At 36.4% G+C, this 57,671-nt stretch carries 49 protein-coding genes (2 of these 49 running past the window's edge); 17 read left to right on the plus strand and 32 right to left on the minus strand.

Going from position 1 to position 57,671, the window contains the following annotated elements; translation table 11 throughout:
* Positions 1–362 carry the 3' portion of a hypothetical protein gene (locus BMX24_RS10005; protein WP_089792105.1) on the plus strand. It extends 244 nt beyond the left edge of the window, so only the last 362 of its 606 coding nucleotides appear in the window; the start codon falls outside the window, past its left edge; its stop codon occupies positions 360–362.
* A 100-nt stretch (positions 363–462) separates the two neighbouring features.
* Here BMX24_RS10005 and lpdA read toward each other — a convergent pair whose 3' ends face one another.
* A complete protein-coding gene (gene lpdA / locus BMX24_RS10010) occupies positions 463–1,863 on the minus strand; it encodes a dihydrolipoyl dehydrogenase (RefSeq protein WP_089792107.1) in 1,401 nt (466 codons plus the stop codon).
* Positions 1,864–1,963: 100 nt separating this feature from the next.
* On the opposite strand from lpdA, the gene BMX24_RS10015 reads away from it, so the two are divergent.
* From BMX24_RS10015 to BMX24_RS10030, 4 genes are all read left to right on the plus strand, one after another.
* On the plus strand, positions 1,964–2,365 hold the full coding sequence (locus BMX24_RS10015) for a winged helix-turn-helix transcriptional regulator (protein ID WP_089792109.1): 402 nt from the start codon (positions 1,964–1,966) through the stop codon (positions 2,363–2,365).
* Between the two features lie 310 nt (positions 2,366–2,675).
* The gene (locus tag BMX24_RS10020; protein WP_089792110.1) at positions 2,676–3,839 is read left to right on the plus strand and encodes an iron-containing alcohol dehydrogenase; all 1,164 of its coding nucleotides are present in this window, start codon (positions 2,676–2,678) and stop codon (positions 3,837–3,839) included.
* Between the two features lie 204 nt (positions 3,840–4,043).
* A complete protein-coding gene (locus tag BMX24_RS10025) occupies positions 4,044–4,508 on the plus strand; it encodes a lipocalin family protein (RefSeq protein WP_089792112.1) in 465 nt (154 codons plus the stop codon).
* Between the two features lie 77 nt (positions 4,509–4,585).
* A complete protein-coding gene (locus BMX24_RS10030) occupies positions 4,586–5,242 on the plus strand; it encodes a GDSL-type esterase/lipase family protein (protein WP_089792114.1) in 657 nt (218 codons plus the stop codon).
* 107 nt (positions 5,243–5,349) lie between these two features.
* Here the strand turns inward: BMX24_RS10030 and BMX24_RS10035 are convergent, their stop codons facing one another.
* Positions 5,350–6,702, minus strand: coding sequence for a DEAD/DEAH box helicase (locus BMX24_RS10035; protein ID WP_089792116.1), 1,353 nt, complete (start codon positions 6,700–6,702; stop codon positions 5,350–5,352).
* Between the two features lie 148 nt (positions 6,703–6,850).
* Positions 6,851–8,500: an ABC1 kinase family protein gene (locus tag BMX24_RS10040; protein WP_089792118.1), complete on the minus strand. Its 1,650-nt coding sequence runs from the start codon at positions 8,498–8,500 to the stop codon at positions 6,851–6,853.
* Positions 8,501–8,600: 100 nt separating this feature from the next.
* Here BMX24_RS10040 and BMX24_RS10045 point away from each other — a divergent pair, with 100 nt between their 5' ends.
* Complete coding sequence (locus tag BMX24_RS10045; RefSeq protein ID WP_089792120.1) at positions 8,601–8,852, plus strand: hypothetical protein; 252 nt, start codon at positions 8,601–8,603, stop codon at positions 8,850–8,852.
* Positions 8,853–8,940: 88 nt separating this feature from the next.
* Positions 8,941–9,096, plus strand: a complete 156-nt coding sequence (locus tag BMX24_RS21180; RefSeq protein ID WP_170835683.1) for a bacteriocin-like protein — start codon at positions 8,941–8,943, stop codon at positions 9,094–9,096.
* A gap of 55 nt (positions 9,097–9,151) precedes the next feature.
* On the opposite strand, the gene BMX24_RS10050 is transcribed toward BMX24_RS21180, so the two are convergent.
* The 9 genes from BMX24_RS10050 to BMX24_RS10095 all read right to left on the minus strand — a co-directional run bounded on the left by BMX24_RS10050 (position 9,152) and on the right by BMX24_RS10095 (position 20,530).
* Entirely contained in the window at positions 9,152–10,651 is a 1,500-nt protein-coding gene (locus BMX24_RS10050; protein ID WP_089792122.1) for a bifunctional GNAT family N-acetyltransferase/carbon-nitrogen hydrolase family protein, read from the minus strand.
* Positions 10,652–11,218: 567 nt separating this feature from the next.
* A complete protein-coding gene (gene guaA / locus BMX24_RS10055) occupies positions 11,219–12,748 on the minus strand; it encodes a glutamine-hydrolyzing GMP synthase (RefSeq protein ID WP_089792124.1) in 1,530 nt (509 codons plus the stop codon).
* A gap of 219 nt (positions 12,749–12,967) precedes the next feature.
* Complete coding sequence (gene purD, locus BMX24_RS10060; RefSeq protein ID WP_089792126.1) at positions 12,968–14,206, minus strand: phosphoribosylamine--glycine ligase; 1,239 nt, start codon at positions 14,204–14,206, stop codon at positions 12,968–12,970.
* A gap of 92 nt (positions 14,207–14,298) precedes the next feature.
* The gene (gene purH, locus BMX24_RS10065) at positions 14,299–15,816 is read right to left on the minus strand and encodes a bifunctional phosphoribosylaminoimidazolecarboxamide formyltransferase/IMP cyclohydrolase (protein ID WP_089792128.1); all 1,518 of its coding nucleotides are present in this window, start codon (positions 15,814–15,816) and stop codon (positions 14,299–14,301) included.
* Between the two features lie 388 nt (positions 15,817–16,204).
* A complete protein-coding gene (gene purN, locus BMX24_RS10070; protein ID WP_089792130.1) occupies positions 16,205–16,768 on the minus strand; it encodes a phosphoribosylglycinamide formyltransferase in 564 nt (187 codons plus the stop codon).
* 153 nt (positions 16,769–16,921) lie between these two features.
* A complete protein-coding gene (gene purM / locus BMX24_RS10075) occupies positions 16,922–17,914 on the minus strand; it encodes a phosphoribosylformylglycinamidine cyclo-ligase (protein WP_089792132.1) in 993 nt (330 codons plus the stop codon).
* 280 nt (positions 17,915–18,194) lie between these two features.
* Entirely contained in the window at positions 18,195–18,746 is a 552-nt protein-coding gene (locus BMX24_RS10085; protein ID WP_089792136.1) for an NADPH-dependent FMN reductase, read from the minus strand.
* Between the two features lie 213 nt (positions 18,747–18,959).
* Positions 18,960–19,688: a pirin family protein gene (locus BMX24_RS10090; protein ID WP_089792138.1), complete on the minus strand. Its 729-nt coding sequence runs from the start codon at positions 19,686–19,688 to the stop codon at positions 18,960–18,962.
* Positions 19,689–20,134: 446 nt separating this feature from the next.
* A complete protein-coding gene (locus BMX24_RS10095; RefSeq protein WP_089792140.1) occupies positions 20,135–20,530 on the minus strand; it encodes a winged helix-turn-helix transcriptional regulator in 396 nt (131 codons plus the stop codon).
* An 86-nt stretch (positions 20,531–20,616) separates the two neighbouring features.
* On the opposite strand from BMX24_RS10095, the gene BMX24_RS10100 reads away from it, so the two are divergent.
* A complete protein-coding gene (locus BMX24_RS10100) occupies positions 20,617–21,213 on the plus strand; it encodes an FMN-dependent NADH-azoreductase (protein WP_089792142.1) in 597 nt (198 codons plus the stop codon).
* Positions 21,214–21,270: 57 nt separating this feature from the next.
* Here the strand turns inward: BMX24_RS10100 and BMX24_RS10105 are convergent, their stop codons facing one another.
* The 10 genes from BMX24_RS10105 to BMX24_RS10150 form a co-directional block, all read right to left on the minus strand.
* The gene (locus tag BMX24_RS10105; protein ID WP_170835684.1) at positions 21,271–22,437 is read right to left on the minus strand and encodes an MFS transporter; all 1,167 of its coding nucleotides are present in this window, start codon (positions 22,435–22,437) and stop codon (positions 21,271–21,273) included.
* Positions 22,434–23,969: a GMC oxidoreductase gene (locus BMX24_RS10110; RefSeq protein WP_089792146.1), complete on the minus strand. Its 1,536-nt coding sequence runs from the start codon at positions 23,967–23,969 to the stop codon at positions 22,434–22,436. Before BMX24_RS10110 ends, BMX24_RS10105 begins: the two co-directional genes overlap by 4 nt.
* Positions 23,970–24,271: 302 nt before the next feature.
* The gene (locus BMX24_RS10115; protein WP_089792148.1) at positions 24,272–24,742 is read right to left on the minus strand and encodes a hypothetical protein; all 471 of its coding nucleotides are present in this window, start codon (positions 24,740–24,742) and stop codon (positions 24,272–24,274) included.
* A gap of 117 nt (positions 24,743–24,859) precedes the next feature.
* On the minus strand, positions 24,860–26,344 hold the full coding sequence (locus BMX24_RS10120; protein WP_089792150.1) for an MFS transporter: 1,485 nt from the start codon (positions 26,342–26,344) through the stop codon (positions 24,860–24,862).
* Complete coding sequence (locus BMX24_RS10125; RefSeq protein WP_089792152.1) at positions 26,344–26,865, minus strand: nuclear transport factor 2 family protein; 522 nt, start codon at positions 26,863–26,865, stop codon at positions 26,344–26,346. Before BMX24_RS10125 ends, BMX24_RS10120 begins: the two co-directional genes overlap by 1 nt.
* A 57-nt stretch (positions 26,866–26,922) precedes the next feature.
* The gene (locus BMX24_RS10130; RefSeq protein ID WP_089792154.1) at positions 26,923–28,773 is read right to left on the minus strand and encodes a glycoside hydrolase family 13 protein; all 1,851 of its coding nucleotides are present in this window, start codon (positions 28,771–28,773) and stop codon (positions 26,923–26,925) included.
* Between the two features lie 221 nt (positions 28,774–28,994).
* Positions 28,995–31,154 (minus strand): glycoside hydrolase family 97 protein, encoded by a 2,160-nt coding sequence (locus tag BMX24_RS10135; RefSeq protein ID WP_089792156.1) that lies wholly within the window; start codon positions 31,152–31,154, stop codon positions 28,995–28,997.
* Positions 31,155–31,231: 77 nt separating this feature from the next.
* The gene (locus tag BMX24_RS10140) at positions 31,232–32,341 is read right to left on the minus strand and encodes a SusE domain-containing protein (protein ID WP_089792158.1); all 1,110 of its coding nucleotides are present in this window, start codon (positions 32,339–32,341) and stop codon (positions 31,232–31,234) included.
* 18 nt (positions 32,342–32,359) lie between these two features.
* On the minus strand, positions 32,360–33,949 hold the full coding sequence (locus tag BMX24_RS10145) for a RagB/SusD family nutrient uptake outer membrane protein (protein ID WP_089792160.1): 1,590 nt from the start codon (positions 33,947–33,949) through the stop codon (positions 32,360–32,362).
* A gap of 13 nt (positions 33,950–33,962) precedes the next feature.
* Entirely contained in the window at positions 33,963–36,695 is a 2,733-nt protein-coding gene (locus BMX24_RS10150) for a SusC/RagA family TonB-linked outer membrane protein (RefSeq protein WP_089792162.1), read from the minus strand.
* A 336-nt stretch (positions 36,696–37,031) separates the two neighbouring features.
* Between BMX24_RS10150 and metG the strand changes: the two genes are divergently transcribed.
* Positions 37,032–39,065, plus strand: a complete 2,034-nt coding sequence (gene metG / locus BMX24_RS10155) for a methionine--tRNA ligase (protein ID WP_089792163.1) — start codon at positions 37,032–37,034, stop codon at positions 39,063–39,065.
* Between the two features lie 95 nt (positions 39,066–39,160).
* Here metG and BMX24_RS10160 read toward each other — a convergent pair whose 3' ends face one another.
* The 5 genes from BMX24_RS10160 to BMX24_RS10180 all read right to left on the minus strand — a co-directional run bounded on the left by BMX24_RS10160 (position 39,161) and on the right by BMX24_RS10180 (position 45,239).
* On the minus strand, positions 39,161–39,865 hold the full coding sequence (locus tag BMX24_RS10160) for a class I SAM-dependent methyltransferase (RefSeq protein WP_089792165.1): 705 nt from the start codon (positions 39,863–39,865) through the stop codon (positions 39,161–39,163).
* 305 nt (positions 39,866–40,170) lie between these two features.
* On the minus strand, positions 40,171–41,760 hold the full coding sequence (locus BMX24_RS10165; RefSeq protein ID WP_089792167.1) for an MFS transporter: 1,590 nt from the start codon (positions 41,758–41,760) through the stop codon (positions 40,171–40,173).
* Positions 41,761–41,861: 101 nt separating this feature from the next.
* Complete coding sequence (locus BMX24_RS10170; protein WP_089792169.1) at positions 41,862–42,974, minus strand: HlyD family secretion protein; 1,113 nt, start codon at positions 42,972–42,974, stop codon at positions 41,862–41,864.
* Between the two features lie 20 nt (positions 42,975–42,994).
* Positions 42,995–44,305, minus strand: a complete 1,311-nt coding sequence (locus BMX24_RS10175; protein WP_089792171.1) for a TolC family protein — start codon at positions 44,303–44,305, stop codon at positions 42,995–42,997.
* An 88-nt stretch (positions 44,306–44,393) separates the two neighbouring features.
* Positions 44,394–45,239, minus strand: a complete 846-nt coding sequence (locus BMX24_RS10180; protein WP_089792173.1) for a helix-turn-helix domain-containing protein — start codon at positions 45,237–45,239, stop codon at positions 44,394–44,396.
* A gap of 70 nt (positions 45,240–45,309) precedes the next feature.
* Between BMX24_RS10180 and BMX24_RS10185 the strand changes: the two genes are divergently transcribed.
* Positions 45,310–45,783: an Mpo1 family 2-hydroxy fatty acid dioxygenase gene (locus BMX24_RS10185; protein WP_089792175.1), complete on the plus strand. Its 474-nt coding sequence runs from the start codon at positions 45,310–45,312 to the stop codon at positions 45,781–45,783.
* An 89-nt stretch (positions 45,784–45,872) separates the two neighbouring features.
* On the opposite strand, the gene BMX24_RS10190 is transcribed toward BMX24_RS10185, so the two are convergent.
* A complete protein-coding gene (locus BMX24_RS10190; RefSeq protein WP_089792177.1) occupies positions 45,873–46,940 on the minus strand; it encodes a DUF2891 domain-containing protein in 1,068 nt (355 codons plus the stop codon).
* A gap of 158 nt (positions 46,941–47,098) precedes the next feature.
* Between BMX24_RS10190 and BMX24_RS10195 the strand changes: the two genes are divergently transcribed.
* The gene (locus BMX24_RS10195) at positions 47,099–47,998 is read left to right on the plus strand and encodes a DUF4349 domain-containing protein (RefSeq protein WP_089792179.1); all 900 of its coding nucleotides are present in this window, start codon (positions 47,099–47,101) and stop codon (positions 47,996–47,998) included.
* Between the two features lie 62 nt (positions 47,999–48,060).
* Here BMX24_RS10195 and BMX24_RS10200 read toward each other — a convergent pair whose 3' ends face one another.
* From BMX24_RS10200 to dnaA, 4 genes are all read right to left on the minus strand, one after another.
* Positions 48,061–48,438, minus strand: coding sequence for a hypothetical protein (locus BMX24_RS10200; protein WP_089792181.1), 378 nt, complete (start codon positions 48,436–48,438; stop codon positions 48,061–48,063).
* A gap of 70 nt (positions 48,439–48,508) precedes the next feature.
* A complete protein-coding gene (locus tag BMX24_RS10205; protein WP_089792182.1) occupies positions 48,509–49,207 on the minus strand; it encodes an SAM-dependent methyltransferase in 699 nt (232 codons plus the stop codon).
* Positions 49,208–49,231: 24 nt separating this feature from the next.
* Entirely contained in the window at positions 49,232–49,690 is a 459-nt protein-coding gene (locus BMX24_RS10210; RefSeq protein ID WP_089792184.1) for a low molecular weight protein-tyrosine-phosphatase, read from the minus strand.
* Between the two features lie 115 nt (positions 49,691–49,805).
* The gene (gene dnaA, locus BMX24_RS10215; protein ID WP_089792186.1) at positions 49,806–51,260 is read right to left on the minus strand and encodes a chromosomal replication initiator protein DnaA; all 1,455 of its coding nucleotides are present in this window, start codon (positions 51,258–51,260) and stop codon (positions 49,806–49,808) included.
* Between the two features lie 137 nt (positions 51,261–51,397).
* On the opposite strand from dnaA, the gene BMX24_RS10220 reads away from it, so the two are divergent.
* From BMX24_RS10220 to BMX24_RS10245, 6 genes are all read left to right on the plus strand, one after another.
* Positions 51,398–51,808 carry an acyl-CoA thioesterase gene (locus BMX24_RS10220; RefSeq protein WP_089792188.1) on the plus strand — a complete coding sequence of 137 codons (411 nt, stop codon included), beginning with the start codon at positions 51,398–51,400 and terminating at the stop codon, positions 51,806–51,808.
* A gap of 174 nt (positions 51,809–51,982) precedes the next feature.
* On the plus strand, positions 51,983–52,831 hold the full coding sequence (gene pheA / locus BMX24_RS10225) for a prephenate dehydratase (RefSeq protein WP_089792190.1): 849 nt from the start codon (positions 51,983–51,985) through the stop codon (positions 52,829–52,831).
* 286 nt (positions 52,832–53,117) lie between these two features.
* Positions 53,118–53,825, plus strand: coding sequence for a hypothetical protein (locus BMX24_RS10230; RefSeq protein WP_089792870.1), 708 nt, complete (start codon positions 53,118–53,120; stop codon positions 53,823–53,825).
* Between the two features lie 358 nt (positions 53,826–54,183).
* A complete protein-coding gene (locus BMX24_RS10235) occupies positions 54,184–54,927 on the plus strand; it encodes a hypothetical protein (RefSeq protein WP_089792191.1) in 744 nt (247 codons plus the stop codon).
* Positions 54,928–55,053: 126 nt separating this feature from the next.
* A complete protein-coding gene (locus BMX24_RS10240) occupies positions 55,054–57,276 on the plus strand; it encodes a DUF2339 domain-containing protein (protein ID WP_089792193.1) in 2,223 nt (740 codons plus the stop codon).
* A gap of 104 nt (positions 57,277–57,380) precedes the next feature.
* Positions 57,381–57,671: the 5' portion of a hypothetical protein gene (locus BMX24_RS10245; RefSeq protein WP_089792196.1), read on the plus strand. Its footprint extends 141 nt past the window's final position; the window shows 291 of its 432 coding nt (coding positions 1–291); the start codon lies at positions 57,381–57,383; its stop codon lies beyond the right edge, outside the window.

The following is a 57,671-nucleotide window of genomic DNA, read 5'->3' on the forward strand; positions in this document are numbered from 1 at the left end:
AGAAGGGATTTTTTCAAAAATGTCTGGGAGAAGACTGTTTTTCATACCTTATTGCCTGTGAAAACAGCCGTTCAGCATATTTTTCAAACGAACAGCAATTAAGAGATTTTATCGGATGTGTTGATAATCTTCCGGAAGCAATTTTAATTGCCAACACTTATGGCTACACCGTTGACACAACAAACAAACTGGCCGGCTCCTACAAAATTGAAGAAAAAAATATTTCGTTATATCTTTCAAAAACAAAAAATTGTCCGCTGACTAAAGAATCTTTCCTCATCAAAATCAACAGAAAAACCGGAAGACTCGAAGCCAAAAGCAACGGAATTTATGTTAAAAGTGAGGATTGCGGAGTGCAATAAGTAGGGAAGATAGATGATGGAAGCGGGAAGTTACTACTTACCGATTATTTTTAGAACGTCTTCAATAACTTCCAACCTCCAGCTCCCTGCTTCCAACAAATTATATGTTTATCGCGCCTTGCCCCGAAGCAATCAGATACGCGTCTTTCAACGTTTCAGAATAGGTCGGGTGCGCGTAAGAAATTCTGAACATATCTTCTGCCGTGATTTCGTATTCCTGAGCGATAACGCCTTGTGCAATCAAATCTGCGGCTCTGGCTCCGATCACATGAACGCCTAAGACTTCACCATATTTCGGATCAACCAACACTTTCGCAAAACCATCCATATCCATCGAAGCTCTCGCTCTTGCACTCGCTGAAAACGGGAATTTCCCCACATTATACGGAATATTATTTTTCTTTAAATATTCCTCCGAATAGCCCACAGAAGCCACTTCCGGCCAAGTATACACCACACCCGGAATTCTGTCGTAGTGGATATGATGTTTTTGTCCGTTGATGGTTTCCGCCACCAAAACACCTTCTTCCTCTGCTTTGTGAGCCAGCATTGCACCGCCGATCACATCACCGATTGCGTAGATATTAGAAACCGCTGTCTGATTATTTTCATAGACTTTAATAAATCCTCTTTCATCTACTTCAACACCGGTATTTTCCAAGCCTAAGCCTTTGGTAAAAGCTTTTCTTCCGACTGCCACCAGGACATATTCCGCTTCCAGTTCGTTTTCTGTACCGTCTTTATCTTTAAATAAAACTTTTGCGGACGATCCCAGATTCTCAGCTTTATAAACACCCAGATTTAAACGAATATCAATTCCTTCTTTTTTCAGGATTTTATGAAGGTTTTTTCCCAATTCATTATCCATCGTTGAGATCAGATTATCAGCATATTCCAGAATGGTCACCTGAGTTCCGATTCGGTTGAAAATGGATGCCATTTCTACGCCGATCACTCCTCCACCGATGATTACCATTGATTTTGGCAGCTCTTTTAATGACAAAGCTTCGGTTGAAGTAATAATTCTTTGCTTATCGATTTCAACACCAGGGATGGTTGACGGTTTTGAACCTGTCGCAATGATATAATGTTTCGCTGTAAGGTCTATTGTTTCATTTTCATTGCTTATTTTTAGGGTAGAATTATTGACAAAACCTGCCGTTCCTTTTAATCGGGTAATTTTATTTTTATTCATTAAAAAATCAAGTCCGGCGGTGTTTTTGGAGACCACTTCGGCTTTTCTTTTGTACATCTGCTGAAAATCGAGCTCGATTTGGTTTAATTTAATTCCATGTTCATTAAATTTATGCTGAGCTTCCGAAAAATGATGCGTACTGTCCAGCAAAGCCTTGGTAGGAATACAGCCAACGTTGGTACAGGTTCCTCCCAACGTGTCATATTTTTCGATAATCGCAGTTTTGTAGCCGAGTTGTGCCGCTCTGATTGCAGCCACGTATCCACCGGGTCCGGAGCCGATTACGGCGATGTCATAATTTTCCATTTGATTTATTAATTTTTTATGATTAAATTTACTTTTATTTTGCAAGCAAAATTAAAACAAAAACTTTCATTTTGCAAGTGATATTTTAGATATTGATAGTATGAATAAAAAGAGGTCAGACTGCCCCATCAGTTGCTCCCTGGAAATCTGGGGCGACAAATGGTCGTTGTTGATTATCCGTGATCTGATGATAAAAAAAGAATGTACTTACGGAGATTTTATGAAAGCCGGAGAAAAAATTGCTTCCAATATTTTGGCTTCAAGACTTCACCATTTATTGGAAAACGGAATTATTGCCAAGAAAGACCACCCTGAAAATAAGCTGAAAGTCTTATACCATCTGACAGAAAAAGGAATCGATTTGGTTCCTGTAATCGTCGAGATTAATCTTTGGGGAGATAAATATATGACCGTTCCTGACGACAGAAAAAAGCTGCTGGAGAATATTAAAAAGGATAAAGAGAAGTTTATTAAAAAAGCGAAGGCGTATCTTTCTAGTTGATCTGCACTGTCATTCAGAACGAAGTGAAGAATCTATTAGACAATCTTTTTCCCACAAAGTTTTTCATCCTGAAAGGATCTAGACCGTTTTTTAGCTTTGTTAAGATGCTTTCAGCATGACAATTCTATAGTTATTTTTAAAACATTATTGAGATTGCTTCGTCGCTTCTGAACCATGTTCGCAGACCTTTTGTCTGTTCGCAATGACACGATAGTTTTAATAAAAATTAATCATCATAATTTTAAAACTTTATTAACTCAATTTTCGTTGGGCAATGCTTAAATTTGATTTAAAATAAATTTTAAGAACAATGCTTAATTTCGAGTTTAAAAATCCAACAAAAATACTTTTCGGGAAAGGTGAAATAGCAAAAATTTCAAAAGAAATCCCCAAAGACGCTAAAATTTTAATGATCTACGGCGGCGGAAGCATCAAAAATAACGGTGTTTACGATCAGGTAAAAGATGCCTTAAAAGATCATGAAGTCTATGAGTTCGGCGGTGTTCCTGCCAATCCGGAATATGAAGTCTTGATCAATGCTTTAAGCTTTATCGAAGAAAAAGATATCACTTTCCTTCTGGCTGTTGGTGGTGGTTCTGTGATTGATGGGACAAAATTTCTTTCTGCAGCGGCAAATTACGACGGTGAACCGTGGGAAATCCTTACAAAACCGGTAAGAACTTTTGAAGGAGAAGGAATGCCTTTCGGAACAGTTCTGACCTTACCAGCAACGGGTTCTGAAATGAACTCAGGATACGTAATTTCCAGAAGAGAAACCAACGAAAAGCTTTCTACAGGTGGTCCCGGACTTTTCCCACAGTTCTCGGTTTTGGATCCGGAAGTTGTGAAATCAATTCCGCAAAGACAAATCGTAAACGGAATTACCGACGCTTATACCCACGTTTTGGAACAATATATGACGGCCCCTTCTTCTGCAGATTTACAGGAAAGAATCGCCGAAAGTATTCTGATCAGCTTGCAGGAAACAGCTCCGAAAGTGTTGGCAGACGATTTCGATTATGACGCAGCTGGAAATTTCATGTGGTGCTGTACGATGGCTCTGAACGGACTAATTCAAAAAGGAGTAATCACAGACTGGGCGGTTCATGCAATGGGACACGAACTGACAGCTTATTTCGGAATCGATCACGCAAGAACATTGGCAATCATTGCTCCATCTCATTATCGTTATAATTTTGAGGCTAAAAAAGGAAAATTAGCGCAATACGCCGAAAGAGTCTGGGGAATTAAAAACGGAACTGTCGAGGAAAAAGCAGAACTGGGAATTCAGAAACTGGAAGAATTTTTCCATAGCCTTCATATTCAGACCAAACTTTCAGAATACACGGAAGACTTCAACGGAACCGCAGAAAGAGTGGAAAAAGCCTTTACAGAAAGGAATTGGCTGGGTCTTGGCGAATATAAAAAACTGACTCCGCAGGATGCTTATAAAATCGTGGAGATGAGCTATTAATAAAGACTGGAAGCCTGAGGCTGGATGATGGAAGCTTATTTTTGTAGTGTTAAAATAATACGTTTTAATAATAAACTTCCCGCATCCATCTTCTAACTTCCATCCTAAATTATCTTTTCTACAACCAATCATTCAAAAAACCTTAATTTCATTATTGATATTTCAAATTTATTTATATTTTAGCATATTCTTAAATTTGTGAAAATGAAAAAACAGTTACTTCTTTTATTTGCCTTTTCAGCGTTAGCGCTTACTTCTTGTGAAGATGATGATATCCAAGGTTATGAAATGGATATGATGAAAGGTGATTGGAAGACCAGTAAAATAGAAGTGATCTCCGGAAAAGACGATAAAACAGTAATTTCTACAGATACTCCTATAGGATGTTCTGCCAAAAACATTACATACTTCAGTACAGATTACTCTACTTCTTATACCTATTTTACAGGAGTGGGTGCAGATTGCCAGCTTAACGGTAAAAGTGAAGGAACTTATACTTACGACACCGAAACAAAGGATTTAACGATCAATTATGTAAATGACAGTTCAAGACCGTATAAAGTGGTAGTGCTTACCAGCTCAGAAATGAGAGTGAAGCAGATGTTTGACAACATCGACCAGAATGGAGATCTGATCATTGATTACACTTACATTACTTACAAAAGATAAACACAAAACTCCCGGATTTTTCGGGAGTTTTTTTATGAAAAAGAAAAATTTTAATATTAACTGAAAATTATTAAAAAATGAAGAAGATATTATCAGCATTCCTGTTGCTGACTGTTGCCCTTTTCTTTTCGCAGGAAAAAAAGCCGATGTTTTGGCAAGACATTCAGAATTTCAAAAAACTGGATCAGGAAACAGCACCACCGAAAGATGCCATCCTTTTAGTCGGAAGTTCATCTTTCACCAAATGGACGGATGTTGCGAATTATTTTCCGGATAAAACAATCATCAACAGAGGTTTTGGCGGATCCAGGCTTACAGATCTTAATGATTACGCCAATGATCTTCTGAACCCTTATCAGCCTAAACAGATCATTATTTACTGTGGAGAAAATGATTTTGCGGATAATGATAAACTAAAAGCAGATGTCGTTGTCAACAGATTTAAAACTTTTTATAAAAAAATAAGAGCAAAATTTCCTGATATTGAGGTAGATTACATTTCCATTAAATATTCTCCGAGCCGCGAAAAGCTTTGGCCACAAATGAAAATTGCCAATAAAAAAATCGCTGCTTTCATGAAAAAAGAACCTCATGCAGAATTCATTGATATTACAAAAGTGATGCAGGATTCCAACGGAAACGTAAGAAAAGACCTTTTTGTGGAAGATATGCTTCATATGACTCCGGAAGGTTATCAGCTATGGACTTCTGTGATGAATCCTTATATGAAGTAAGCGAAGTCGAAGCATCTTAAGCAGAATGATCCTTGTCAAGGTTCAGAACCTTGACAAGGATTAATAATCCAATAAAAAAACGATTCCAAATTGGAATCGTTTTTCGTTTATTTTTTTCTCTTAGATTTTGATATTGCTTTCTGTTGCGCTCTGTTGGCTCCGAATTTCTTTGGTGCCTTTCTCTTCGACGGGCCACCCCAGTTTTCCTTCTTATTTTTATCCTTCTTCTCATGGAAAGCACCTCCACCTTCGGTTAATTTAACCTGTGCAGGATTTTTCATCACAATTTGTTCTTCTTCAGAAGCAATCTTTTTAGGATTAATTTTCACTCCTTCAGGGAAATCGATGAATTTTAATTCTTTATCCATCAGCAATTCGATGTCAAGGATCAAAGGTTCTTCTTTTTTTGTCACAAATGTGATAGCCTTTCCGTTCTTATCCGCTCTACCCGTTCTACCAATTCTGTGAATGTATTGCTCAGGAACATCAGGAGTTTCAAAATTGATGACGTGGGTAATATCTGAAATATCCAGACCTCTAGCCATTACGTCAGTAGTAATCAGACCTCTTATCTCCTCATTTTCAAAACGTTTCATTGCTTTAAGCCTGTAATTTTGAGATTTATTCGAGTGAATGACATCAAACTGTTCAGGGAAAAGTTCATCAATTTTAGTAAACAACAAATCTGCATGTCTTTTATTATTATTGAAAATCAAAACCTTAGACATATCGGTATCCGTTTTCAATAAATGTTCAAGCAAATTAATTTTAGTATTAAAATTTTCTACTTTATATCCGGTTTGCTCAATTTTTTCCAATGGAGTTCCGGATTTTGCTAAAGAAATTTCTACCGGACTGGCAAAATACTCATCCAGCATTTCATCTACAGCTTCCGTCATCGTAGCCGAGAAAAGAATGTTTTGTCTTTTCTCCTTCATCATTTCAAAAATGTGTGTCAGCTGCGGTCTGAAACCTAAATTAAGCATTTCATCAAACTCATCAATGATCAGCTTCTGAACTTCTCTCAGAGAAATGGCATTATCAATCGCTAAATCCATCACCCTTCCCGGAGTTCCCACCAAAATATCACATCCGTCATTGAACAACAGCTTCTGTGTATTGATATTTTTACCTCCATAAATTCCGATAACTCTTGCAGTAATATTTTCGGTCAGTTTTTCAATAATTTCCGTTACCTGTACTACTAATTCTCTTGTAGGAACCAATACCAAAACCGTTGGATTTCCGGTCTTGTTGTATTTCCATGTCTTTAAAACTGGCAGAAGATAAGCTAATGTTTTTCCGGTTCCGGTTTGTGCAATTCCCATTACATCGCGTCCGGAAAGTATCGGCTTTAAGCTTTTTTCCTGAATCGGTGTAGGTTCGAAGAGTTCCAGATCCGCCAAAACATCAAGAATTTTAACCGGAAGTTCAAAATCTGCAAAAGTGAGTTTTTCCATGGTGCAAAGATAGGTAATTAATTTTTTAAACTTTAGCGGTAAGTCTGAAGATGGAAGCTGGAGGTTTGTAATCCTCAAATTGAGCTTTGTGTTTACCTTTTTTAATCTTCGCGAAGTGAGTTAAAAAGCTATTTTTGAGTACTTTAAATCACTTCCTTGTAATCCTCAATAAAATAATAATCACCAACAATATAGAAAAAATAAACCCCAATACCGCCATCAAAGACATTTCTCCAATTCTAGGACCTGATTCTGAGACAAAAACGATGGCTGTTGCAATAATATTTGCCCCTAAAATCATGGCTAAAATTAAATTGACAATGCTTGATTTTATAAGTTGATTTGTCTTTTCAATATTCTTGATTTCGCTGGAAACAGTGAATTTATTTTCGTCTAATTTTTGTAAAACAGAACGTAATTCTTTCGGAATTTCATCTACATTATCTGTAAAATTCATCATCCGATCCATTCCTGTTTTTAAAATATTCTTTGGACTGATCTTTTTTGCAAATATTTTTTTCGTGTACGGATGCAAACTTTTTACAATATCAAGATCGGGATTAATCGTTCTTCCAACACCTTCTATCAGACTGATACCTTTGAATAAAAGATAAAAATAATCCGGCATGTACAGTCGATTATCCTTCAATACATCTTTCATTTTATTGATAATTGATTGTGGATCAATATCTTTCAATGAAGAACTATGTACAAAATCCAGAATATCCTCAACATCATTTTCGAATCTTCTTTCATCCGGAATCTGATAGCTGATCGCCATTTTTTTCAGATATCTAACAATTTTATGCGGATTTTTTGCAACAAAGCTTACAATTAAATTTTCAAGAACTTCTTTATCATTCGGCGGAATTTTTCCTACAGCTCCAAAATCAATAAAAACAACCTTTCCGTCTTTTTTAACTAAAATATTTCCGGCATGAGGATCTGCATGGAAGAAACCATAATCTAAGATTTGTGACACAAAAAGCCTTAAACCAACCTCGGAAATCGTTACCGGATTAATATTATGTTCTAAAAGTAAAGCTTTATCCGTTACCTTTATTCCATCAATAAATTCCATACAAAGAATATTATTGTTAGAAAATTCTTCGAAAATTTTAGGAACGTAGGTTTCTTTATTATTTTTAAAATTTCTTCTGAACTGTAGAATATTTTCCTTTTCATTGATCAAAGAAACTTCTTCCAGCAAAGATTTTTCAAAAGTGGAAATAGCCTGTTTTAAATTGAGCTTCTCTCCTATTTCAGAGTAAGATGAAACGAGTTTTTCAAGGTCTTTAATTAATAATAAATCATCTTCAATAACAGTTTGAACATCAGGCTTTTTTATCTTTAAAATCACTTCAGTTCCGTCGATTAAAGTTGCCTTGTAAACCTGGGCAATGGAAGCTGTTGCCAATGGATCTCTCTGAATATCAGCAAAATGCTCATTAATGGAAATATTGAATTCGTTTTCGAGAATTTCCTCAATATTCATTTCAACCATATCTACCTTATCCTGAAGCTTCTGCAGCTCCTGAATAAGCTCAGGCGGGAGAAGGTCTTCCCTGTTGCTGAATGTCTGACCGAGCTTCACAAACGTAGGTCCCAATTCTTCCAAAACCAGCCTGATTCTTTCGTAAACGGTTCCTTTGGAGACAATTTCGTCCGTATTATTGGGAATATCCACCTGCTTGTTTCCGCTTTTCATTCTTGCCAAAACATCTTTAAAACCGTATTTGCTCAGTACGGAAATCAATTTTGCGGATCTTTTCAGTTTTCTCTGTTGTTTGTCAAACATATCTTGAAATGTAGTTGCAATTTAATTCAAAAATTGTTCTTTTTAATTATATTCAAATAAAAATCTATAATTTCGATTCATAAAATTCATTCAAAAAACAATGACAGAATCAGAATTAAAAAACATACTTAAAATCTGTAATAAAGCTACAAAAGCTCCCTGGAGATTATATATTGAAGGAAGAGATTTTACTTCCGGCTCCAGCTTTATTATGACAGGCGAAATCGAAAATAGAGATTATGATATTGAATTTTTAAAAATAAAGAAAGAAGACCAGGATTTTATTGTTATGGCCAGAAATGTTCTCCCTCAATTGATTAATGAAATTATCAAACTTAAATTCCAACAATAAACTCTTACTTACACATCGATTCATTAAAAAAATATTTTTAACTTTATACTCACCAAACAGTAAAACCAACCTATAAAGAAATATTAAAATGAAAAATTTAAAGAAAATCTCAAGAGAACAATTAAAAAACATTGCGGGAAGCGGAATTATCAGAAACTGCTCAAACGAATGTTGTCCGAAAGACGGAAGACCAAGATGTCCGGGATTGATTTGTCCGGCAGTGGTTTGTCCGCAATATGCTTAATAATAAATTGTTAGATAAAATAAACGAAAAGACTGCATCGATGTGCAGTCTTTTTCTATTTCAGATATGTTTCGTACAAATCTCTTCTTCTGTCTTTCATGACCTGAACGGAACCATGATGATGAAGATCTTTTAACAAATTCAGATCCACATCGACAATCAGGGTCATTTCGGTGTTCGGAGTAGCTTCCCCTTTCACCGCATTCGATGGAAAAGCAAAATCGGAAGGCGTAAAAACGGCAGCCTGACCAAACTGGATATCCATATTATTGACTCCGGGAAGATTCCCTACACAACCGGCAATCGCTACATAACATTCATTTTCAATGGCTCTTGCCGCCGCACAGTGACGAACGCGCATATAAGCATTCTGAGTATCAGTAAGATAAGGAACAAATAAAATTTTCATTCCCTGATCGGCTAAAATTCTCGGAAGTTCCGGAAATTCAACATCATAACAGATCACCAATCCGATTTTCCCGCAATCGGTGTCAAAAACTTTAATTTCGTTTCCGCCCTTCATTCCGTAATATTTTCTTTCGTTGGGTGTAATGTGAATTTTCCTGTATTCGTCCATTCTTCCGTCGCGATGCATGAGATAACTAATGTTGTACAAGTCATTATTTTCAAAAACAGGCATGCTTCCCGAAATGATATTCACATTATAGCTGATCGCCAAATCTGAGATTTTTGCTTTAATTTCTTCCGTTAATTTTGCCAGCTCAATCATACTGTCCCTCTCCGAAAGCTTGTTGAAAGGCGCCAATAAAGGCGTATTAAACAATTCTGGGAAAAGAACAAAGTCTGCTTTGTAATCACCCATTACATCTACAAAAAATTCTACCTGTTCATAAAAAGCATCAATATCTTTAAAATGCCTCATCTGCCACTGAACCAGCCCCAACCGAATGATGCTGTCCTGCATGGTATTTGGTTTTTTGCTGTAATAAATATTGTTCCACTGAAGTAATACGGCATTTTCTTTGGAAGATTCATCTTCGGGTAAATATTTCTTTAATACCCTGATTGGCAAAAAGTTATTGGACAACTGAAAAGACAAAACCGGATCGTAGATTTCCTTATCTCTTACTCTTCTGATGTATTCTCTTGGTGATAAATCACTGTGTTTGTGATAGTTTGGAATCCTGCCACCTAAAATAATTGATCTTAAATTCAATAATTCACATAATTCTTTTCTGGCATCATATAATCTCCTTCCCAGACGCAGTTCGCGGTATTCGGGATCAACAAAAACTTCGATTCCGTAGAGGACATTTCCTGTGGAAGTATGGGTATTGAAGGTATAATTTCCTGTAATATCGCTGTACGTATGATCGTCCCCAAACTCATCATAATTCACAATAATGGAGAGTGCCACCGCTGCTAATTTTCCGTCTACGGTAATGCAAATCTGACCTTTAGGAAATATTTTCGTTAATTTTTCAATACTTTTTTTAGACCAGACATATTCCGACATTTGTGGATAAGCTCGCTTCATGGTCTCTACCAATTCAGGATAATCCTGTGTGGTGAGCGTTCTTGTTTCTATTTGCATTTGATGTAATTTTACTTAAATTTAGGGAAAAATAATTGATAAAAGTTTTCCGGAACTTTAATTATTATAAAAAAACTAGCTGAATATCGGCTTTTAATCATAATCTTTTTTTAACGCAAAACATACAAAGATTTTTTAACTGGTAACTGAACCATCCCGTCAAAAATTCTAAAGAATTTTCGCCACCCCTCCAAAGGAGGGGAATTCTCGTCGTAGAATTTCTATCGTTTGTAGTTTACCTCACACTTTGTCGCCCTGAAAGGGTCTATACATAGCTTTTCAGAATTACTTTGTTGAGATTCTTACAGGATGACAAACTGACTGCCAATTGTGTGATGATTGTGAAAAATTGAAAGAACGACTGCGACCCTAGCCCTGATTGTAACGACATCCTTTTGGGTTGCGGTCGGAGCGAAGCGGAGACCGTAACCCAAAAGATACAGTGGAAAGCAGGAAAAAGCTTCAAATAAAAACAAAATAACTATTCGATGTAATCAAATCGCTCCCTAAAAAAAACAAAAAAATCCCGCCCAAAGGCAGGATTTATATTTAAAATTCAAGTCAAAATTATTCCCACTCGATGGTTGCAGGTGGTTTGCTTGAAATATCGTAAGCTACTCTGTTGATACCTCTTACTTCGTTGATGATTCTGTTCGAAACCGTTTCAAGGAATTCATAAGGAAGCTTGCTCCAGGTTGCCGTCATGAAGTCGATGGTGTTGGCAGAACGAACTACCGCAGTGTATTCGTAAGTTCTCTCATCGCCCATTACTCCTACAGATTTTACAGGAAGAAGTACCACGAAAGCCTGAGAAACTTTTTCATACAAATCATTTTTGTACAATTCTTCGATGAAAATATCGTCAGCTTCTTGAAGGATTCTCACTTTTTCAGCGTCAACAGCTCCTAACACTCTGATTCCCAAACCAGGACCAGGGAAAGGATGTCTGTGTACCAAATGATGAGGAATTCCCAATTCTTCACCTACTTTTCTTACTTCATCCTTAAACAATTCTCTCAAAGGCTCCAGCAATTCGAAATCCATTTCTTCAGGAAGTCCGCCAACGTTGTGGTGAGATTTGATCACGGCAGAAGGTCCGTTTACCGACTGACTTTCAATAACATCCGGATAAATTGTTCCTTGTGCTAAGAATTTAGCACCTTCAATCTTATGAGATTCTTCATCAAAAACATGGATAAACTCGTTTCCGATGATTTTTCTTTTGGCTTCAGGATCATCAACTCCGGCTAATTTGGTTAAAAATCTTTCCGAAGCATCCACCAACTTAATGTTCATATGGAAATGCTCTCCATAATTGTCCATTACTTTTTTGCCCTCATCTTTTCTCAACAATCCTGTGTCTACGAAGATACAAGTCAGTTGATCGCCAATCGCTCTGTGAATTAAAACTGCTGCAACGGAAGAGTCTACCCCTCCTGAAAGTCCAAGAATCACTTTCTGATCACCTACTCTTTCACGGATTTCAGCAACTGTTTTTTCAATATAATTGGTTAATTTCCAGTTCTTTTCTGCATCACAGATTCCGAAAACGAAATTTTCAAGAATTTTTCCACCTTCCTCAGTGTGAGAAACTTCCGGGTGAAACTGTACACAATAGATTTTTCTCTCTTCATTAGAAATAGAAGCGATTACCCCTGATTTTGCATTTAATTCAAACCCCGGAGGCAATTGTCCTACTTCATCGAAGTGGCTCATCCAAACAATAGAATTGTCTGTAACACCTTTTAACAAAGAAGATTCTTTAACGATTTCCAGGTGAGCTTTTCCGTACTCTCCTTTCACTCCTTTATGAACTTTTCCGCCTAAAAGATGTGCCGTCAACTGCATTCCGTAGCAGATTCCCAGTACCGGAATTCCCTGCTCATACAACTCTTTTTCAACTAAGTGAGCGTTTTCAGCATTTACAGAACTTGGTCCACCGGAAAGGATAATACCTCTCGGCTGCTTTTCTAAAATCGTTTCTAATGGTGTATTGAATGGTAAAATTTCAGAATATACTCCCATCTCACGGATTCTTCTTCCGATAAGCTGGTTGTACTGTGATCCGAAATCTAATATGATAATACCGTTGTTCATTTTTATAATTGATAAATAATGATTGATAATTGATTTTCTCAGGGTTTTACCCGAAGCTATTGTTGTTTCGCCCTTTCAGGGCTCAATCTAACTCTTGTATGTTTTGGCTAAAGCCAATGTGATTTCTTTTTTTGTTAATCGGGCTAAAGCCCGATCCTATTGATAAAATCCTTACAAAAAAAGACCTGGATTTCTCCAAATCTTTTTTCGTGATTTATTTTAAAACTTTCCGATGTCTTCTCTGTAGAAGCCGTAATCGAAATGTACATGACTTGCATCTTCGTAAACTTTCTTGCGGGCATCTTCGTAAGTCGCTCCTGTAGCTACGATGTTCAGAACTCTGCCACCGTTTGAAACTACTTTGTCGCCTTTTTTAACAGCTCCTGCGTATAAAAGCTTGCTGTGCTTTAATTTATCTTCACCTACGATTTCGAAGCCGGTTTCGATGTTTCTTGGATATCCTCCAGAACACATTACAAGACAAACAGCTTTTTCGTCTTTAAACTTAAGCTCAATATCTCTTCCTTCCATACAATCGTTGATTACATCAAGAAGATTGTTTTCCATTAAAGCCATCAAAACCTGAGTTTCAGGATCTCCGAATCTCATGTTGTATTCAAGAAGGTAAGTTCCGTTTTTCGTCACCATTAATCCGAAGAAAATGATTCCTTTAAAGCTGAAACCTTCCCCTTTAAGACCAGCAACTGTAGGTTCTAAGATATGTTTTTCGAAATCTGCGTAATGTTCCTGCGTAAATTCCGGGCTTGGTGCTACTGAACCCATACCTCCTGTATTTGGTCCTGTATCGCCGTTTCCTGCTTTTTTATAATCTTTAGCCGCTACACAAGGGAATAATTTTTCACCGTTTGAGAATGCAATGATTGAAGCCTCAAAACCTTGTAAATATTCCTCGATAACTAAACGAATTCCGGCATCTCCGTAAATTCTTCTGATCATGAAATCATGAATCGTAGCTTCAGCTTCTTCCAAAGTATCACAGATGACAACACCTTTTCCACCAGCCAGACCGCTTGCTTTGATTACCAAAGGATATTGCTGCGTCTGAACATATTCTTTAGCCTCATTATATGAATCAAATACCACAGCTTTTGCTGTTTTGATATCATAGGTCTGCATAAATTTTTTGGAGAAAGCCTTACTTCCTTCTAAACTTGCAACTTTTTGAGTCGGACCAAAAACTTTAAGATCATGTTTTTTGAATTCGTCCTTCAAACCAGCTACAAGCGGTGCTTCAGGACCTACGATCGTTAAATCTACCTTTTCTTTGATGGCAAAATCTCTAAGTTCTTTAATCTCTGATAAATGAACATTTTTTCCTATTGCATCAGTGGTAGCGTTTCCGTTGGCGAAAAACATTTTAGAAATTCTTGGGTCATTCTGAAGTTTTGCTGCCAAAGCAGATTCTCTTCCACCTTCACCTATGATTAATATTCTCATACTTTATTTAATTAACTAGTCTATAATTTACAAATATATAATTTTGAATGCTATAAATACAATCTCAAAACTATTTTTTAATTCTATTTTAATTAGTGTAAAAAATGTCTGATTCCAGTAAACATCATCGGAATTTTGTGCTCATTGGCTGCATCGATGCTGTCCTGATCTTTTACACTTCCTCCCGGCTGAATGATCGCTGTGATACCTTCCTGAGCGCAGAAATCTACTACATCACGGAAAGGGAAAAATGCGTCTGAAGCCAATACTAAGTCTCCTGTGAATTTTTCTTTAGCTCTTTCGATTGCCTGTTGAGTTGCCCAGATTCTGTTGACCTGACCGCCTCCGATTCCGAAAGCCTGAATCCCGTTGGAAACAACAATGGCATTAGATTTTACATATTTTACCACTCTCTGAGAGAATAATAATGCTTTTTTTTGCTCTTCTGTAGGCTGCGTTTCAGTCACGACTTTAATATCATCTGAGAAGATGCTGTCGTTGTCCTGAACTAAAATTCCGCCGTCGATCTTCACCCAAGTCTGCTTATCTGAAACAGGGTTTACGATTTTTATAATTCTTAAGTTTTTTTTCTTTCTTAAAACCTCCAAAGCTTCCTCATCAAATTCAGGAGCCATTACGATTTCAAGGAATGTTTTGTTTAATTCTTCTGCTGTTGCTGCGTCGATTTTATAGTTCATTGCAACAATTCCGCCAAAGATGGACACCGGATCACACTCGAAAGTTTTTTGGTATGTTCCCAATGCTGAAGTTCCGATTGCAACTCCACAAGGTGTTGAGTGTTTTACTGCACAACAAGCCATTTCTTCTTTGAACTCCGTTACCACTTTCCAGCAAAGATCCATATCTCGAAGGTTATTGAAAGACAACTCTTTACCTCCCAACTGTTCGAAATCTTTCATGGCACCGTTTTCGAAAGTAGAAACGTAATAAGCTGCTGTCTGATGCGGGTTTTCACCGTATCTAAGGTCAGAAACTTTTTTGTAAGATGCATTCAGATACGTAGGATAATCTTCGTCTAGCAGCATTCTTGAGATCGCCGCATCATAAGCAGAAGTAAGGTTGAAAACTTTTCCTGCCAATTTTTTACGAGTCTCGATGTACGTGTCACCGTTTTGTTCCATTTCGATTTTTACCGTTGCATAATCTTCAACATCGGTAATTACCGTTACGGAATCAAAATTCTTAGCCGCAGAACGAAGCATTGAAGGACCTCCGATGTCGATAAACTCTACCTTTTCGTGTAATGAAATGTCTTTGTTTACATTTTCGAAGAAAGGATAAAGATTCACGATAACCATGTCAATCAGACCAATTCCGTGTTCCTGAACCGTTTTCATGTGTTCTGCATTGGAACGAACTGCCAACAAACCACCGTGAACTTTCGGGTGCAATGTCTTCACTCTTCCGTCCAACATCTCAGGGAAATTGGTAACCTCATCAATCTGAATTGGATTTAAACCAGCGTCTTTCAAATGTTTGAACGTCCCTCCTGTAGAAATCAATTCATAATTTTGGGCTTCCAAAAACTGCGCAAATTCGATCAATCCGCTTTTGTCAGAAACACTGATTAAAACTCTCTTTTTACTCATTTTACTTTCGATTTTTTACTTTTTACAGCTATTTCAAACTGTAAACCGGGTCTTTCACCTCCGATTTTACTTTATTTTACTTAGATTTTTTCTTTTTATTGAAATATTTTAATCTAAATGTGTTTTTGTTTTGATTAAATGCTTCGACAGGCTCAGCATGACATCTCTAATACTAAATGTTCTTACTTCTGTTTGTCATGCTGAAAGCACCTATGTTTAGATTCCTACGGAATGACAAACTGAGTGGTCACTTTACATTGTCAGGCTTGTTGAAGCCTTTCGTTGTATAAGATTATTCTTTTTTAACCACCCCGTCAAAAATTCTTTTGAATTTTTGCCACCCCTCCAAAGGAGGGGAATTTTTAGGATCGCTAATAAATGTTTTTTATTAGTTTCCTAATACTTTATTGATCGCTATCGGGAAAATTTCATATTCTATTTTATGAACTTTCTCTGCCACCGTTTCGGGAGTATCGTCTTCCGTTACTTCGAATGATTTCTGAAGAATCGCTTCCCCTTCATCAATTCCTGAAGTTACGAAGTGTACGGTTGCCCCGCTTTCTTTTTCTTTTGCATCAATCACCGCATGATGAACATGATGCCCCCACATCCCTTTTCCTCCGTATTTTGGGAGTAAGGCCGGGTGAATGTTGATTATTTTCCCGATCCAGTTTTCACAAAACTCAGGTTTTAGAATGGATAAAAATCCGGCCAATACAATTAAATCTGTATTTTCAGGAATAATTTTACTCAATTCGCTGCTGAAGTTTTTTCCTCTCGGAATCAGTACGTTATCAATGTTATGATTTTTTGCTCTTTCCAGTCCGTAACATTCTCTGTCGGCAACCACTAATGATACTTTTGCATTCGGAATTTCTCCACTGTCGATGGTATCAATAATCCTTTGAAGATTGGTTCCTGAACCTGAAACGAGTATAACTAAGTTTTTCATTTTTATTTTGTGAGCCTTGTCAAGGTTTGAAACCTTGACAAGGCTTTGACTGTTATTAACTAGCCCCGATTGCAACGGCATCCTTTTTTGTTGCGGCCGGAGCGAAGCGGAGGCCGTAACAAAAAAGATACAGTGGAAAGCGGGATTAAGCTCCTAAAATTTTAAATCTATTTTTTCGCTTCCTTCCGTGATTTCTCCGATCTCGTAAGCATCATCCAGAAGGTGTAGAACTTTTTCTGCATGTTCTGCATCTACTACAACGATCATTCCGACACCCATGTTGAATGTTCCGAACATCTCTTCACGAGCTACACCGCCTCTTTTTTCCAACTCCAGCATGATGCTTGGAATTTTAATTTTTGATGCATCGATGGAAGCACATAATCCGTCAGCGATAATTCTTGGAATGTTTTCATACAATCCACCGCCTGTGATGTGAGCAATTCCTGCTACTTGCACCTCATCAAGGATTTTGTGAATGTCTTTATAATATAATCTTGTAGGAACTAAAAGTGTTTCGTACAAAGGTTTTCCTTCGAATTCTTCTTCAAAATCCGGGAATACTTTTCTTACCAAAGAGAATCCGTTTGAATGGAAACCTGAACTTGGCAACGCGATGATTTTGTCCCCTTTTTTAATTTTAGAACCATCAATAATCTGGTCTTTTTCTACGATACCAACGCAGAATCCGGCAACATCATAATCTCCAGGCTGGTACATTCCCGGCATTTCGGCAGTTTCTCCACCGATCAGTGCGCAATTGTTGTCTTTACAAGCCGCTACCATTCCTAGAACGATCTCAGCAGCGATTTCAGAATCTAATTTTCCGCAAGCCAAATAATCTAAAAAGAACAATGGTTTTGCACCGTGACAAAGAATGTCATTCGCACACATCGCGAAACAATCTACCCCGATAGAATCGTATTTTTTTGAGTCTAAAGCTACTTTCAGTTTCGTTCCCACTCCATCGGTTCCTGAAACCAAAACAGGATTTTTGTATCCTCCGATTTCATAGAAAGCTCCAAAACTTCCCAAATGATTCAATACATTGGAATTGTGCGTTTCTCCAACTGCTTTTTTGATCTTGTCAACGGTTTTGTATCCTTCTTCTTTGTCTACTCCTGCTGATTTGTAAGTGTTGCTCATAATATTTTTAAATAATCTAGCAATGTATCACTCTAACAATGTAACAATGTTTTCAACTGGTAAATTGGTACATTGATAAATTGGTACATTTATTTTGTTTTTTATTCAAATTTAGAAAACAAAAAAGCCGACAATCTTGGTAGATTATCGGCCGTTATTTTATCTCAGAATTTCAGAGCCCACAATATTCCCTTTCTTGGAAAAATGTTGATTGTAAGAGGTCTGAATTTTCATCTTTTTTCTTTTTGCAAAGATATTAATTTTAAATTAATATTCAAATCTATTTTTCAAGGATAGATTCGATGGCAGAAATTTTCTTGATTTTCTCTCTTAATTCGTTGTCTTTCTCTTCATTAGAAATTTTTTGAGCCGATTTATCAAAATTATCATTGAAGAAAGGAAGAGAAAAAGTTTCTACAATATTTCCACCGTGAAGAGGGAAACGCTTCGTAGCCGCTTCCAAAACTCCTGCTCCACCTCTACCTCCCGGAGCTGCAGACATAAGTAACATCGGAACTTCATTCCACACCGCTCTGTCTTTGATTCTGGATACCCAATCGAACACATTTTTGAATGCCGTTGAGTACGTTCCGTTGTGTTCCGGTAAGGAAACCAACAGTAAATTGGCTCCGTCAATTTTCGCTGCAAAGTCTTTTGCTTCCTGAGGAACTCCATCCGTTACTTCTCTTTCGTGCTTGTAAATTGGCATTTCGAAAGGATTTAAATCGATCACTTCTACTTCTGCATTTTCAAAAATGGATGCAGCGTACGTAACTAGGTGCTTATTCATCGAAGATTCGGAATTGGTTCCTGCTATTGCTAAAATTTTCATTGTTTTCTATCTATTTTAAAGTAAGTTATTTTTAATTGTTGACACAAATATCGGGAAGATTTTTCTATTGACAAGTTCTTTATTTTTTTTGTTCGAAGGTGTTTTTATTAAGTTTCTGTTTTAACCACCCCGTCAAAAATTCTTTCCGAATTTTCGCCACCTCTCCTGAGGAGGGGAATTTTACTCTGCGAAATTGTACTGCTAAGTTCTTGATTATTTTAAATATGAAGGTAACTCCATTGGGACTTCCATTAAAAGGATTTCTGCGTCTTCGATGGCTTCGATGTTGAAGCTTTGGGTATCCCAGATTCCTAATCCGTCTCTTTCGTTTAAAATCCTGTCGCCCACTTTTGCACTTCCTTTTAATACAAAAACATACACGCCATTTCCTTTTTTGTTGAGCGTATAGTTTTTACCGTTTCCCTTGGTGAAATTAGCCAAATTAAACCAAGCATCCTGATGAATCCAAACGCCGTCATCATTTTTATTTGGAGATAAAATCTGTTGAAATCCGTTGATTTTTTCACCTTCTTTAATGCTTTTCTGGTCATATCTTGGCTCTACACCAGCTTCTCTTGGGAAAATCCAGATTTGTAAGAATTTTACAGCCTGATCTTTATTATTGTTGTATTCGCTGTGCATCACACCGGTTCCCGCACTCATCACCTGAATTTCTCCTTTTCTAATAACCGCCGTTGTTCCCATCGAATCTTTGTGCTCCAAATCACCTTCCAACGGGATGGAAATAATTTCCATATCTCTGTGAGGGTGTGTTCCGAAGCCCATTCCCTGAGTAACGGTATCGTCGTTCAAAACTCTCAGTACTCCGAAATGAGTTCTTTCATTGTTCTGATAATTGGCAAAACTGAATGTATGGTAACTGTCTAACCAACCGTGATTGGCGTGACCTCTTGTATCTGCTTTATGATATACTGTTTTCATATTGTGATTATTTATGGTACAAATGTACGGCTTGCAGCGGCGGGAAATGTTGATGTAAGGTAAGAAAGGTTTTAGTTTTTGGGTTTTTTGTTTAAAGTTTTTTAAGCATTTATTAAAATTAAGCGTTTCGTTTGTCATCCTGGAAGGATCTAGACTATGCTTTTATTGTATTGTTGAGATCCTTTTTAGGATGACAAATGTTGTGAAATTGTTTATGTTGAGATTGCTTCGCTTTGCTCGCAATGACGAATGGTGAAATTACCAACTGCGACCCTAGCCCCGATAAAAACGGTTACCCCGCAACGATGTTGGAGAGTTGGAGGGTTTGGTGTGGGAAAGCGATGGCGTGAGGAGTATGAGTGGATAGCGGGAAATAGCTCCTGAAAATAGGTAATGGGTAATGGGCAATAGATTCTCCGCTTCTTCTGAATGACAGCGTGAAAGGCTTATTTGCCAACAATCTCATCTATTTGTTGACCATTCTCAGCTTCCGAAGGGCTTCCGAAAATATGTTTCCTGTGATTTTCTCCCCAGTTTTTTAAAGATTCTACGACAGGGTGCAATGTTTTGGTGTGATCTGTAGGATAATATTCTATGCTCACGGGATAGGTATCTTTCACCACTCTTTCTACCAAGCCATTTTGTTCGAGTTCTTTTAATTCTTTGGCTAAAACTTTTGAGGTCAGCTTCGGAATGCTTCTTTCGATTTCGGTGAAACGTTTGTTTCCATGGTTTAATGAAATGATAATCTGCAATTTCCACTTCCCGTTGATAACATCTAATGTATCGCGGACAGGTTTTAAGGCCTGCATACAGTCTTTATGATTATGTTGTTTTTCCATTTTCACTTTCCTTTAGGTAACTACTATACTTTGGAAAGTAAATTTACAATAATTTTGTCATACTTAAAAATAAAAAATTAAACAAAATGGCAAACATTTTAAATATCAAAACAAGCATTACGGGAGAAAATTCTGTAAGCAACCAGCTTTCTCAGGCTGTTATTAATCAATTATTGGAAAAAAATCCTGAGAGTAAAGTGGTGGTTCGTGATTTGGCTTTAGAACCGATTCCTCATCTGGAAATCCATCATTTTAATGCTTCGAGACTTACAGATGAGGAAAGAAGTGAGGAACAAAAAGAAGCTTCCAAACACTCTGATCAGTCATTAAAAGAAATTCAGGAAGCAGATATTATTGTGATTGGCGTGCCTTTCTACAACTTCACTTTTCCATCGACTTTGAAATCTTGGATCGACAGTATTTCGGTAGCCGGAAAAACTTTTTCGTACGCAGACGGAACCCCAAAAGGACTTCTGGAAAACAAAAAAATATATCTGAATGTTGCTGCCGGAGGAGTGTATGAGAATGGTCTTATTGAAAATATGGAGCATTATTTAAGAACGTTATTCGGATTTATCGGAATTACGGATGTTGAAGTTTTCATCTCTCAGGGTACGATGGTTCCTCAGCTTAAAGAAGAAAATTTCTCGAAAGCGGTGGCGAAAATTGAAGAATTAGTTTAAATAAAAATTTATTTTAACCACAAAAGATTAACTTGAATGTCTTTTGTGGTTAAATTTTTAAAAGGCTTCTTTTATTTTAGAATTTCTCTTTAAAAAGAAAAGTAAAATGCAAATGAGGATCATACAGACTATAAGAAATTGAAAAATCATGTTGGTTTGATTAGAAAAATTCCCCAGAACATTGGTGATAATTCCTGTTCCGATTTGGTTGGCTGCCATCAAAAATCCGGACACCAAAACAGATAACGTGGGAAATTCTACTGTTCCCCAACCGATTGATCCCGGAAATATGCTTCCCATGAAAAATCCGATCAGAAACATCATTAATACAATGAGACTTATGTTTGGATAAATTAATAAAGATAAAAGCAATCCCGCGACAATTAAAGGAGAGAAAAGGAATAAGTAAGACAAGTCGTTATTTTTTGAGAAAATCCCGAAAAGTAAACGGTTCAAGGCAATCCCACCCCAGAATAAAGACAATCCCAAACTCGCTTTATTATTGTCTAATCCTTGATTTTTGAGAATTATTGCTCCAAAACTTCCGAAAGTACCTTCAATAAAGCCGTACAAAACGATTGCAGTAAAGAAAATCCACAATTTTGACGGAATTTTAAAATGCTTGGGAAGTTCAAAAAATGTCCCTTTTTCCAGTTTTAAAAATAAAAACAGGATAAAAATTATCGAAACTAAGACAAAAATACTTGCGGGAACGTACATCCAATTGTTGACGTTTCCTATCAAATTCATCATCAGTGGGGATGTGGAAGTTCCCAGACCAACCAAAAACTGTAAGATTAAAATTGCAGAAGATTTATCTTTTTCAAATAAACTGGCAGCCAAAGGATTCAAAGTCGTAATGGAAAGCCCAAAACCCGATCCTGTAAATGCTACTAAAACCATTAATACCGGGAAGAGCAAAGATTGATCATTCATGAAAAACTGAAGCATCCACAACAGTCCTGTTGAAATGATCATTAATAATAATCCTACTACTAAAACGATTTTCGAGCCCCATTTATTCACCAAAAACGGCGCTCCCAAACATGAAATTATAATACAAATCACTTGCGGAATGAATAAATTTCCAAACTGTGATGAAGAAAGCTCAAAAAGCGAAGCATCTGTAAAAGCAGTTCCCAAAGCTGGAAACACAACAAAATTAACTCCCGTAAAGAAAGCTGATAAAAAGATAATAACGATTTGGACTATTCTGGAATTCACGATGGTAAAACATTCTTTTTAAGATGATCTCCCACTCTGAGAGCCATCGCGATAATGGTAAGTGCAGGATTCACCGCACCGCTCGAAACAAAAAACCCTCCGTCTACGATATAAAGATTTTCCAGATCATGAGCTTTGCAATGGATGTCTACCACAGAATTTTCCGGATCAACACCCATTTTTGTGGTTCCGTTTTGATGCGCCGGAGACGCAATACTCATTCCTTTGCTGAAATAAATGCCTTTAAACCAGAAAGAATGAAATTTACCTGATGCTTTTAAAGCTTTTATTAATTCATGCTTGAGCAGCTCGTGCCCTTCTTCATTATTCGGAGTATAGCTGATTTTAATTTGTCCGTTTTCCTCCACTGTCACCCTGTTTTCGGGATCAGGAAGATCTTCTGAAGTCAGCCAGAAATCTACGGCATGCTTTGCCATTAGTTCGAAAGTAAAGCCGGGCGCCGGAACCGGACTATCTGCTTCAATCTGAAATTCATCCGACTTCCCCAACAACTGGATATGCCCCAAAGGAAACTCATATTCTCCACCTGCCCGATAAAAATCATTGATTCCGAAAGTTTTTCCAAATTTTGTATAATTAGGTTCCGTGAATAATGCTACCATAGCAGAATTCTGGTGAAACATATAATTTCTTCCCACCTGATCCGAAGAATTGGCAAGACCATTCGGGAATTTTTCATTTTTACTCTGAAGAAGTATTGCGGCAGAATTGATGGCTCCTGCGGAAAGAATTACCAGATTTCCTACAAGATTTTTTGTTTCACCCTCATGTTCTACAACCACTTCAGAAATTCTCGTTCCCGATTCATCGGTATTTAATTTTATAACTTTTGTATTAAGCATCAATTCTACATTGGGATATTCCAACGCTTTTGCCAGCGAGCAAAGGTGCGCATCCGCCTTTCGTTCCGCCGCATCCGGAAAACCATCGAAACGGTCTAAAGTATAAGGAGCATTGATTGTCTTATGAGGGGTAAAATTAACACCAATCGGCAACTCGAAAGGTTTTAATCCATAATCAGTCAGTTCGTCGAAGATCTCCTGAATTCTGGGTTCGTGAGGTAAAGCTTCATAAGGATATGGTTCAGATTCATTCGGTTCGGTGGGATCTGATCCTCTTTTTCCGTGAACATGAAACAGTTTTTCCGCTTCCAGATAATATTCTTTTAAATCTTCATATTTAATCGGCCATTCCGGTGAAATTCCTCCATAATGTTTTATCTTTTTAAAATCATCTTCTCTTAAACGAAAAAGTGCCGCCCCGTAAAATTTGGTGTTTCCGCCTACATTGTAATGCATTCCCGGACGAAATTCTTTTCCATATTTATCCAGCCATAATTCTTTTGTGGTATATCTGTTTTTCTGAAAAACCTCAACAGAATTCCAGTTTTCCTTTTCCACCGGAACATAGTCTCCTCTTTCGATTACCAGAATCTTTTTTCCGGTATCCGCCAGTCGATATGCCATTGTTGCACCTCCTGCTCCGCTTCCTATTATGATGATGTCGTACATTTTTAAATCTTTATTATATCTAAAATTAAAGATTAAAAGTGATGATCAGCTTAATAAAAAATTAAAATTCAATAGATTGTGTGAATAGCAATTGAAAAATTGTATTATAAATAATGTAAAATTTTATATCGATAAGTTTTGGAAAAAGCCTCCTTTTAATTAAATAAAAAAGCGGACTAAAGCCCGCTCCTATTGATTTTTCACAGATTTTCAGAATTTGTGTTTAAATATCAGCATAGTAAAAGCGAACTCTATTGAATCCGCTTTTTGAATATTTTGATTTAAATAAAAGTTAAAAAAAATTAACGGATGAGGGAATAGATTAAAACCCCAATTCCGGCATACACAACAACAGTAATGATATCAGCTATAGGCTGTGAAAAGCGTTTTTCAGCAATTTTCTCACCATTGATCTGGTTCTTATGAAACTTCAGAATTTTTTTAGGATTATGAACAGGATGTGCCACCAGACTGTCACTTTCCCAGCGATCAACTATCACTTTATAAGTTTTACCGTCAACATCAATTCTAACATTTTTTTTAGGCGTAAGTTTCTCCTGAACATTGACAGGAACAGGCGTTTGCGGTGAATACGGATTTTGCGGTGCACCCGTCATGTTGTTCGGTTGCGTAGGAGCATTATTAGCAATAACTGCACTTTTTTTAAACTCCTGATTATTGTCGATCGCTGTATCTACGGGTTTTTTAACCTGATAGGTATAGCAACTCACAAGAGAAAATGATATAATGATGAGATAAAGATTCTTTCGCATGAGCCAAATTTAAGAATTAAACGGAATATTCCATATTTTCTTTTGAAAGATACTGGTTTTTAAAATTTATTTCGGCTGAACAAACCCAGACCCGTTTTATTGATATTTAATTTTACTTTAAAAATGTACCTGCTGAATTTCCTCTTCAATTTCTTTTGGTGTTTCGTGTTCTGATTTTACGAAAAATAAAGTTAAAACAGCTCCCAACAGCATACAAACTCCCCCGACAACGATATAGTCGATGGCCATTTTTCCAAAAATGCCGCTTACAATTGGCCCTCCAAAAATGCCGTTGATAATCTGCGGAATTACAATAAAGAAGTTGAAAATACCCATGTAAACGCCCATTTTCTTTTGCGGAATAGAATCGATCAGCATCGCATAAGGCATTGCCAAAATACTTGCCCACGCAAATCCTAATCCAATCATTGAAATCCAAAGACTGTGGATATCTTTAATAAAATACATTGAAATCAAACCTAATCCACCGCAAGCCAGAGCCAAAGCGTGCGTTTGTTTTTTTCCTATAAACTTTGCAATCGGAGTCAATGCAAACGCAAAGAAAATCGCGTAGAAATTATAACTTCCAAATAAACTTCCTGTCAAATCTCCTGCATCATTGAATTTTACCGAGTGTGTATCCTCAGGGGAAAGTCCGAAATGATGCGTCGCCAAAGCACTCGTCGTGAAAACCCACATCGTAAACAAGGCAAACCAAGAGAAAAACTGTACAATTCCCAGTTTCTTCATCTGGGAAGGAGCATTTTTAAAATCTTTAAAAATATCCGACAGTTTCGACTGGTCTTTTACCATCGGTTTTCCGCCTTCAAAAGAGGCAAATTCTTCCGGTGAATATTCTTTAGTTGTAATAATTGTATATAAAATCGACACAATTAAAACCGCCGCTCCGATGTAAAATGCATAAATCACATTGTCTGCCACAAAGCCTTTTGGAGCTGCATTAGAGACTGATTTTAAATCTAATACCCATTGTGGCAAGCCAAAAGACAAATATTTTCTTAAATAAAAATCTAAATAAATATTGTTCTTCTGAAAATTTGCAAGCCAATTTGGTAATTCGGAGCCAATCACTGCCCCGATTCCAATTAAAATCGTCTGAACGGAAAACCCGATCGTTGCCTGATGTTTCGGAAGCATGTCTCCCACCAAAGCGCGGAAAGGTTCCATCGCCACATTAATAGAAGCATCCATCATCGCAAGGAAAATCACCGCCATGACTAAAACATTGGCAGCCATCATTTGCGTTGCAGAAGCTGCGTTGGGAAGCAAAACCAAACCAATTGCACATAAAACCGCCCCGATTAAAAAGTAAGGTTTTCTTCGACCAAGAGGACTCCAAGTATTGTCTCCCATATGTCCGATGATTGGCTGAACGATCAGTCCGGTAATCGGTGCAACCAGCCAAAACCATGACAATTCGTGAACATCTGCCCCGAAATTAGCCAAAATCCTGCTTGCGTTTCCGTTTTGCAGTCCGAAAGCCATCTGAATTCCCAGAAACCCCATGCTCATGTTGATGATCTGAGCCATGGAAAGGTTGGGCTTTTTTCTTCTTGAAAGTGAACTGTGTGGTGGCTCCATTATTTCGCTTTTAACTGTTGGATTAATGCATCTTCGATTGGAGTTTTTTCCACCACTACCTTATCTACAACATCATTGGGAACGGTTACGGACAGAACGTACTGCTTCACTTTCCATTGTCCACCTATTTTTTCTACCACTCCGGAACCACGGCAGATTTTCATCTGGGTATCCAATAATTCATCAAACCAAGCCAGTTTTCCGTCTTTGCTGAAGTAAATATTTCTTTTTAATGAAGTGAAATTCCAGGTTCTTTTTTTGTCGAAATAAGGTTTTGCCCAAACCATAAATGCTTTTTTATCCCAAATTTCGGTGGCATCTGTCCCGATGAAGGTTGATTCGTCAGCGAAATAATTGAAATAAGCCGTATAATCAGCTTTTGCAGCAGCGATATTGAAACCATCGAGCATTTTGCTGATTTCTATTTTTTCCTTATCAAATTTTGCTTGAGCAGAGAGAGGTGTAAAGCTCAGGGCAAATAAGATGAAGGTTAGGATCAATAATATTTTGTTCTTTTTCATATTTAAATTATTTTTTTCTAACAAACCTAACAGGTTTTGAAGCTGTATGTTTAATTTTTATTTTAATTCAATAATCATCGAGTTTTTTGCTGGTATTGTTAAATTATTTTGTAATGAAAATTCTTTATCAGAGATGATATCTTTTCCTTTTGTAAAACCATTCAGAGATTCTGCAAAATGTTTCAAATCCAATGACTGTTCTTTATCATTATTATTTAACACAACCATTACGCTTTCTTTTTGATTGTATCTAAAATACACAAAAACATTATTCTGAGGAACGAAATTTTTAGTTTTTCCGGTGTGGATGACGTCTTTTCCTTTCCTCCAGTTCAGTACTTTCTGTGTGAACTGATAGAATTCTTTTTGCTCCTGAGTTTGATTGGTCGGGTTAAAAGCATTGACCTTATCCGATTTCCAGCCGCCGGGAAAATCTCTTCGGATATCGGCATCACCACCTTTATTTTTGTCACCGCGCATTCCGACTTCGGAACCATAGTAAATTTGTGGAATTCCGCGAACGGTTGAAATTAAAGTTAACCCTAATTTGTATGCTTTAGGATCATCATTAAAAATTTCGTTCCATCTTTCCGTGTCGTGATTTTCAAAGAAAACCATTACATTATTGATGTCAGGATATAGAAAATCACTGGATAAACTGTTGTAAATACGGTTCATTCCCGTGTCCCAGCCTTCTTTTTCCTTCAATGCTTTCGGCATATCCCCGTACAACATAAAATCCATCACAGACGGAAGGTTTGAATTGTAATTCGCCGCCTCTCCTGTTTTTGAATCCTTTTGCCAGGCTGAAATTTGTCCGGCCGTACTCAGCCATGTTTCCCCGACAATATTGAACTTCGGGTATTCATCGGTGATCGCTTTTGCCCATTTTGCCATCGCTTCTTTATCATTATAAGGATAGGTATCTACACGGAAACCGCCTAAATCAGCGTATTCTATCCACCAAATTGCATTTTGTGTTAAATATTTTAAAACCAATGGATTTTTTTGGTTAATATCTGGCATTGTTGTATCAAACCAGCCGTCTAACGCCACTTTTTTATCAATTTCAGAAGCATTTGTATCAAATTGAGTCGTTGTTTTGTAATTGGAACGCTTGAAACCATTCTCCCCATCATTAAACCAATGAATCCAGTCTTTTGTGGGCAGATCTTTGATCATCCAATGCGAAATTCCCCAGTGATTGGTGACGTAATCCATCACCAGCTTCATATTTCTTTTGTTTAATTTTTGGGAAAGTTCCTTGTATTCTTCGTTGGTTCCGTAGCGGGCATCGATCTTATATAAATCCGTTTGCGCATAGCCGTGATAGGAATAGACTTTTTCGTTGTCTTCGTTCACCGGCGTTAACCAAACTGCTGTTGCACCTAAGTTTTGAATATAATCGAGATTGTTGATGATTCCGCGCAAATCGCCACCATGACGGCCGTTGGGAAGGCTTCTGTCGGCTTTTTCCGTTAAGTTCGGACTTGAATCATTCTTTTCATCACCGTTGGCAAAACGATCGGGCATGATTAAGTACATGACATCCTTGGATGTATAAGATTCTCTGTTGACAGAATTCGGATCTCTTTGTTTTAATTCATACGTGTAAGAACCAATATTTTTTTTACCGTTTTTAGCAATAATCTTAAATTTCGGAACATTGATTTCATTGGTATTTACCGTAACAAAAACATAATTCGGGTTTTCAACCTTCTGAATATCTTTAATCTGAACACCGTCTGACAGCTCAATTTGATTATTGGCAATATTTTTTCCGTACACGAGAATCTGAAGTTCAGGATTTTTCATTCCTTTCCACCAGAAAGCGGGTTCTACCTTTTGAATTTGGGAAAATGCAACAGAAGCTGCGGAAAGTGCGAAAATGGTATATATTTTTTTCATTTCATGATTTTTAACTTAAAAATTTGTCAAAGATTGATTGTGCGCTGTATCTTCTAGCCCCGATAGTAACGGCTACCCCGGAGCAAGCGTTGGATCTACGACACCCAGAGTGACAGCGTTGGCGCGAGGAGTAATAGTGGATAGCGGGAAAAAGCTCCTAAAAAATTAACTATCAAAAAAACTTTGTCAAAGTTTTGAACTTTGACAAAGTTGATTGCGTATTATTTCAAAGGTTTAATAGAAACAGCGAAACCGCCGCTTCTTGCCATTTTGAAATCGATTTTTGATTTGCTTGTGATCTGCTTTTTGTAGATGTGATAGCTCTGCGGATTGTTGATGTAATCGGCATCTTTTCCGTCTTCGTAGATCGTTGCTTCATATTTTTTACCTTTATCCAGGAAAGAGAAATCTACGGTGTAATCACGTTTGTTTTCATCGGTAATTCCACCTACAAACCAGTTTTCGGAACCTTTTGCTTTTCTCGCCGTAACGATGTAATCTCCCGGTTCTGCAGATAAAATTTTCGTATCGTCCCAATCTGCCGCTACATCTTTGATAAACTGGAAAGCATCCATGTGTTTTTTGTAGTTTTCAGGCAAATCGGCAGCCATCTGAAGAGGCATGTACATCGTCACATACAATGCCAACTGTTTTACCAAAGTGGTTTTTACAAAACGCTTGTCTCCAGGGAAATAATAATCCAATTTGGTTTGGAAAATTCCCGGCGTGTAATCCATTGGCCCTCCCATCCATCTGGTAAAAGGAAGAATCGTCTGATGCTCGGGATTGTTTCCTCCAAAAGCTTCGAATTCTGTTCCACGAGCCGCTTCTGCAGAGATCCAGTTCGGATATGTTCTGCTTTCACCTCCCGGACGTACGGATTCATGGGAGTTTACCATGATTTTATATTCGTTTGCTTTTTCGGCAATTCTGTAAAAGTGATTGATTGTCCATTGAGAATAATGGTGTTCCCCTCTTGGGATGATATCACCTACATAACCGGTTTTCACGGCATCGTACCCATATTTATTCATCAATTGGAATGCTTTGTCTGCCCATCTTTCATAGTTCGTTGCAGAACCTGAAGTTTCGTGGTGCATAATCAACTTAATTCCTTTTGAATGAGCATATTCATTTAACATTTTAATGTCAAAATCAGGATATGGCGTGATAAAATCGAAAACATATTCTTTTGAGTGACCGAACCAGTCTTCCCAACCGATGTTCCAGCCTTCGATTAACAATCCTCCGAAGCCGTTTTCTGCTGCGAAATCGATGTATTCTTTTACTTTATCGTTGTTGGCTCCATGCTTTCCGTTAGGCGTTAATTTTGAAAAATCGGTCACACCAAGACGAACATTGGATTCGGGCTGACCATATGCCCACTGGGATTTTCCGATGATCATTTCCCACCATACGCCCATATATTTGGTTGGGTGAATATAAGAAGTATCGGTATATTTTGTAGGTTCGTTAAGGTTAAACATCATTTTTGATGCTAAAACTTCCTCTGCTTTTGGAGAAACAATGATTGTTCTCCAAGGAGAGACAGAAGCCGTCTGAATATAACCTTTTGCGCCCTGTCTATCCGGAGTAAGGTGCGTTTTAAACTTAAAATTAACAGCATCAACTTCCAGATGGGAAGCCGGATAATCAATTACTGCCGCTTCACCAACATTAACATATAAAGGTGATTTTCCTTCTTTTTTAAGCATTAAAGGAGACTGAACAGCGTTTTTCACCATCTGCTGTGATGCGTTGCTGTCGAACGCCGATCCCCATTTTGCAGGAATTTCGGAGATGTTGGAAGTTTGTGGTAAATATTCCTGAGAATCATAATCTGCCGCAATCCACCATGCTTTCATATCCGTCGGGAAATCAATTTCAGAATCTTCTTCTTTTATGATGAAATAGTTCAGGTTTTTCTGTTGAGGAAACTCGTATCTGAACCCTAAACCGTCGTTGAACAATCTGAATTTAACAACAATATTTCTATCGGTTGAAGCCTGATTCAGTGTGATTGCCAGCTCGTTGTAATTATTGATATAATTTTTCTTTTCCCCTAAAACAGGTTGCCAAGTTTCGTTTTTGGAATCTCTTTTTTCGTCTGTTTTTGTAAAACCGTTGTTAAGATCATTTTTTACATCTTCAGGCTTTACGATTTCTGAGGCAAATTGTATCGCAGAATCTTTAAATAATCTCAATCCCAATTTGGAATCTTCCACCACTACATTTCCGTTGTATTTCAGGTTGTAGTAAGGTACTCCCTGTTTCAGTTGAAAGTTCATTTCAAACTTCCCGTCCGGCGATTTTAAAGATTGTGCATTAACACCAACAAACATCATCGAGAACAATACTGCTCCCATTGTAATTTTCTTCATAATGATTCTTTATAAACTTTAAAAATAAAGAAAGTGCTGCCCAAAAGCAACACTTTGCTATGTAAATTCGATTTATTTTACAATTTTGTAATAGTCAACTTGTAATTGGCTGAATTATGTAAATCCAATTCGATTTTATAATTTCCTGCAACATCCACTTTGTAATTTGGATCTCCCGTGACTGTATTTTCTGAGCTCAGATAAGTTACTACACCTGAACCTGAAGTCAGCGTCTGATCCGAAGATTGTGGCTGGAATTTCATTGCCCAATCATCATTAGCCCTGAATTTAAATGATCCTGAAGTATTCAATGCAATAGAATTGATGACAAAAGTTTTGGTTGCCGGATTGTAAACAAAATCTGTATCCGATCCCCAACCTGTCGGAGTAGCGTCGCCGATGATTCCGAAATTGGCTTTTATTGATGAATATGTATTTGCAGCCCAGTCGGCTTTGATATAATATGTCCCAGCTGTGATTGCCTTAATATTAACTTCACCACTTTCTACCAACTTACCCGTGAAAGTACCGTCGTCTCCTTTATCACCTGTCCAGTCTTGGTTGATGGTAAATTTGTATTCGCTGTTTGGAGCTGTAACAAAAATAAACCCTCTGTATTCATTATTTTTCCCTGGAGAGAATAAGTTTGGAGAATTCCCAGGAGTCCAGTCTGCATATCCTGCTGCTCCGGCATAACCTCCCGGAACATTGATTTTAGGATATACCAAATCCGGATTTGGGGTGTATGGGGTTACGGTAAGATTGATTACGTTTGAGTAGAAGGCCGCGGGGCCTGCAGAAGTTTTTAATCTTACTTCAATATTATTAACGATGTCCGGAGTTGCTCCCAAGTTGAACATCAATGCATTTAATCCCGCATGGGTAATCGATCCTGATGTAGCATCATTAGCAAAGTCGTAGGTAACACTTTTCTTAAAGTTTTGTCCTTTGATCCCAAATTCTACCTGCTGAGTAGGAACGATCGCTATATTAAACTGTGATTTTTGCCATGTAAAACTGATAGCCGGGTTACCCGCTATAATCTCACTTAAAACTACAGCCGTTTTATCAGATGAAAGCTTGCTTGCACTTACTTCGTTTAATATTGCCTGATCCTCGTCTTTCTCACAGGAAAATACAAGAAAACTTACAAAGGCTATTGTTAATATTTTAAATAATTGTTTCATTTTGATAGTGTTTTTTTATTAATAACCAGGATTCTGAACCAAGTTTGGATTGGCAACGATATCTTTCGCAGGAATTGGATAAAGGTTTCTGAAATCTTCTACACTTTTACCATCTTTAATTCCTCCTTTCCAAGGCCACAGATAAGCTCCGGTTGTAAACTTCCCATAACGGATAAGGTCTGTTCTTCTTGTCATTTCCCAGCCTAACTCTCTTCCTCTTTCATCAAGAATAAAATCCAAATTGATAGAAGAAAGAGGCGTAGTATATCCTGCTCTTGTTCTGATATTGTTAATGTATTGTAAAGCTGTTGCTGAATTACCGTTTCCTCCTCTCAAAGTTGCTTCAGCATACATCAAATAAATATCTGCTAGTCTAAATAAAGGAATATCAGCATCACAGAAATTTTTAGCACTATCAGCGCCAAATTGACCTGTACTTGTTAAATTTTTATATTTAATAAATGCATAACCGTCAGTAAACTCTCCTAAATTATTAATCTCAAGGTTTTGTCCATTTGTATAGAAGTTCCCTCTCTGATCACTAGAGTTTGTGAAAAGTGCAACGTATGATTTAGTAGTTCTTATACCACCCCATCCGCCATTGATTCCGAACATACTTTCAGAAGGCATAGATCCTCCGACAGGTGCATGAACCATATAAGTAGACCCTCCGGAAGTCTGAATATGAACTCCATCGAATAAAATAGGGAAGATCGTTTCAGAATTATTCTTATCATTATCTGCAAGGAATAAGTCAGCATATTTTGGCTTTAAAGAATATCCTGCTGCTATCACTTTATCGCAATAAGTAATTACATCATTATTACGATTACTTCCGTTATAGATAGGAGCATTTAAGTAAAGCCTTGCAAGTAATGACCAGGCTGCAGCCTTATCTGCCCTACCATAAACATTGGTTCTTGCATCTTTCATATCATTAGCCACAGCTAATAATTCTGACTCTACAAAATTAAATAAATTTGCACGGGTAATCCTTTGTGGAGGTGTAATAGATCCTGGCAAGTAGCTTTCATCAACAAAAGGTACATTTCCATATAAATCTAAAGCATAATAATAGGACAGAGCTCTTAAATATCTAACCTCTGCTCTCATGTATTTTGCCTCTGTAAGATTATCACCCGTAATATTGTTTGAAGCAAGCTTTTCGTCTGTTACATTTCTTAAAAATTCATTACAGAAGGCAATTTCAGTATAAATTCTATAATACATCCCTGCAATAAATTCACTTGAAGAGTCCCATGTCATCTTATGAATGGTCTGTAAAGTACCATCATTCCATGCGATGACAGCTTCATCTGTCGGTAAGGTCTGTAATGTATATAATAGTCTGGTATATTGTGAAAAGTTCCCATCAATACCATTGATATCAGAACTTCCACCATTGCTTTCTTGTCCGCCATTAGCAAATCCTCCATACACTTTTGCTAATGCATTGGGATAATTTGCAAAATCATTAAAAACATTCGTTGATGTAACTCCTGTTCTTGGTTCCTGCTCTAAATCTTTTACGCAAGAAGTTGAAATAACCAATAACCCAAATGCTGCCGCTATTGTTATTTTTTTGAAAATATTTTTATTAGGTTTCATTTGTTTTTTCTAATTAAAATTGAAAATTAAGTCCCAAAGAATACACTTTTGGCATTTGATAATAGCCATTATCTATATTTCCGAAAATCTCCGGATCTACTCCTGAATATTTAGTGATTACAAATACGTTTTGTAACATTCCATAAACTTTCAGGCTGCTTCCTTTGCTGAATATATCTTTAAAGTTATATCCTAAATTCACATTATCCAATCTGAAAAATGAAGCATTCTCTACAAATAAATCTGAGAAGTATCTTGGTAAAGAAAACTGATATTCAGGCGTGGAAGAATAAACATTTTGAAGATAGCTATTGGTAGAAGCCGATTGTAATGAACTGTTAGAAGCTGCATTATTATAAACGTAATTTCCTAAAACAGCTCTCGCACTAAATCCAAAATCCCAATTTTTATAATTTAATTTGGTATTAAACCCTAAAATAGCATCTGGTTGAGTTGATTTATAATAGTACATATCATTTGAGTTGATAATACCATCACCATTTCTATCTACATAAACTCCGTCAAGAGGTTTTCCATTTGTATCATAAACCTGCTGATAAACCAAAAATGAATAAGGCTGATATCCAACAGCATGAGCCTGAATTTTGTTTCCTACACCTCCTGTAATATCTCCTACTGCTATAAAGAAAGAATTATTTGCTGCACTCACAAGATTCGTGATTTTAGAATTATAATGAGTTGCATTGAAGGATAATTCCCAAGTTGTATTTTCATTTTTCACGGGAACAACTGTTATTGCACCTTCAATTCCATTGGTATCCATTGTACCAACATTTAGAATATTATGGTTACTTAAGTCACCTGCCGCAATTGGAGAATCAACTAATAATTTTTCAGCTTTTTTCTTAAAAATATCAATTGATCCAAAAATTCTGTTATTTAAAAAACCATAATCAATTCCTAAGTTTTGAGTGGTTGTTGTTTCCCATGTCAAATTAGGATTATAAATATCCGGTCTTAGCATATAATAATATTGTGAACCGAATTGATACTGTGCACCCGGAACACTTGGGCTGTAAGAAGCAAAAGCAGGGTAGTAATTATCTCCTAATTCATTATTTCCTGTTTTACCCCAACCTGCTCTTAATTTTAAAGTATTAAGCCCTGAGTCTTTAAGAAATTCTTCTTCATTAATTTTCCAAGCAACAGAGATACCAGGGAAGTTACCCCAAAGATTATCTCTTGTGCCATTAAAGAATCGTGAAGAACCATCTCGTCTTATTGATCCTGAAATGATATATTTATTAGCTATCGTAAATATTGCTCTTCCATAAAATGAAAGTAGAACTAATTTTCTGTCAATTGCATTTACCTGTCCCCCTGTTTGGTTATTACCTTGATAAGTAACTACAAGTGGAGCCGTAGTATGAAAATCCTGATATGAATATCCTGCCGTAAAGTCTACATTCGTATTCAGGCTTGTAATATTCTTAGTATAATTGAAATATGTTTCCAATAACTTATTTTTCTTTTCCATAGAATAAGGTCTGTAGGAACCTAAAACACCTATTCCAGATTTATAAGCCGGATTAATTGTTGTAGCACCTTCTCCTTTTGAATAATCGTATCCTGCATTTACATTAAAGTGTAAGTCAGGCAGAAAATGAAGTTTATAATCCAATTGGATATTTCCTAATGCTCTCCAAACAGATGAAACATCTCTTACAGCTTCTAATTGAGCCACTGGATTGGCAGTTGCATTTACATTAAGCCCTGTTGCTGAAGCTGGGTCAAGCCATTCATAGTAACCACCATAATTGGAATTTCCCGAATATACAGGCTGAGTAGGATCAAAATAAGTTGCATTTGCAATTGCACCCGTTGCCGGAAAACGATTATCCGTAAAGGTACCTTTAGCATTAATATTTACACTTAAATGATTATCCAAAAACTTAGGATTAAGATTTAATGCAGCAGAAGTTCTACGGAACGAATTGGTTCTTACAATACCGTTTTGTTCATTATATCCTAATGATAATCTATATGGTAATCCTTTAACTCCTCCAGATACAGCCACATTATTATCTGTTCCCCAAGCTTTTTGATAAATCTGGTTCTGCCAATTAGTATTTGCATTTCCTAACCTGGCTATATAAGAAGGTGTAGCATTCTGATTTACAAAGGCTCTGAATTCATCAGCATTTAGAACATCTACATTTCCCATTTTAGTAGATATAGAAGCCAATGTAGAGAAATTAACTTTTAATTTACCCGCAGACCCTTGCTTAGTTGTTATTAAAATTACCCCATTGGATGCTCTGTTTCCATAAATTGCAGTTGCAGATGCGTCCTTTAAAATATCGAATGATTGAATATCATTTGGATTGATTAAAGAAAGAGGGTCAGCAGCTCCACTTATCCCACTAAAATCCTGTGGAACACCATCAATAACAATTAATGGAGATTGAGACCCGTTTAAAGATCCAATCCCACGAATCCTAATAGAAGTTCCTGATCCTGGTGCTCCACTATTTCCCACAATAGCAACTCCGGGGGTTTTTCCTTGAATTAATTGCCCTGGCGAAGTGGCACCACCATTGAAATCTTTCGCACTAATAGAGGAAATTGATCCTGTAAGATCCGTTTTCTTCTGCTTCCCATATCCAATGAGCACAACCTCTTCTATTTTTTTCTCTTTTTGTGTAGAGTCTGTCTGCGCATGAATCATTGTACTTGCCAATAAAAATGCAGGCGCAATTTTTAATACCGTTGTAAAATTTTTCACAATATTGTTTTTTATATAGTTTCGTTTTTTTAATAATTTTTGGCAATGAGCCAGCTATGCAATTTATAAAAAAATTAGAATTATCATAAATTTATTTAAAATTTAGATAATTTTATGTAAATTTCTTGATGATTATAAATCAAATATCTGTTTTTCATTTAATTACATCAAATTATGCGAAACATAATAACTTATTAGAATTAATATAAGTTAAACATTTGTTTAACTAAATGTAATATTTCATCGCATCGCAGAGCCGAAAAACCTCATAAAAACAGCAATTACCATAACTTTCAAGGATAATTCTTATCTTTGCAGTTAAAACTTTACTATAAAATGTCAAACAGAAAGATGATTACGGCAGCTTTGCCTTATGCAAACGGCCCGGTTCATATAGGACATTTGGCAGGTGTATATATTCCTGCGGATGTTTACGCAAGATTTCAGAGAAGATTAGGAAAAGATGTAGCGTTTATCTGTGGTTCGGATGAGCACGGAATTCCTATCACCATAAGAGCTAAAAAAGAAGGAGTTACCCCTCAGGATATCGTTGATAAATACCACGAAATCATTAAAAAATCTTTTGCAGATTTAGGGATTTCATTTGATGAATATTCTAGAACGACCTCTAAAAAACATTATGAAACCAGTCAGGATTTCTTTAAAGTTCTTTATGAAAAAGGGAAATTCACGGAAGAGGTTTCTGAACAGTATTTTGATGAGCAGGCTAATGAATTTTTAGCCGACCGATACATCGTGGGGACTTGCCCGAATTGTGGAAATGAAAACGCTTACGGTGATCAGTGTGAAAGATGCGGTACTACCCTTTCTCCGTCTGAATTGATTAATCCAAAATCAATGCTAAGCGGAAATGTTCCTATCCTTAAAGCAACAAAGAACTGGTATCTTCCATTAAATGAATATGAAAATTTTCTGAACGAATGGATCATTGAAGGCCACAAAGACGACTGGAAACCAAACGTTTACGGACAGGTTAAATCCTGGCTGAACGAAGGCCTAAAACCTCGTGCCATGACCAGAGATCTGAACTGGGGAGTTCCGGTTCCGCTTCCGGATGCTGAAGGAAAAGTGCTGTATGTATGGTTTGATGCGCCGATCGGATATATTTCTTTCACCAAAGAATGGGCGGAGAAAAACGGAAAAAACTGGAAAGATTACTGGCAAAGTGAAGGAAGTGATTTGGTGCACTTTATTGGTAAGGATAATATTGTGTTCCACTGTATTATTTTCCCTGCGATGATGAAGGCTCACGGAGATTTTATCATGCCAGCGAATGTTCCGGCTTTTGAATTCCTTAACCTTGAAAATGATAAAATTTCGACTTCAAGAAACTGGGCAGTCTGGGCTCATGAGTATGTTGAAGATTTCCCTGGACAACAGGATGTTTTAAGATATGCTCTTCTTTCATCTGCTCCGGAAACAAAGGATAATAATTTTACATGGAAAGATTTTCAGACGAAAAATAATTCTGAGTTGGTAGGAATTTTCGGAAACTTTATTAATAGAGTTGCGGTTCTTATTCATAAATATTATGACGGAATTGTTCCTCAAGGTGATGCAAACTCTCCTGAATTAAAGGAAATTAATAAATCCGCAAAAGAAATTTCCGGATTCCTTGAAAATTATGAATTCAGAAATTCTTTGACAGCATTAATGAATTTAGCACGCTTCGGAAACCAATACCTTCAGACTGAAGAGCCTTGGAAAACGATTAAAGACAATCCTGAAAAGGCGGCTCAGTCTTTATTTGTCGGCGCTCAGATTGCGGTTGCTTTAGCGCAGTTGTGCGAACCATTTATGCCTTTCAGTTCTGAAAAATTATTGAATATGTTTAATGTTCAAAAACAAAGCTGGAGTGATATTGAAACTCAATCGGTTTTAATTGAAACAGGTCATAAAATCAATGAATCATCGCTTCTTTTCTCAAAAATTGAAGACGATGTTATTGAAGCCCAAATCCAAAAGCTGGAAGACACCAAACAAAATAATAAAAAAACAAACCCTAACGCCAACCCTATGAAAGACGAAATCACTTTTGATGATTTTACAAAAATCGACTTGAGAACTGCCACTATTTTAGAAGCTGAAAAAGTAGAAAAAGCAGATAAATTATTGAAACTTAAAGTAGATACAGGCGTAGACATAAGAACGGTAGTTTCCGGAATTGCAGAAAGCTTCACTCCGGAAGAGGTAATCGGAAAGCAGGTGATGATCTTATTAAACCTTGCTCCAAGAAAAATCAGAGGAATTGAATCTCAGGGAATGTTGTTATTAACGACAAAAGCTGACGGAAAATTGTCTTTTGTAACACCTGATGAAACGGTTGAAAATGGTATTGAGATCGGATAATTTCAATATTTTAGATATAGAAAAGACGCATAATTAATGCGTCTTTTTTTATTGTCATTGCGAGGAGCGAAGCGACGAAGCAATGACATACAGTACTACTTCTTGGTCAGTTTTGCTAGATAAGAATCCTCATCCTGCAAGACTTTTTCAATCTTAAAACCATTATTTTCCGCGGCATTTTTTAAAGTGTTAAAATCAAGATACAGCCATTTTATAGGGTCTTCCGATTCGCCTTTGTAATGGACAATATAATCCAGTTCACCATAATATCCTTCTGCCGGAATATAAACTCCCCCATCTTCATCACGGTCGAACATATATAAAATATCGGTGCTGTCGATAAAAACCTGACCATTTTTATTCAACAAAGAATATAATTTTTTAAGATAAATATCAATAACGGTAAGACTTTGGAAAATCCCCGTTCCGTTCATCAATAACAAGATTGTGTCGAAATTCTCCCCGGAAAAGTGGAGCATATTTTCAGCTACAGCTTTTTTGATTCCCCGCAATTTGCAGATCTCAATAGCTTTTGGTGAAATATCCAATGCTGTCACCTCAAGATTTCTTTCATTTTGAAGATATAAGGCATGCGAGCCCGCTCCTGCTCCGATATCCAACGTTTTTCCCTGAGCTAATTGAAGTGCCTTCTGCTCAATACCGTTCATCTCTTCGAAGTCTCTGAAAAGATAATCGACAGGAAGCTCATCCAGTTCGGAAATTGAAGTTTCAGTCTGCAGATCTTCAGGATTTTCGTTGTGATAGTAGTCCCAGATGGCCTTACCCATTAAGTCTTTCATAGTCATTTTTAAAAGTGTAAAGATAAAGTTTTTGAATTGAATACGGGTTTCGGGGTGCGAGTTTCGAGTTTCGAGTTTCGAGTTTCGAGTTTTGAGTTTTGAGTTTTGTTCATAAAACTTTATAGGTTTGAGGAGGATCTAAAACAGCATCTGAATTCCCCTCCTCCGGAGGGGTGGCGAAAATTCTAAAGAATTTTTGACGGGGTGGTTTTCAACAGCGTCCTTCTCATAGTCTCAATAGAAATAAAACAAAGCCTTGTCTTATCAGTAAGAACAAGGCTTTGCCAATGAAAAACAAGGTATCTTTACATCGCAGACCCGGCTGCATCTTTTATTTCCTCAACAATTTCTCTTTCTCTTATTCTTCTTTTTGCAATGATAGATTTGCCGTTCAAAACCCTTATAAACCTTAAATATTCAAATCTTTTGGCTCCAAAATGATGCGTTAAAACATACAATAACACTCCAAAACCAACCAAAATGATGTATCCGAATATTTTCTTATTGGCCGCAAGAATGGCGTTGAGCTGGATCGTCTTCATATTAGACATCACATTTTGCGGAGAAATGGTCATCCCATCCATATACACAGCCAAATCTCCGAGGCTTACAATCTGAAACTGATATTGAAACCAGGACATTAACGCCGAAAAAATACCAACAACTAAAAAAGTTCTCCAAACCAGCACCAGTCCTATCGCAGCCAGCATATCATTTAATTCTAATTTATCTAAAGTGTAAAACCAGACCGAAATGAACAAAGCCCCCATTCCATACCCTTTTAAAAACATGGGTAAATACCAATATTCATAGTTAAATTCCAGAACCATAGAGAAATACATGATCAGAGCATAGCCAATCATGGCCGAAAATCCTGAGAAGATGAACATTTTCAAAGGTTTCTGTCTTTTAAACCAGAAAATCGCTGTCATTCCAGCCGCACCCAACCCGGGAATCATCAGCAAGCTCAGTTTTGCATTGGTTAATTGATCATACCCCAAAACACCTACCGCAAAAATATTCTGTATCGAAGTTGTTCCTAAAAACATTCCCAGCCAAAACAACATGAACAAGCCATTCAAAACATTACTTCTCGTAAATACTGAAAGGGAAAGATATGGCCTTTTTAAAGTAAACTGACGCACGATCAACACTGCAAAACTTACAAAAGCCGCAATACTTGAATTAATAATTTTTGTTGAATTCAACCAGTCCTGTTGTTTTCCAAACGAAAGAACATAAGCCGAAAACATAAAAGTAGACATAAACAAGATAATACTCATCCAATCAATATGATACAATGGAACTTTGAGCGAAAAATATTTATTATGCATCAAAACCCAGCACAAAAGTGCCATAACCAGACATAGTATTGCAATTACAATAAAAAACTGCTGCCAATTGTATACAATAGAAACCTTTACGGCATAATAACTTGAAATTTGAGTCAATGTTAAAACTGCTGTATAAAACACCCCGTAAAAAACACCACGATCCCCAATCATCATCATTAATGGCAAAAACAGTTCGATGGCGACCATCATTTTCAGAAAACCCATAACCAATGAAACACCAATGATCACCACCGGACTGAACGTCGTAGCATTCACACAGTTCAGCAATCCCAAAAGCACCAGTAGCAACACCATTTTATTTCGGACTTTAAATCTCATTTTCATCCTGAGAACGATAGGCATACAAGCTCCCATCCCAATGGTAGTGGCATAGCTCGCAAACATAAAATATTCTGAAAGCTCACCCGTACCTCCAACCATAAAACTAATATTTCCGGTATACACGCCTCCCAAAGGCAAGACCACAATCACCAGCAATACAATCATCAACAGCTGAACAGGTTTCGGAACCCAGTCGTTAAATAATCCTTTGTTGTACATTTTTTACAAATTTGATGTTATAGGCAGGAGGTCAGAAGCTGGAAGAGGGTAGTTTATCCACTGCTAAAACTTCCAGCTTCCAGCTCCTTAACCAATCATTCTTAATTAATCTTCACATTCAGGTTCATTCCCGCGCTGAGTTTTTCAACATTTTCTTTTTTATTAGAAGCCGTAAACTCGATTCTTACAGGAATTCTTTGCTGAACCTTAATGAAATTACCTGTCGAATTATCCGTCGGAACATTGGAATACCTGGAACCAGTCGCTGCAGAAATCGCCGTTACAACCCCTTCAAATTTTTGTCCGCCCAACGCATCGGCTGTCATCATCATTTTCTCTCCGATTTTGATGTTCGGCATCTGGCTTTCCAGGAAGTTGGCGGTTACCCATTTTTGTCCGTTTAAAACAATGGTCGCTACCTGTTGGCCAGGTTGAATCAGTTGTCCTTCAGAGATCGTTCTTCTTCCCATCACACCGTCATAAGGTGCTGTAATAACCGTATATGAAAGATTGATTTTTGCCATATCCAATGCAGATTTTGTTCTTTTAATTTCAGCATCGTTAATTCCTAATCTGCTCTTCACTTCCGTTGTAGAAAGATTGGCAGATTGTTTTTGATTAGCCAAAGCTTCATAAGCCGCTTTTTGTGCATCATACTCAGTTTTTACCTGGTCATACTGCTGTCTGGTTACCGCCTCCGAAGCCAAAAGATTTTTATATCTGTTTAAATTCTGTTCAGCATTCCAGAGTCTGGCTTTTGCTCCTGCAATATTAGCTTCCATCACGCTTACGTTGTTGGAGACGGTATTTACAGATGAACTTGTTGCAGTACGTTGAGCCAATGCATTCTGATACGCTGCTTCAGCCTGACCCAATTGTGTTAAAATCTCACGATCGTCGAGGATAACTAATGTGTCCCCTTTCTTAACTTTCTGATGTTCAATGAATTTTATTTCTTTAATATAAGCCGAAACTCTTGTGTTGATCGGGTTGATAAACTCCTCAACCTGAGCTGCTTCCGTGTAGGTTTTGTCTCCCACATGAAAATATTCACGCACCAGCCAATACAAGCCAAATCCAATCACCAGAAATACCACGATATTCGAAATTATCGCTCTGATTTTGTTTCTTTTATTTTGTTTCTTTTTTTCAGCAACACTTGATTGTGCAGGTGCTGAAGATGTATTTTGAGTATTTTGTTCCTTATTTTCCATTGTTTTCAGTTTTTTAAAAATTAAAGTGTTCCGGTAGATTTCAGAAGATTATAATATTGATACAGAACATTGATTTCTGCGTTGGCATAATCCAGTTCAGATTGAAGTTTCTGGTTCTGTGCGTCGATCATTTCTGCTTGTACTGCCAACTGATTCAAATACTTAGCTTCTGTAATCTTGTAGTTCTCTTCTGCCAGTCTTTTAGCATCATTAAGAATTTCAGCCTGTTGCATAGATTCCTGATATTTGACGTAAGCTGCATTTACCGACATATCAATATTCTGTTGAATAAGAATCATTGCATCACTCGCCTGGTTTTTTTGAAACTTGCCAAGCTTTACTCTTTCTTTTGTTTTATACAGATTATCAATATTATAGCTAAGAGAAATCCCAGTTTGCCAACCGCCTGCGTACATATCCAAAACAGGTGTTCTATTGGTAATCGGTCTTTGTAAAGTATAGCCTCCAAACCCCGCCAGAGTAGGCATTTTATCGGTTTTTATGATTTCTATATTTTTATCTGCTGCGTCGATGTTTGTCTTTGCAGATTTCATCAAAGGATTGCTGTTATGAGCCAGATCAAGATAATAATCCATCCCGATTCCTGATTCTTTGTTCTCTAAACTTTCAACCGGAACAATCTCAGTATCAGAAGGTAAACCCAAAGCTATATTTAAATTATAATTAAGGATTTTTCGATTATTTACTAAAGTTAAAATTCCCTGGTCTAAGTTTTTGATAGCCAACTCACCACGAATGACCTCATTTCGGGTCACCATTCCTTGCTGATAAAATTTCTGGATATTTTTAAGACGTTCCTGAGCCAGTTTTTTGTTGTTTTGAAAAACTTCCTGCTGGTTTAAAATTTTATAAACATCCAGATAATTTGAAATCACAAGAAATTTCACATCCTGTTTGTTCTTTTCCAGATCTAGTTTGGAAAGCTGCTCACGAAGCCCCGCCAATTCGATAGATTTATTCACCAAACCACCTTTGAAGATCAACTGAGTCGCCTGAACACCACAAGAACTCCCATAATGTGGCATCGAAATCGTGGTAGAGTTTGAAAAATCTTTATCAATAGCTACCATATCACCCAAATAAAATTGGCTCATGGAAGCTGTAATCGTCGGTAATTTCTGGAGCTTTGCAATATTTGTATTCTGTTTTGCAATGTTGATATTCTGAGCCGAAACTTTTAGCTGCTGATGATTTTGCACCGCCAGTTCGGCAACATCATTGGCTGTCATCTGTTTTATTTCTTGAGAAAAAAACAGCGCAGGAAAGATCATTATCATAAGTGATAGTGCTGTTTTTACATTTTTTATCATTGTCCCTTGTTTTACGATGCAAAGTTATGGCACGCACAAGATCAAACAAATGTTTAAGAAATGGAAAAAGATGTTCAAATGTAAGATTTTAATTTTCGAACTGGTTCCGATATTGTGACGGACTCACTTCCAAATGTTTCTTAAAAAAGTGAGAAAAAGAATATTGATCACTGAAACCCAGCATGGATGAAATCTCTGAAACAGGCTTATTTGAAGAGTTTAAAAGCACTTTTGCTTCATTCATTACAATTAATGCGATCATTTGGCTTGCAGACTTTCCGGTAATTGCCTTCACCACAGAAGAAAGATGTCTGGTTGTAATTGATTGCCGTTCGGCGTAGAATTCTACTGTCCGTTCTGTTTGATGATTAGCAGCGAGGTCGTTTAAGAAAATGAAAACAATTTCTTCCTGTCTCGACATCTGGCTCATCGAGTTGGCGTCTTCTTTGGAAATAATTCCTGCCATCTGATAGCAAAAAACGGAAAAAAGATGCTCCACCACTTCTTTTTTATATAAAATTTCAGTTTCTGTATCTAAAATATATTTAAGAAAATTCACGGTTTTCCAGACTATTTCCATTTCCTCAGGGTCAAAAGGAACACCTCGATTCATCTGCTGCCTGAAATAACGATAGCCAATTAATCGATTGAACCTCAATGATAAAGCTGAAATAAATTCTCTTTTATAAGAAACCATTCTCGACTGAAAATCATCGCTTACGGAAATCATTTCGTACACCGTCTGCGGATCTGTTACCATAAACATATTCTCCGAAAGCTCCAGATCATTGAAATGCTGGCGAAGCTTAATGCTTCCTGTTTTAATGAAAATAAATGCCGGATTTTCGGGACGGAAAGGCTTATCGACAGCAATTCTCTCGAAAATATTATGTTGGGTGAAAATTTCAACGCCGAATTTTTCTAAGACAGACATAACACAAATGTAAGCAATCTCTTCAGCGATTACAAAAATTTATTATTTTAGTAACTTCCAAATTCCTATTATGAGAAAAATTGATTTATTATTTGCAGAATATGGCGAAAGCCACAGAAACGCAACCAACAAATTGATTCACTGGATTTGTGTTCCATTGATTTTTTGGACGATTTTAGGATTTATTTCCCTTATTCCGTCAAAATCTATCTGTTTCATATACATTGGCTGTATAAGTTATATAAGTCTTGCTGCAATGGTTTTGGTGACAATATTTTACATGAGACTTTCATTTTTAATAGGTCTGATCATGGTTTTCGTGATGCTTTTGATGGAAAGCTTTGCGTATGGGATCAACATTCGTTTTAAAGAAAATTCATGGATTGTTTACCTGGCTGTTTTTATTATCACCTGGATTTTACAATTTGTAGGGCATAAAATTGAAGGCAAAAAACCTTCTTTCCTGAAAGACCTGCAATTTCTTTTAATCGGCCCCATCTGGCTCTTGAGTTTTATACTTAAAAAACTGGGAATCAGATATTAGACATTGGGTAAGGAAGCTAGAAAATGGAAGCTGGAAGTTTATTCGCGCTTAACAAACTTCCCTCTTCCCGCATCCAGCTTCAAGCCTTATTAATCTTCCAAAGCGTAAACTGCAAAACTTGCCAGCCAATGGTCACCGCCATAATTTCCCTGAAATAATAATGGAAGTCCGTTATTTAAAAATACAGTTGCCGTTTTCTGGAAATCTTTTTTCAGGGGATGATTGTCCGGAAGAGATTTTGCGATGCCTTTCATACACCATGCTTTTGAGAAAGATAATCCTACCAAATGCACCGTTTGATAATCGCTGAGATCACTCACCACCGGAATCTTTTCAATATTTTCCAAACTTCGCTTTTCGTAGAATTTATTTAACCATTGTACAAATTCTTTTTGAGGAAGAACTCTTCGCATTAAATCTGCAATTTCCAGACTTGGCGAAAAGAAATCCGAACCATCGGGTTCTAAATATGCCGGCGTTTTTTCGTCTTTTAAATAAAAATATTTCGCTTTTTCGATCAATTGATTTTCAAAATCTTTGTCTTTGTTTGCTCTTGCCCAATCGATCGCAAACGCCATCGCAAAAGCTGTATTCGGGTGAACTCCCGTTCTGTTGGGATAGGTTTGTTTGGGTAAAAAAGTCTTCCAAGAATTCAGGATTTTATCCGTTAATGGTTTCAGATTCTCATGCCAGATTTTCGCTTTCGGGTTGTTCCAGGTGATTAATTCTTCATCCAGTTTCAGCAGCCAAGCCCATCCGTATGTTCTTTCAAACGTTCCGGTCAGTTGATATTTTGTAAAATAATCTGCTTCGGTCTGAAGATTTTCTTTTTTAAATGAATCATCAAGAATTTTTTCAATCTCTTTAGCATTAGATAAATTGGGTTTCGTTTTTAATAACCGAACCAGCATCCAATGCCCATGAACAGAGCTGTGCCAATCGAAACAGCCATAAAAACTCGGATGCAGATCTTTCGGACTTAAAGGAACTTCATTCGCATTATTAATGATATGTGCCGTTTTGTTCGGATATTCCTGATTGATGCAGTGGAGCGGTTTTTCGGATAACTTAATGGCCATTTCGTCCGTCAGTTTAGGAACTTCCTGAGCAAACATCAAAAACGGAAAAAATATAATAGCAAAGAGACTCTTTTTCATTCAATAAAAATAAAAAATAATTTCAATTTTGAAGATTATAAATAGCTTCAAACAACATTCAATACAGAATTTACATTAAATATTCATATTTATTAAAAATTAATAAACAAATACAAACTTTGAGCATACTTTTTGATAAGATTCATGAAAACTTGCTAATGAAAAAGTTACTCCTCCCTTTGTATTGCCTTCTTCTTATCAATTGCAGTAAATCTGATAAACTGGCTAACCATGAAGTAAAAGCTGATTTGATGGAAATGGTGGCACCACCATCTTCTTCCGAAGATAAATTAATCCCTGCTAGTTCTGCAGTTGCTTCTCCACCGCCCCCCAATTCTATTTCAGAGAAGACTGTCAATGAAAATAAACCAAACTCTTCACAACAGAAAACTGACACCATCTCCAAAAAAATTATCAAAAATGGAAATATGCAAATTCAGGTTGGAGATATTAGTAAAGCCCAGAAACAGGTCAATGAAATTATAAAGAAAAATAAAGCCTACATTCAGAAAGAAGAATTCCGCAATACGGATACTGATGAAAGTCTGGATATAACGATCAGAGTTCCTCATCAGAATTTTGATGCTTTAATCAATTCTTTTTCAGATGGAATAGGTTCCGTTTTATCGAAAAATATTTCGTCAGACGACGTGACGGAAGAATATACGGATGTTTCCATAAAATTAGCCAATAAAAAAATCTATCTGGAAAAATACCGGGACATGCTGAAAAATGCAGCCACCACAAAGGATATGCTGGAAATTCAGGAAAACATTCGCGAGCTGGAAGACGAAATCGATGTTTCGGAAGGAAGACTTCGTTTCATTGATGACCGCGTGAAATACAGCACTTTAAATCTGGGTTTATATAAAGAAAAAGTGCGAAGTTCAGCCACTTCAAAAATTGGTTTTGGCAGCCGTTTCGGGGATTCAGTGACAGAAGGCTGGAATAGTTTTGTAGCGTTCTTTCTAGGTGTAATTTCGCTTTGGCCCTTCTTTTTACTGATTCCGCTAGTGATTTTTCTCTGGAAAAAATGGCGCGGGAGAAAGAAGAAGTAAAAAAATAAATGAAAATCCGAATATTCATTAATAATATTCGGATTTATATTTTAAGATCAAGCTTACGCATTAAAATGATTTTTCACTGTTTCTAAAAACTGTTCGTCAGACATTTGTTGTGCAGTATCCAAAGTAATTGCCAGGTTTTTGAATTGAGCCGTATCATGGAGATAATGTTTCAATTCTTCCTGAATTTTCCCCGGACCTGTAATGTATACTTCCTGAGAATTGGTCAGTAAATGTTCTACCTCTTTAAAGAACTTTATCTTATTGGTTCTTTCTGCGTTGTTCCCAGCATTTTCACTCGAATTCCCGTGTTGAATTTCAGCTTTTACAGGGCTACAAAGGAAAAACTTAAATGCATTCTGAGCATCATGATTTTTTACAACGACAGCTTTTTCACTGTCAATCCATATTCCGGCTAATTTTTTTTCAGACATAATTTAATTTTTAAGGTTATGTTTATTAACAGACAAGAATAATGCAAAGATACCGTTAACACATGTTAAATTATTTCCCCAATACAAATACAGCCGGGATTTTATGAAGTTCCGGTTTTTGTTTTTGCCAGTCTTTTATTGTTTTTGTTTTGATGAATTCATGTTCTGCGTCGTCGATATTTGCAGCGATACAAAGCTTTGTATTAGGAGACAAAAACTTGGTAAGGTCTTCAAAAAGCTGATTATTTCGGTAAGGTGTTTCCATAAAAATCTGAGAATATCCTGTTTTCTGAACCAAACTTTCCAGATGCAAAATCTGTTTTTTCTTTTCTCCTTTATCGATCGGAAGATACCCGTTGAATGTGAATTCCTGGCCATTAAAACCACTCGAAATCAAAGCTAAAATAATCGAAGAAGGCCCTGAAACCGGGATAACCCGAATGTTTTTTTCGTGACACCATTTTACAATGAGGTTTCCGGGATCTGCTATGCAAGGAAGACCTGCTTCGGAAAGCAACCCAAAATCCTGACCTTTCAGCAATAATTCCTGAGCTTCTTTGATGTCTGCATTTTCGGTGTATTTATCTAAAATAAAAAGCTTCAGATCCGACTGTTTTTTCTCCGGAGCGAAAAATTTTACAACTTTTCTTGCTGTTTTTTCATTTTCTACGAAAAAATAATCCGTTTGCATGATGTAATCCTTGATCACGGGTGAAAAATGTGTGATCGGGGTATTTTCTGAAAGATACGCTGGAAGTAAAAAAAGCATTTTCAGTGAGTTATGAGTTATAAATTATGAGTTATGAGTCAATAATTGTGTTGCAATCTTGCTGCAGCCTTTGTCTAAAATCTGGAAAACATTTTCAAAATCATCCATTCCGCCCCAGTACGGATCGGGAACTTCTGCATTTTCATGATCTCCCAAAATCTCCATGAATAAAGAAATTTTCTGTCTCTGTTCTTCATTTTCCGCTTTTGAAATCACATCCTCAAAAACATCAATATCCATGCAGTAAATCTTATCGAATTTTTCTAAATCTGCTTTTGTAATGGGTCTTGATCTTTGTTTTGAAATATCAATATCATGATTGGCTGCTGTTTTTATCGCTCTTTTATCGGGGTGTTCGCCTTCATGCATAGAAATTGTTCCCGCAGAATCAACAAAAAAGTTTTCAGGAACTTTGGTCTTCAAAATTCCTTCTGCTAAAGGACTTCTACATATATTTCCCAGACAAACCATTAATATTTTCATGTTTCTTGATTTAAAAATTAAAAGCTTTAATGATTAAAATTATTGTCAGCAAAACTAAACAAAAAATGAAGAATAAAAATTATTCTCCATTTCTCTATTTAAGTTAAATTATTTCTTATTGTTTGATTCTCTCCGTTAATTCTTTAACGTATTTTTTCACCTCCTTATCGATCTTAGAAACATCTTTAATTGTTTCGCAGGCATACATTACCGTTGAGTGATCTTTACCTCCCATTTCTTCACCGATTTTAGTGAATGTCGAGTTCGTAAATTCTTTAGCAAAATACATCGCTAACTGTCTCGGAAGAGCAATTTCTCTTTTTCTTGTTTTAGATAAAAGCTGTTCTCTTTTAATTCCGAAATAATCGCATACAACTTCCTGAATATAAGGAATATTGATGATTTTCTTTTGATTGGCAGCGATCTTGTTGATTGTTTCTTTTAACAATTCCAGACTTAAATCTGATTTATAAATTGTAGAATACGCAATCACAGAATTAATCACTCCGATAAGCTCTCTTACATTTGTTTTTGCTTCAGAAGCCAGGAAATCCAGCATATCTTCCGTTAAAACAATTCCGTCACGGCTTAATTTATCAACAATAATCTGCTTACGCGTTTCATAATCAGGAGATTTGATCTCTGCAGAAAGTCCCCATTTGAAACGGGAAACAATTCTGTCCTGAATATCCATGATATCCGCCGGAGCTTTATCAGACGTTAGGATGATCTGTTTTCCGTTCTGATGTAAATAATCAAAAATGTGGAAGAAACTATCCTGAGTCGCCGATTTCCCTGATAGGAACTGAATATCATCGATAATCAACACATCCACCATCTGATAGAAGTTGGCAAATTCTGTCTGTTTATGCGCTTTTGCCGCTGAAATAAACTGCTGAATAAATTTTTCAGAAGACAGATACAAAACTACTTTATCCGGAAACTGGCTTTTTACTTCCAGTCCAACAGCCTGTCCCAAGTGAGTTTTTCCTACTCCGTAACCACCATATAAAAACAATGGGTTAAAAGCCGTTGCACCCGGTCTTTTTGCGATAGATCTCGCTACTGTTGCCGCAAATTTGTTGCTTTCTCCTTCTACATAATTGTCAAAAGAGAAGTCCGATTTCAAATTAGAATCAATATTTACTTTTTTGATTCCCGGAACCACAAAAGGATTCACAATATTAGACGAAAAACCTTGCGGCATCGTTTCCTGCACTTTTGGAGTAGGTACTGTTTTCCCTTTCATATTCATTGTAACGGGTTTTTCTAAACCGTTTGGCTTATTTTCCATTACAGAATACCACAATTTCACTCCTTTTCCTATGTTTTTCTTCAGGGCAGCAGAAAGCAAGGACAGGTAATTATCCTCAATATATTCCTTGTAAAAATCACTCGGTACCATCAGCGTAAGGTTATTATCAACCAAAGAAATTGGCTGTACCTTGTCAAATAGTAAATCGAACGATTTTTCAAGTTTTTTCAGATCAGAATTATCTTCAGCTGCGTTCAGATTATCGCGCATGAACTGAAGGCACTTCTGCCATATCATCATTAAATTTTCATCCATAATTTATGCCCCGGATTAATTCTTGGTTAGTATTTTTTTAGAAGGAAGACAAAGGTCTAAATTTTTTATTTTTAAAAAAAATATTGCACCTATTGATTATTTAAAAATATATTTGTATGTATAATTTATAATAAAAAATGATACATACAACCCACTCATTACGAGTACGTTACGGAGAGACAGACCCAATGAAATACGTGTACTACGGCAACTATGCCGAGTATTTGGAAATTGGTCGCGTGGAACTTTTTCGAAGCATTGGAATGTCTTACAATGAGATTGAAAATCAAGGAATTTGGTTACCTGTCTCCGAGTATAAAATTAAGTATTTAAAACCAGCTTTCTATGATGAAATGTTAGAAATTCATACTTATGTAAAAAAAATTCCCGGAGTAAGGATAGAATTCGAATATGAAATCTTCAATGAAGAACACGTAAAAATCACCGAAGCCGCCACTACTCTTTTCTTTTTAGACGCCAAAACCAATAAGGTCGTGAAGTGTCCGGATTACCTGCTGAAGCTTATTGAAGAGAATTGGAAAGGGTGAGGCGAGGTGCGAGGAACGAGTTGCGAGATGCGGGTTTTGAGTTTTGAGTTTCGGGTTTTGAGTTTAAAGTTCCGTGGCATTGAACATTAAACATTGAACTCTGAACTCTGAACTCTGAACATTAAACTTTAAACCTTGAAAACTTTTTACTACATTTAAAAAAATAAAATTTCAATGAAGATTGCATTTTTGGGTCCGCAGGCGAGTTTTACACAATTGGCAACTGCCCAGCTTTTCCCTGATGAAGAACTTTTACCACAGGCTAATATTTTAGATTGTTTCCATGCTGTAGAAAACGGAGAGGTCGATAAAGCCGTTGTTCCTCTTGAAAATTCGATTGAAGGAACGGTTTCTATGACACTGGATTATTTATATAAAACTCCGGAAATAAAAATCGAAGCCGAAGCCGTCATGCCGATTGCTCATCATCTGATGGTGCATCCTGACTGTAAAATTGAGGATATTGAAAAAATTTATTCTCATCCACAGGCTTTAGCGCAAAGTTTTCACTTTTTGGATGATCATTTTAAAGAAGTTACAAAACAGGATTTTTCTTCTACAGCTGCGGCTGCAAAGCATGTTTCAGAAAATGTGGACAGGAATTTAGCTGCTGTTGCCAATCAGTTTGCGGCTAACTTGTACGGATTGAAAATCATCCACAGAAATATTCAGGATTTTGAACAAAACCATACCCGATTTATTGTTATTTCGAAAAAAAAGCAGGCTTATCATCATGAAAAATTAAATATTCTCGGAGAAAAATCCGGTTTGCTGATCACCCTTCCTGAGGATCATGCGGGAGGTTTGCATCAGGTTTTATCGGTTTTTGCTTGGCGAAAAATGAATCTCAGCAAAATAGAATCCCGGACATTGAAAACCGGACTTGGAAATTACTTTTTCTTCATCAATGTTGTGGGAAAATGGGAACCGGTTTTACATGAAAACGCCCTGGAAGAGTTAAAAGCATTAGACGCAGACGTCGATTTTCTGGGAAATTACAAGGAATATCTTCTGGAAAGTTAAAAATATTAATTTCAACATTACTTTTTTACACCCTTCGTTGGGAGTTTTTTCACTTTTATACGAAAATAATTCAAAATATGATGATTTATTTTTAATTAAATTTTGCTATTGTATTTTTATATTGATTTAAAATATTTTTATTTAATATTTAATTAATTTAATTACCAATAAATCAGCACGTTTGATCTTTAAATTTTTCACTTTTAAAACCTATAAAAACCATAAACAATTCAATAAAAAGGGAATAATTATTGTATTATTAAAAAAAATTACAAACAACAATTGCATGAAAAACAAAATCTATTTTTTTCTAATGATCTTATTTCCGATGTTTAACAATGCACAGGTAGGAATTAAAACAGAAGATCCGAAAAGTACTTTAGATGTTAATGGAAATGTCAGTATCAGACAGGCTCCTCAAATCACCTCATTATCAGGTTTTCAGATTATGGCTATCAATCAGGGCAGTTCTGAAGTGTCACAATTTGATCCGAGTTTACTAACGGCACCCAATTCTTTAAACCAAACTGTTTATTCAGCCCGGAAAAACAATTCAATATCATTATTGAGCTTAAATCTCTTTTCCTCTTGGAAACAGATCAATTTCTTAACAATCGACAAAACAATTGGCTCTGTCTCGCTATTTTCAGATGCGGATAATTCATACAATGTTCCGTCGACGGGAATTTATCTTATAGGCTACTATTTTCGATATGGAGCGGGAGTGCAGACTACCCTGCTTTCAGGAAATCCCGGGATGGGAATTTTGAAAAAAGCTTTGGACGGCGTAATTTCTGTATTGGATTCCAGAGAGTTCACCGGTATCAATTTGGGATTGGCTTCAGTGACATTTACCGAATATAGCATGACTTCCATTTATCAACTTAATGAAGGGGAAAAGCTCTACTTCGGACTTAACAATACGGGAGCTTTGGGAGCAAGTTTATTAAGTTCAAGCAATGCTTCATTTTATATTTATAAAATTTCTAATTAACACCCTTTCAATTCATTATCGTATTTATTTTAATCATTTATATATTTTGCTGATAATACTGTCATATACAACATTGGCAGTATTATTTTTTTAATAAAATATTATTCACTGAATAATAATTTTTTTCACATGAATTAAATTCATCAAAATTCCCGTTTCTATTTTTCACTTTCCGTTGTGTAAAGCATTTCTACGTATTTTATTAACTTACAATTAAATTATAATTGAAAAATATACACAAATTTTAAATTAATGTTAAAAATTATTTAAACTTAGGTCTTCTTTTTGCACAAAATTTGATGTATCTTTACTGGAAACTAACTGAGAATAAACCATTAACTAATTAAATTTTTTAAACATGAAAACTAAGATTTGTAGCGCACTTTTGGCTCTCCTGTCGATTCCATTTTTCGCACAAAGTGGATGGGTTGGGATTAATACAGCAAACCCGCAAGCCAACCTCGATGTAAACGGAACGATTAAAATTAGAGAAACGCCAGTAGCTCCGGCACTTCCGGGTTATGAAATTCTGGCTGTCAACAAGAATACAGGAGGTGACTTTCAGGTTGCGCAAGTAAGCCCTCAATTAATTGCAGATTTTGTTATTAGCCAGGTTAATAGCGGGGTAAGTACAACAGTTTATGCTGCAAAAAAATCAGCAGGTATCAGCTTATTGAGTTTAGGTCTTTTTCCAACAGGATTTAGAGCCGTAAACTTTACAGCAGCTGAAAGAACGGTAGGTCCTACTTCTTTATTCACAGAAACAGACCATACATACACGGTTCCTAGTAGCGGAACTTATGCAGTAGGATTTACTTTCCGATACGGAACTGGTCTTCAGGCAGCCTTATTGTCCAACTCTCCGGGTATCGGGATTTTGAGAACAAGAGCGGGAGCCGCCACTTTGATCGACAGCCGTACTTTTAGTGGAGCCAACCTTATTCTATTAAGTTTAACCATATCAGAAACGAGTATCAACAATCTTTATACTTTACAAGCTGGTGACAAGCTTACTTTCGGGCTTACAGGATCTTCACTGCTTGATGCAGGTTTATTAGGATCCAGTGTAGGTTCTTTCTACGTTTATAAAGTTTCGAATTAAAAAAAACTTTTATATAGTTTAATCACTCAACAACATTAATCCATCGTACCAATTTGTATGATGGATTAATTGTTTATGAACCCTTATAAAACATTTGACTATATTTGATTAAACAAAAAGCATACAATGACCTATCCTCTTATCGTCATACTTATCGTAGTCTTCATTATTATTTTTTATAATTTAAATAATAGAATTCAGAGATTGGAGAGGGAAATTTCTGAGCTCAACCGAAAAATTCAAACTCCCGGATTTACACAAATAAAAGAGGAACAACATGTACAGCCGGTCGTATCTTCAATAAAAGAAGAACAAAAAATTACTGCTTTCGAAGAATCAAAAGTAACGGAAGAAGCTCCTGTAATCCCTGAAAAAGACTGGCTCACTCCTATTTTTGATTTTTTAAAACAAAATGCTTTAACGATCATTGGTATTTTCACGTTGGTTTTAGGAATCGGATATTTCGTAAAATATGCCATCGACAGAAACTGGATCGGGGAAACGGCAAGAGTGGGAATCGGGCTTTTGGTGGGAGGCGCCATCATGTTAACCGGGCATTTTCTCAGGAAAAATTACACGGTTTTTTCGTCCATTATTACTGGCGGCGGAATTGCTGTTTTATACTTTACTACAACCATTGCTTTTCGGGAATATCAGTTGTTTTCGCAGAATATTGCTTTTGTGATTACCTGTTTAATTACATTGATCTCTATAGCACTTTCTTATTATTATAAAAGTGAGGTTCTTATTATTTTTTCCTTATTTGGAGGATTTCTCGCACCGTTGATGATCAGTACGGGACAGAGCAATTATCCGTTTTTGTTCACTTATCTTACTGTGCTGAACATCGGAATGCTCATCATCGTCTTTCTGAAAAATTGGAAAAGCGTGGGTTGGGTTGCCTTTTTATTTACCAATATTTATCTTTTTTACTGGACGGCCGAAAAAACTGAGCTTCTGAGCATATATTTCTATATTATCACGTACATCATTTTCTATGCATTTGCCCTTCAAAATTATATTAAAAAAGGAATTTTACCTTCTTACGATATTTTAATGCTGGTCTTAACCAATTTTACAAGCATTATCGGATTGGTTTATATTTTTAATACTTTACAGTACGAACCTGTTATTGTATTTCCTATTGGTTTTGCTTTGGTTAATTTATTTTTACTTTTCAAAGAATATTCTAAAAAGAATTTTGGGGTAAATTATTCTGTTTTTGCGGGAATCAGCATTAGTTTAATCACCGTTGCCATTGCTTTACAATTCAAAACTCATTTGATTACAAGTGTTTGGGCGATCGAAGCCACTTTACTTTTATTTATCTGGAAAAAAACGAATCTCAATATTTTCAAAATATGCTTCTATATTTTGTTTCCACTGGTGATCATTGCGCAGATCATGACATGGGCGAAATATGTGGATGCTAAGAATTTAGCCATTATTTTTAATCCTGTTTTCCTTACGAGTTTTGTAACGGTGATTACGACTTTCACCAATTTAATTTTACTCAGAAAACTTCCCGACACGAATAAAAAAAATACCGATTTTTTTGAAAATGTCTTTACCATAGTAAGTTATGGGATCATTTATGTTGCTCTTTTACTGGAAATCATGTATCATATTTCGGATAAAACGTGGATCGTAATTTTCAGCATTGCAATGCTTTACAGCTTATATTATATCTTTTGCATTTTACTGTTCCGAAGAAAGCTCGACATCCACTCCATTCTTGAAACCGGGCTTTTGTATTTATTTTTATTATTAATTATTTTTAATACTTTGATTTCCGGATCAGGAATTATTTCAAACTTTTTAATGGGAAAACTGCATCTCAGCTTCTATGGAATGCATTTATTGTACTGGATTCCTTTTATTTATATCCTGGTGAAAATTTTACCGAAATCAGATTTCTTTACTATAGTACTTTCTTATTGGGTGGTTGCGCTGGCATTTATCACAGCAGTGAGTGCCGAATTGTATCATATTTATTTAATAATCAATGCCAATGGAATTTCAGAAGTAGCAAAACTGGGAAAACACTTCAGAATCCTATATCTGCCGATTATTTGGGCAGTTCTGGCAAGTATTCTTATTTACAGAGGATTAAAAACCAACACCACCGAATATACCAAAATAGGTTTTGTTTTAATTGCTTTTATGATATTAAAATTATACACCTATGATGTTTGGGAGATGGATAATGTTTCGAGAATCGTTGCTTTCATTATCCTGGGAATCATATTACTGTTAAGCTCATTCCTGTTCCAGCGATTAAAAAATATTATTAAAAATATGGTTGAGAATAAAGAGGAAAACAATGAAACTGAGAATACAAAATCATAATAAAACGCTTTATTTATAATTATTATTTAAATTATTGTAAAATTTTATTCACATTTTATAAAAATTAACTATATTTATCAAGTTTTTAATTATTCCTATATATTATGAAAAAAATACTCTACTCTTTTTTACTCTTGTCTTCGGCTACGTTATTGGCACAGAAGAATCCTGCAACGAAATTTGCAGTGGCCAATGATATTGTCGGAACAGTAGATATGTTTAATGCGCATAAAAGTGCTATCCAAAGCTCACAAGTATACAAAACACCGGCAAACCTCCCGCAAAATCTTAAAAAATACAGCTCTATTGCAGAAAACGGACTGGTGGAGTATAAAATAAAAAACGGACAGGACAACATCGACAGACTTCCGCTTTCCGACCTGAATGTTCAGTAC

Origin of the sequence: Chryseobacterium wanjuense (assembly GCF_900111495.1) — a bacterium.
GTDB classification, from domain to species: domain Bacteria; phylum Bacteroidota; class Bacteroidia; order Flavobacteriales; family Weeksellaceae; genus Chryseobacterium; species Chryseobacterium wanjuense.

Excerpts from the sequence above, each read along its gene's own strand:
- BMX24_RS10235 (WP_089792191.1), top strand. The coding sequence starts at position 54,184 with ATGAAAACTAAGATTTGTAGCGCACTTTTGGCTCTCCTGTCGATTCCA.
- BMX24_RS10145 (WP_089792160.1), bottom strand. The coding sequence starts at position 33,949 with ATGAAACCTAATAAAAATATTTTCAAAAAAATAACAATAGCGGCAGCA.
- BMX24_RS10170 (WP_089792169.1), bottom strand. The coding sequence starts at position 42,974 with ATGGAAAATAAGGAACAAAATACTCAAAATACATCTTCAGCACCTGCA.
- BMX24_RS10140 (WP_089792158.1), bottom strand. The coding sequence starts at position 32,341 with ATGAAACAATTATTTAAAATATTAACAATAGCCTTTGTAAGTTTTCTT.
- BMX24_RS10050 (WP_089792122.1), bottom strand. The coding sequence starts at position 10,651 with ATGCAAATAGAAACAAGAACGCTCACCACACAGGATTATCCTGAATTG.
- BMX24_RS10025 (WP_089792112.1), top strand. The coding sequence starts at position 4,044 with ATGAAAAAACAGTTACTTCTTTTATTTGCCTTTTCAGCGTTAGCGCTT.
- BMX24_RS10035 (WP_089792116.1), bottom strand. The coding sequence starts at position 6,702 with ATGGAAAAACTCACTTTTGCAGATTTTGAACTTCCGGTTAAAATTCTT.
- BMX24_RS10160 (WP_089792165.1), bottom strand. The coding sequence starts at position 39,865 with ATGAAAGACTTAATGGGTAAGGCCATCTGGGACTACTATCACAACGAA.
- BMX24_RS10200 (WP_089792181.1), bottom strand. The coding sequence starts at position 48,438 with ATGTCTGAAAAAAAATTAGCCGGAATATGGATTGACAGTGAAAAAGCT.
- BMX24_RS10015 (WP_089792109.1), top strand. The coding sequence starts at position 1,964 with ATGAATAAAAAGAGGTCAGACTGCCCCATCAGTTGCTCCCTGGAAATC.
- BMX24_RS10195 (WP_089792179.1), top strand. The coding sequence starts at position 47,099 with ATGAAAAAGTTACTCCTCCCTTTGTATTGCCTTCTTCTTATCAATTGC.
- BMX24_RS10100 (WP_089792142.1), top strand. The coding sequence starts at position 20,617 with ATGGCAAACATTTTAAATATCAAAACAAGCATTACGGGAGAAAATTCT.
- pheA (WP_089792190.1), top strand. The coding sequence starts at position 51,983 with ATGAAGATTGCATTTTTGGGTCCGCAGGCGAGTTTTACACAATTGGCA.
- BMX24_RS10205 (WP_089792182.1), bottom strand. The coding sequence starts at position 49,207 with ATGCTTTTTTTACTTCCAGCGTATCTTTCAGAAAATACCCCGATCACA.
- BMX24_RS10165 (WP_089792167.1), bottom strand. The coding sequence starts at position 41,760 with ATGTACAACAAAGGATTATTTAACGACTGGGTTCCGAAACCTGTTCAG.
- BMX24_RS10045 (WP_089792120.1), top strand. The coding sequence starts at position 8,601 with ATGACAGAATCAGAATTAAAAAACATACTTAAAATCTGTAATAAAGCT.
- purN (WP_089792130.1), bottom strand. The coding sequence starts at position 16,768 with ATGAAAAACTTAGTTATACTCGTTTCAGGTTCAGGAACCAATCTTCAA.
- lpdA (WP_089792107.1), bottom strand. The coding sequence starts at position 1,863 with ATGGAAAATTATGACATCGCCGTAATCGGCTCCGGACCCGGTGGATAC.
- BMX24_RS10230 (WP_089792870.1), top strand. The coding sequence starts at position 53,118 with ATGAAAAACAAAATCTATTTTTTTCTAATGATCTTATTTCCGATGTTT.
- BMX24_RS10210 (WP_089792184.1), bottom strand. The coding sequence starts at position 49,690 with ATGAAAATATTAATGGTTTGTCTGGGAAATATATGTAGAAGTCCTTTA.
- BMX24_RS10115 (WP_089792148.1), bottom strand. The coding sequence starts at position 24,742 with ATGCGAAAGAATCTTTATCTCATCATTATATCATTTTCTCTTGTGAGT.
- BMX24_RS10090 (WP_089792138.1), bottom strand. The coding sequence starts at position 19,688 with ATGAAAACAGTATATCATAAAGCAGATACAAGAGGTCACGCCAATCAC.
- BMX24_RS10130 (WP_089792154.1), bottom strand. The coding sequence starts at position 28,773 with ATGAAAAAAATATATACCATTTTCGCACTTTCCGCAGCTTCTGTTGCA.
- purM (WP_089792132.1), bottom strand. The coding sequence starts at position 17,914 with ATGAGCAACACTTACAAATCAGCAGGAGTAGACAAAGAAGAAGGATAC.
- BMX24_RS10095 (WP_089792140.1), bottom strand. The coding sequence starts at position 20,530 with ATGGAAAAACAACATAATCATAAAGACTGTATGCAGGCCTTAAAACCT.
- BMX24_RS10030 (WP_089792114.1), top strand. The coding sequence starts at position 4,586 with ATGAAGAAGATATTATCAGCATTCCTGTTGCTGACTGTTGCCCTTTTC.
- BMX24_RS10220 (WP_089792188.1), top strand. The coding sequence starts at position 51,398 with ATGATACATACAACCCACTCATTACGAGTACGTTACGGAGAGACAGAC.
- BMX24_RS10185 (WP_089792175.1), top strand. The coding sequence starts at position 45,310 with ATGAGAAAAATTGATTTATTATTTGCAGAATATGGCGAAAGCCACAGA.
- BMX24_RS10110 (WP_089792146.1), bottom strand. The coding sequence starts at position 23,969 with ATGTACGACATCATCATAATAGGAAGCGGAGCAGGAGGTGCAACAATG.
- BMX24_RS10120 (WP_089792150.1), bottom strand. The coding sequence starts at position 26,344 with ATGGAGCCACCACACAGTTCACTTTCAAGAAGAAAAAAGCCCAACCTT.
- guaA (WP_089792124.1), bottom strand. The coding sequence starts at position 12,748 with ATGAACAACGGTATTATCATATTAGATTTCGGATCACAGTACAACCAG.
- BMX24_RS10180 (WP_089792173.1), bottom strand. The coding sequence starts at position 45,239 with ATGTCTGTCTTAGAAAAATTCGGCGTTGAAATTTTCACCCAACATAAT.
- BMX24_RS10125 (WP_089792152.1), bottom strand. The coding sequence starts at position 26,865 with ATGAAAAAGAACAAAATATTATTGATCCTAACCTTCATCTTATTTGCC.
- metG (WP_089792163.1), top strand. The coding sequence starts at position 37,032 with ATGTCAAACAGAAAGATGATTACGGCAGCTTTGCCTTATGCAAACGGC.
- BMX24_RS10240 (WP_089792193.1), top strand. The coding sequence starts at position 55,054 with ATGACCTATCCTCTTATCGTCATACTTATCGTAGTCTTCATTATTATT.
- BMX24_RS10085 (WP_089792136.1), bottom strand. The coding sequence starts at position 18,746 with ATGAAAATTTTAGCAATAGCAGGAACCAATTCCGAATCTTCGATGAAT.
- purH (WP_089792128.1), bottom strand. The coding sequence starts at position 15,816 with ATGAGTAAAAAGAGAGTTTTAATCAGTGTTTCTGACAAAAGCGGATTG.
- purD (WP_089792126.1), bottom strand. The coding sequence starts at position 14,206 with ATGAGAATATTAATCATAGGTGAAGGTGGAAGAGAATCTGCTTTGGCA.
- BMX24_RS10020 (WP_089792110.1), top strand. The coding sequence starts at position 2,676 with ATGCTTAATTTCGAGTTTAAAAATCCAACAAAAATACTTTTCGGGAAA.
- BMX24_RS21180 (WP_170835683.1), top strand. The coding sequence starts at position 8,941 with ATGAAAAATTTAAAGAAAATCTCAAGAGAACAATTAAAAAACATTGCG.
- BMX24_RS10175 (WP_089792171.1), bottom strand. The coding sequence starts at position 44,305 with ATGATAAAAAATGTAAAAACAGCACTATCACTTATGATAATGATCTTT.
- dnaA (WP_089792186.1), bottom strand. The coding sequence starts at position 51,260 with ATGGATGAAAATTTAATGATGATATGGCAGAAGTGCCTTCAGTTCATG.
- BMX24_RS10135 (WP_089792156.1), bottom strand. The coding sequence starts at position 31,154 with ATGAAGAAAATTACAATGGGAGCAGTATTGTTCTCGATGATGTTTGTT.
- BMX24_RS10190 (WP_089792177.1), bottom strand. The coding sequence starts at position 46,940 with ATGAAAAAGAGTCTCTTTGCTATTATATTTTTTCCGTTTTTGATGTTT.
- BMX24_RS10040 (WP_089792118.1), bottom strand. The coding sequence starts at position 8,500 with ATGTTTGACAAACAACAGAGAAAACTGAAAAGATCCGCAAAATTGATT.